At 60.7% G+C, this 56,147-nt stretch carries 51 protein-coding genes (2 of these 51 cut by a window edge); 19 read left to right on the top strand and 32 right to left on the bottom strand.

The window, feature by feature from the left end; all coding sequences use genetic code 11:
• From uspA to ACJ8MK_RS17615, 3 genes are all read right to left on the bottom strand, one after another.
• Nucleotides 1-123: the 5' end (the start) of a universal stress protein UspA gene (uspA, locus tag ACJ8MK_RS17625; RefSeq protein WP_004930988.1), read on the bottom strand. Its footprint begins 315 nt before the window's first position; 123 of the gene's 438 nt are visible here — the first part of the coding sequence; the start codon lies at nt 121-123; the stop codon falls past the left edge of the window.
• A 266-nt stretch (nt 124-389) separates the two neighbouring features.
• On the bottom strand, nt 390-1,298 hold the full coding sequence (locus tag ACJ8MK_RS17620) for a LysR family transcriptional regulator (RefSeq protein ID WP_033654477.1): 909 nt from the start codon (nt 1,296-1,298) through the stop codon (nt 390-392).
• A gap of 102 nt (nt 1,299-1,400) precedes the next feature.
• On the bottom strand, nt 1,401-2,174 hold the full coding sequence (locus ACJ8MK_RS17615; RefSeq protein WP_049235314.1) for an SDR family oxidoreductase: 774 nt from the start codon (nt 2,172-2,174) through the stop codon (nt 1,401-1,403).
• 432 nt (nt 2,175-2,606) lie between these two features.
• On the opposite strand from ACJ8MK_RS17615, the gene uspB reads away from it, so the two are divergent.
• Nucleotides 2,607-2,942, top strand: coding sequence for a universal stress protein UspB (uspB, locus tag ACJ8MK_RS17610; RefSeq protein ID WP_016930435.1), 336 nt, complete (start codon nt 2,607-2,609; stop codon nt 2,940-2,942).
• A 73-nt stretch (nt 2,943-3,015) separates the two neighbouring features.
• Here uspB and pitA read toward each other — a convergent pair whose 3' ends face one another.
• A complete protein-coding gene (pitA, locus tag ACJ8MK_RS17605; RefSeq protein ID WP_033636373.1) occupies nt 3,016-4,518 on the bottom strand; it encodes an inorganic phosphate transporter PitA in 1,503 nt (500 codons plus the stop codon).
• A 300-nt stretch (nt 4,519-4,818) separates the two neighbouring features.
• Between pitA and ACJ8MK_RS17600 the strand changes: the two genes are divergently transcribed.
• Entirely contained in the window at nt 4,819-6,018 is a 1,200-nt protein-coding gene (locus tag ACJ8MK_RS17600; protein ID WP_442517935.1) for an NAD(P)/FAD-dependent oxidoreductase, read from the top strand.
• A gap of 77 nt (nt 6,019-6,095) precedes the next feature.
• Here ACJ8MK_RS17600 and ACJ8MK_RS17595 read toward each other — a convergent pair whose 3' ends face one another.
• From ACJ8MK_RS17595 to ACJ8MK_RS17580, 4 genes are all read right to left on the bottom strand, one after another.
• Nucleotides 6,096-6,509 carry a VOC family protein gene (locus ACJ8MK_RS17595; RefSeq protein WP_049235316.1) on the bottom strand — a complete coding sequence of 138 codons (414 nt, stop codon included), beginning with the start codon at nt 6,507-6,509 and terminating at the stop codon, nt 6,096-6,098.
• Nucleotides 6,510-6,603: 94 nt separating this feature from the next.
• Nucleotides 6,604-8,784, bottom strand: coding sequence for a virulence factor SrfC family protein (locus ACJ8MK_RS17590; RefSeq protein WP_442517934.1), 2,181 nt, complete (start codon nt 8,782-8,784; stop codon nt 6,604-6,606).
• Entirely contained in the window at nt 8,781-11,726 is a 2,946-nt protein-coding gene (locus tag ACJ8MK_RS17585; RefSeq protein ID WP_197803397.1) for a virulence factor SrfB, read from the bottom strand. The genes ACJ8MK_RS17590 and ACJ8MK_RS17585 overlap by 4 nt, the downstream gene beginning before the upstream one ends.
• Complete coding sequence (locus tag ACJ8MK_RS17580) at nt 11,726-12,964, bottom strand: SrfA family protein (protein WP_442517933.1); 1,239 nt, start codon at nt 12,962-12,964, stop codon at nt 11,726-11,728. Before ACJ8MK_RS17580 ends, ACJ8MK_RS17585 begins: the two co-directional genes overlap by 1 nt.
• A gap of 283 nt (nt 12,965-13,247) precedes the next feature.
• Between ACJ8MK_RS17580 and ACJ8MK_RS17575 the strand changes: the two genes are divergently transcribed.
• On the top strand, nt 13,248-14,165 hold the full coding sequence (locus ACJ8MK_RS17575) for a DMT family transporter (protein ID WP_060452079.1): 918 nt from the start codon (nt 13,248-13,250) through the stop codon (nt 14,163-14,165).
• On the opposite strand, the gene pdxR is transcribed toward ACJ8MK_RS17575, so the two are convergent.
• The 9 genes from pdxR to ACJ8MK_RS17530 form a co-directional block, all read right to left on the bottom strand.
• A complete protein-coding gene (gene pdxR / locus ACJ8MK_RS17570; protein ID WP_442517932.1) occupies nt 14,162-15,655 on the bottom strand; it encodes a MocR-like pyridoxine biosynthesis transcription factor PdxR in 1,494 nt (497 codons plus the stop codon). The genes ACJ8MK_RS17575 and pdxR overlap by 4 nt on opposite strands.
• 79 nt (nt 15,656-15,734) lie before the next feature.
• On the bottom strand, nt 15,735-16,358 hold the full coding sequence (locus ACJ8MK_RS17565) for a helix-turn-helix transcriptional regulator (RefSeq protein WP_033649366.1): 624 nt from the start codon (nt 16,356-16,358) through the stop codon (nt 15,735-15,737).
• Between the two features lie 109 nt (nt 16,359-16,467).
• The gene (locus ACJ8MK_RS17560; RefSeq protein ID WP_086556970.1) at nt 16,468-17,007 is read right to left on the bottom strand and encodes a fimbrial protein; all 540 of its coding nucleotides are present in this window, start codon (nt 17,005-17,007) and stop codon (nt 16,468-16,470) included.
• Nucleotides 17,007-17,951 (bottom strand): fimbrial protein, encoded by a 945-nt coding sequence (locus tag ACJ8MK_RS17555; RefSeq protein WP_103773145.1) that lies wholly within the window; start codon nt 17,949-17,951, stop codon nt 17,007-17,009. The genes ACJ8MK_RS17560 and ACJ8MK_RS17555 overlap by 1 nt, the downstream gene beginning before the upstream one ends.
• On the bottom strand, nt 17,929-18,540 hold the full coding sequence (locus ACJ8MK_RS17550) for a fimbrial protein (protein WP_103773144.1): 612 nt from the start codon (nt 18,538-18,540) through the stop codon (nt 17,929-17,931). The genes ACJ8MK_RS17555 and ACJ8MK_RS17550 overlap by 23 nt, the downstream gene beginning before the upstream one ends.
• An 11-nt stretch (nt 18,541-18,551) precedes the next feature.
• A complete protein-coding gene (locus tag ACJ8MK_RS17545) occupies nt 18,552-19,295 on the bottom strand; it encodes a fimbrial biogenesis chaperone (protein ID WP_103773143.1) in 744 nt (247 codons plus the stop codon).
• A gap of 30 nt (nt 19,296-19,325) precedes the next feature.
• Nucleotides 19,326-21,827 carry a fimbria/pilus outer membrane usher protein gene (locus tag ACJ8MK_RS17540; protein ID WP_442517931.1) on the bottom strand — a complete coding sequence of 834 codons (2,502 nt, stop codon included), beginning with the start codon at nt 21,825-21,827 and terminating at the stop codon, nt 19,326-19,328.
• A 79-nt stretch (nt 21,828-21,906) separates the two neighbouring features.
• Nucleotides 21,907-22,458 (bottom strand): fimbrial protein, encoded by a 552-nt coding sequence (locus ACJ8MK_RS17535; RefSeq protein ID WP_033649363.1) that lies wholly within the window; start codon nt 22,456-22,458, stop codon nt 21,907-21,909.
• Nucleotides 22,459-22,546: 88 nt separating this feature from the next.
• The gene (locus ACJ8MK_RS17530; RefSeq protein WP_033636355.1) at nt 22,547-23,083 is read right to left on the bottom strand and encodes a fimbrial protein; all 537 of its coding nucleotides are present in this window, start codon (nt 23,081-23,083) and stop codon (nt 22,547-22,549) included.
• Nucleotides 23,084-24,188: 1,105 nt separating this feature from the next.
• Here ACJ8MK_RS17530 and ACJ8MK_RS17525 point away from each other — a divergent pair.
• The 3 genes from ACJ8MK_RS17525 to fetB all read left to right on the top strand — a co-directional run bounded on the left by ACJ8MK_RS17525 (nt 24,189) and on the right by fetB (nt 26,104).
• Nucleotides 24,189-24,476 carry a FaeA/PapI family transcriptional regulator gene (locus ACJ8MK_RS17525; protein WP_033649362.1) on the top strand — a complete coding sequence of 96 codons (288 nt, stop codon included), beginning with the start codon at nt 24,189-24,191 and terminating at the stop codon, nt 24,474-24,476.
• Nucleotides 24,477-24,666: 190 nt separating this feature from the next.
• Entirely contained in the window at nt 24,667-25,344 is a 678-nt protein-coding gene (gene fetA / locus ACJ8MK_RS17520) for an iron efflux ABC transporter ATP-binding subunit FetA (RefSeq protein WP_033636353.1), read from the top strand.
• Nucleotides 25,331-26,104, top strand: a complete 774-nt coding sequence (gene fetB / locus ACJ8MK_RS17515) for an iron efflux ABC transporter permease subunit FetB (RefSeq protein ID WP_033636352.1) — start codon at nt 25,331-25,333, stop codon at nt 26,102-26,104. Before fetA ends, fetB begins: the two co-directional genes overlap by 14 nt.
• 35 nt (nt 26,105-26,139) lie before the next feature.
• Here the strand turns inward: fetB and ACJ8MK_RS17510 are convergent, their stop codons facing one another.
• Both ACJ8MK_RS17510 and ACJ8MK_RS17505 read right to left on the bottom strand, forming a co-directional pair.
• Complete coding sequence (locus ACJ8MK_RS17510) at nt 26,140-26,976, bottom strand: TIM barrel protein (protein ID WP_033649361.1); 837 nt, start codon at nt 26,974-26,976, stop codon at nt 26,140-26,142.
• Between the two features lie 32 nt (nt 26,977-27,008).
• Complete coding sequence (locus tag ACJ8MK_RS17505) at nt 27,009-28,451, bottom strand: sugar porter family MFS transporter (protein ID WP_442517930.1); 1,443 nt, start codon at nt 28,449-28,451, stop codon at nt 27,009-27,011.
• Between the two features lie 556 nt (nt 28,452-29,007).
• Here ACJ8MK_RS17505 and ACJ8MK_RS17500 point away from each other — a divergent pair.
• The 4 genes from ACJ8MK_RS17500 (at nt 29,008) to ACJ8MK_RS17485 (ending at nt 32,209) form a co-directional block, all read left to right on the top strand.
• Entirely contained in the window at nt 29,008-30,513 is a 1,506-nt protein-coding gene (locus tag ACJ8MK_RS17500; protein ID WP_103830308.1) for a CoA-acylating methylmalonate-semialdehyde dehydrogenase, read from the top strand.
• A gap of 77 nt (nt 30,514-30,590) precedes the next feature.
• Nucleotides 30,591-31,412, top strand: coding sequence for a 5-deoxy-glucuronate isomerase (iolB, locus tag ACJ8MK_RS17495; protein ID WP_103830309.1), 822 nt, complete (start codon nt 30,591-30,593; stop codon nt 31,410-31,412).
• Between the two features lie 174 nt (nt 31,413-31,586).
• On the top strand, nt 31,587-31,856 hold the full coding sequence (locus ACJ8MK_RS17490; protein ID WP_033649358.1) for a hypothetical protein: 270 nt from the start codon (nt 31,587-31,589) through the stop codon (nt 31,854-31,856).
• Between the two features lie 14 nt (nt 31,857-31,870).
• A complete protein-coding gene (locus ACJ8MK_RS17485; protein WP_047570170.1) occupies nt 31,871-32,209 on the top strand; it encodes a type II toxin-antitoxin system RelE/ParE family toxin in 339 nt (112 codons plus the stop codon).
• A 41-nt stretch (nt 32,210-32,250) separates the two neighbouring features.
• On the opposite strand, the gene ACJ8MK_RS17480 is transcribed toward ACJ8MK_RS17485, so the two are convergent.
• Entirely contained in the window at nt 32,251-33,087 is an 837-nt protein-coding gene (locus ACJ8MK_RS17480) for a MurR/RpiR family transcriptional regulator (protein ID WP_004930856.1), read from the bottom strand.
• Between the two features lie 203 nt (nt 33,088-33,290).
• Nucleotides 33,291-35,222, bottom strand: a complete 1,932-nt coding sequence (locus ACJ8MK_RS17475; RefSeq protein WP_103830310.1) for a bifunctional 5-dehydro-2-deoxygluconokinase/5-dehydro-2-deoxyphosphogluconate aldolase — start codon at nt 35,220-35,222, stop codon at nt 33,291-33,293.
• A gap of 545 nt (nt 35,223-35,767) precedes the next feature.
• On the opposite strand from ACJ8MK_RS17475, the gene iolD reads away from it, so the two are divergent.
• Genes iolD through iolE form a run of 4 tightly spaced genes read left to right on the top strand, consistent with a single transcriptional unit; the run spans nt 35,768 to nt 40,638 of the window.
• Nucleotides 35,768-37,708, top strand: coding sequence for a 3D-(3,5/4)-trihydroxycyclohexane-1,2-dione acylhydrolase (decyclizing) (iolD, locus tag ACJ8MK_RS17470; RefSeq protein WP_103773138.1), 1,941 nt, complete (start codon nt 35,768-35,770; stop codon nt 37,706-37,708).
• Between the two features lie 35 nt (nt 37,709-37,743).
• Nucleotides 37,744-38,757 carry a Gfo/Idh/MocA family protein gene (locus ACJ8MK_RS17465; RefSeq protein ID WP_038871433.1) on the top strand — a complete coding sequence of 338 codons (1,014 nt, stop codon included), beginning with the start codon at nt 37,744-37,746 and terminating at the stop codon, nt 38,755-38,757.
• Between the two features lie 40 nt (nt 38,758-38,797).
• Nucleotides 38,798-39,682, top strand: coding sequence for a sugar phosphate isomerase/epimerase family protein (locus tag ACJ8MK_RS17460; RefSeq protein WP_004930845.1), 885 nt, complete (start codon nt 38,798-38,800; stop codon nt 39,680-39,682).
• Between the two features lie 59 nt (nt 39,683-39,741).
• Nucleotides 39,742-40,638, top strand: coding sequence for a myo-inosose-2 dehydratase (gene iolE / locus ACJ8MK_RS17455; protein ID WP_019455194.1), 897 nt, complete (start codon nt 39,742-39,744; stop codon nt 40,636-40,638).
• A gap of 61 nt (nt 40,639-40,699) precedes the next feature.
• Here iolE and ACJ8MK_RS17450 read toward each other — a convergent pair whose 3' ends face one another.
• Both ACJ8MK_RS17450 and ACJ8MK_RS17445 read right to left on the bottom strand, forming a co-directional pair.
• The gene (locus ACJ8MK_RS17450; protein ID WP_442517929.1) at nt 40,700-41,881 is read right to left on the bottom strand and encodes a P1 family peptidase; all 1,182 of its coding nucleotides are present in this window, start codon (nt 41,879-41,881) and stop codon (nt 40,700-40,702) included.
• Complete coding sequence (locus ACJ8MK_RS17445) at nt 41,874-42,389, bottom strand: GNAT family N-acetyltransferase (RefSeq protein ID WP_103830313.1); 516 nt, start codon at nt 42,387-42,389, stop codon at nt 41,874-41,876. Before ACJ8MK_RS17445 ends, ACJ8MK_RS17450 begins: the two co-directional genes overlap by 8 nt.
• 389 nt (nt 42,390-42,778) lie before the next feature.
• Between ACJ8MK_RS17445 and ACJ8MK_RS17440 the strand changes: the two genes are divergently transcribed.
• Nucleotides 42,779-43,474, top strand: a complete 696-nt coding sequence (locus ACJ8MK_RS17440) for a pirin family protein (protein ID WP_033636340.1) — start codon at nt 42,779-42,781, stop codon at nt 43,472-43,474.
• Nucleotides 43,475-44,164: 690 nt separating this feature from the next.
• Nucleotides 44,165-45,052 carry a hypothetical protein gene (locus tag ACJ8MK_RS17435; protein ID WP_041037055.1) on the top strand — a complete coding sequence of 296 codons (888 nt, stop codon included), beginning with the start codon at nt 44,165-44,167 and terminating at the stop codon, nt 45,050-45,052.
• A 75-nt stretch (nt 45,053-45,127) separates the two neighbouring features.
• Here the strand turns inward: ACJ8MK_RS17435 and ACJ8MK_RS17430 are convergent, their stop codons facing one another.
• From ACJ8MK_RS17430 to yhfZ, 8 genes are all read right to left on the bottom strand, one after another.
• A complete protein-coding gene (locus ACJ8MK_RS17430; protein ID WP_442517928.1) occupies nt 45,128-45,982 on the bottom strand; it encodes an acid phosphatase in 855 nt (284 codons plus the stop codon).
• A gap of 54 nt (nt 45,983-46,036) precedes the next feature.
• Nucleotides 46,037-47,347, bottom strand: coding sequence for a YhfT family protein (locus ACJ8MK_RS17425; protein ID WP_047570181.1), 1,311 nt, complete (start codon nt 47,345-47,347; stop codon nt 46,037-46,039).
• A gap of 10 nt (nt 47,348-47,357) precedes the next feature.
• Entirely contained in the window at nt 47,358-47,711 is a 354-nt protein-coding gene (locus ACJ8MK_RS17420; protein WP_033654455.1) for a DUF2620 domain-containing protein, read from the bottom strand.
• A gap of 13 nt (nt 47,712-47,724) precedes the next feature.
• Complete coding sequence (locus ACJ8MK_RS17415) at nt 47,725-48,618, bottom strand: phosphotriesterase-related protein (RefSeq protein ID WP_047570184.1); 894 nt, start codon at nt 48,616-48,618, stop codon at nt 47,725-47,727.
• Nucleotides 48,611-49,840 carry a phosphopentomutase gene (locus tag ACJ8MK_RS17410; protein ID WP_197772251.1) on the bottom strand — a complete coding sequence of 410 codons (1,230 nt, stop codon included), beginning with the start codon at nt 49,838-49,840 and terminating at the stop codon, nt 48,611-48,613. Before ACJ8MK_RS17410 ends, ACJ8MK_RS17415 begins: the two co-directional genes overlap by 8 nt.
• A 48-nt stretch (nt 49,841-49,888) precedes the next feature.
• Nucleotides 49,889-51,052, bottom strand: coding sequence for a YhfX family PLP-dependent enzyme (locus ACJ8MK_RS17405; RefSeq protein WP_033654452.1), 1,164 nt, complete (start codon nt 51,050-51,052; stop codon nt 49,889-49,891).
• 92 nt (nt 51,053-51,144) lie between these two features.
• Nucleotides 51,145-51,501, bottom strand: a complete 357-nt coding sequence (locus ACJ8MK_RS17400) for a hypothetical protein (protein ID WP_033654451.1) — start codon at nt 51,499-51,501, stop codon at nt 51,145-51,147.
• Nucleotides 51,502-51,511: 10 nt separating this feature from the next.
• Nucleotides 51,512-52,423, bottom strand: coding sequence for a GntR family transcriptional regulator YhfZ (gene yhfZ / locus ACJ8MK_RS17395; RefSeq protein WP_049213044.1), 912 nt, complete (start codon nt 52,421-52,423; stop codon nt 51,512-51,514).
• A gap of 224 nt (nt 52,424-52,647) precedes the next feature.
• On the opposite strand from yhfZ, the gene gntR reads away from it, so the two are divergent.
• From gntR to gntK, 3 genes are all read left to right on the top strand, one after another.
• Nucleotides 52,648-53,643 carry a gluconate operon transcriptional repressor GntR gene (gene gntR / locus ACJ8MK_RS17390; protein WP_004930833.1) on the top strand — a complete coding sequence of 332 codons (996 nt, stop codon included), beginning with the start codon at nt 52,648-52,650 and terminating at the stop codon, nt 53,641-53,643.
• A 341-nt stretch (nt 53,644-53,984) separates the two neighbouring features.
• Complete coding sequence (gene gntT, locus ACJ8MK_RS17385; protein WP_033636339.1) at nt 53,985-55,301, top strand: gluconate transporter; 1,317 nt, start codon at nt 53,985-53,987, stop codon at nt 55,299-55,301.
• 101 nt (nt 55,302-55,402) lie between these two features.
• Nucleotides 55,403-55,930, top strand: a complete 528-nt coding sequence (gene gntK / locus ACJ8MK_RS17380; RefSeq protein WP_033636338.1) for a gluconokinase — start codon at nt 55,403-55,405, stop codon at nt 55,928-55,930.
• 30 nt (nt 55,931-55,960) lie between these two features.
• Here gntK and ACJ8MK_RS17375 read toward each other — a convergent pair whose 3' ends face one another.
• Nucleotides 55,961-56,147, bottom strand: partial view of a YhgN family NAAT transporter gene (locus ACJ8MK_RS17375; protein WP_033654449.1) — the 3' portion only. Its footprint extends 407 nt past the window's final position; the window shows 187 of its 594 coding nt (coding positions 408-594); its start codon lies beyond the right edge, outside the window; its stop codon occupies nt 55,961-55,963.

The following is a 56,147-nucleotide window of genomic DNA, read 5'->3' as shown; positions in this document are numbered from 1 at the left end:
GACATCGACGTGGATCAGAGAAACTTTAGCGTTGTACGGCCGCGCCATCGAGACGGCTTTTTCTACCAGGATCTTGCTTTCCGGGGATAGGTCCACCGCGATCAGTATGTGTTTGTAAGCCATAAGAATACTCCTTCCATAAACATGCCGATTAAAAGGGTTAGCAGGCGTTCCGTTTACCCGCCTTGCGCTTTTGGTTCCATAGTATCATTCGGATAACGCAATGATATGTTGGGGCGATCACACTGCGCCGCATCGAAAATCTCTCCGCCCGATACCTTTCGTTGTACACCCGCGCGGCGTAAAAGCCTATTGATTATGCGGATGCTGCCGGTCTGACCGCTTGAATTATAAGCGTTATTAAACAAAGTATAGCGCTAAATGCGCAATCAGCGCTCCAGATGCGGCTGCAGCAGGCTTTCAAACCACTCGTGAAACACCGCCAGGCGGCGTGAGCGCTGGCGACGATGGGGATAGATCAGGGCGATCGGCATGGAGGCGGCGCGGTAAGCGGGCAGGACTTCCACCAGTTCACCGGCGTCGAGCAGGTGTTGCACGTCGTAGCGCGGGATTTGCATCAACCCCAGCCCGGCGCGGCAGCAGGCGATATAGCTCTCGGCGTTGTTGACCACCACCCGGCTGGGCAGTTCGAGCCGCTGGGTATGGCCGTCGTCGGTCAGGTATTCCCAGGGGGATTCGCGGCCGGTTTTGGGCGAGGCGTAACCGATGCTCCTGTGCCCCTCGGCAAGATCGGCGGGCTGAAGCGGATGGCCGAATTCGCTCAGGTAGGCGGGGCTGGCGCAGTTGATCAGCGCGATATGGCCGAGTGGGCGCATCACCAGGCTGCTGTCGTGCAGATCGCCGACGCGCACCGCGCAGTCGACCCCTTCCTGCACCAGATCGATGGCGCGATCGGCGGAGCCGAGCACCAGCTGCAGGTGGGGATGGCGCCGCAGCAGGCTGGGCAGCGCCGGCGCGATCAGCCGGCGGGCGATGCGGCTCGGCACGTCGACGCTGAGCCGCCCGGAGGCCTGGCGCTGGCTGGCCTGAAACGACTGATCGATATCCTCCACCTCGGCCAGCAGCGGGCGCAGCCGCTCGAGCAGCTGTTCGCCGTCGGCGGTCAGCCGCACCTGCCGCGTGGTGCGGTGCAGCAGGCGCACGCCCAGCTGCGTTTCCAGCTGTTGCACGGCGGCGGACACCGAGGCGCGCGGCACCTCCAGCACATGGGCTGCGCGGATAAAGCTGCCCATCTCCGCCACCTGCACGAATACGCGGTATTGATTGAATCTGTCCATCTCGTTGACCTGCTGTTCCTTGGCGCCGTTTCTGACAGAGAGTGTAGTCGCATGGCGCCGTTGCGCGCGAGCAGGTGCGGGGGCATCTCCGCCCCGTCGAACTTATTTGGTGGTGTAGCCGCCGTTGATCAGGATGGTTTGGCCGGTAACCCACCAGCCGTCGCTGACCAGATGGCGGATGAACGGCACCACGTCTTCGATATCGGTGAGGCCGGTTTTGCTGAACGGCGACAGCGCCGCCGCCGTCTTGTGGTAGGCCACGGCGTCCGCACCCTCCGCCGGGTAGAAGAACGGGGTGTCCATCGGGCCGGGGCCGACCGCCGTCACGGAGATGCCGCGCTCGCCGAACTCCTTGGCGGCGGCGCGGGTGAAGTGCTCCACCGGCGCTTTGGTGCCGGCGTAAGCGGCATAGAACGGCGTGAAGGCGCCGAGCAGCGAGGTGACCAGCGTGCAGATTTTACCATTGTCGTTGAGGTGTTTGCCCGCCTCTTTCAGGAAGAAGAACGCGGTTTTGGCGTTGACCGCGGTCATCTCGTCGTACTCGGCCTCGCTGATGTCGACCATCGGCTTTTTCAGCACTTTGCCGACGGTATTGATGGCGATATCCGGCTTGCCGACGGCGGCGACCGCATCGGCGAACAGCTTCTCGACCGCGCCCGCGGTGGTCAAATCGGCCTGCAGCGCGACGCCTTGCGCCCCGGCGGCCTGGATGGCGGCGACGGTCTTATCGGCTTCGGCTTTGGAGGCGGCGCTGTTGTAGTGGATCACTACCGCTTTGGCGCCTTGTTCAGCCAAATCGCGCGCGATAAGCCCGCCGAGATTTTTGGCGCCGCCGGCGATCAGGACGATTTTTCCCTTGATTGAATGGTTTGCCATAACAGTTTCCTTGGATGAGCGTAACGGAAACCTGAGTCTAGCCAGCGTGGGGGGAAAGATCAGCGGCGTGGGGCGGGATAGACTATCCAGAAAAAACGACTAATTGCAGACGAACGGTTATCACTTATAACGCCCCGGCGGGGGCGTTTCGGCGCGTGGCGGTAAATTTTATCCACTGATCAGGCCAGTTTGCGTTTCATTAACCTACAATGATGGATATGGGCCTCATCATTTCCCCTCTGAGTGGAACCACGCCGTGCAAATCTCTCTGTGCGGTGCGGTAATGTCTCCGGAGGTGGTGGGTTATGGGCGTGGCCCGTGCAGGCAAAAAAGGGGATGAGAGCGGTAAGCTCCAGCAGAGTATCGGGTAATGAGGTAGGGCGGTTGGACCCGGCGGATGGCCGCGGATAACAACGCCTTGAGGGGGTAATCATGATCAGTACCGTCGCGCTGTTTTGGGCCTTATGTGTGGTGTGTGTGGTAAACATGGTGCGGTATTACTCTTCTCTGCGCGCATTGCTGGTGGTATTGCGCGGCTGCGATCCGCTGCTGTACCAATACGTCGACGGCGGCGGTTTCTTCACCGCCCACGGGCAACCCAGCAAGCAGCTGAGGCTGGTGCGCTATATCTTTGCGCAACGCTATGTCGAGCACCACGATCCGGAGTTTATTCGCCGCTGCGAACGGGTGCGCGGGCAGTTCATGCTGACCTCGGCCCTGTGCGGCCTGGTGGTCATCAGCCTGATAGCGCTGATGATCTGGTATTAATGCCTTCCTGTTTCCCTTGATGCAGGCAAAAAAAAGGCGGCCCTGCGGCCGCCTTCCTCATGATGCTTATCGCTTAGATCAGCTTCAACGCAACCCAATACAGCGCACCGGAAAGCAGAATCGAGATTGGCAGGGTCAGTACCCAGGCCAACAGGATGTTCTTCACGGTTTTGCTCTGCACGCCGCCGCCGTCCACGATCATCGTCCCGGCAACCGCCGAAGAGAGGACGTGGGTGGTGGAGACCGGCATGCCGGTATAACTCGCCACGCCGATAGACAGCGCCGCGGTCATCTGGGCCGATACGCCCTGGGCGTAGGTCATGCCTTTCTTGCCGATCTTCTCGCCGATGGTGGTGGCCACGCGTTTCCAGCCCACCATGGTGCCGAGCGACAGCGCCAGCGCGACGGCGACAATGATCCACATCGGCGCGTACTCGACGGTCTGCAGCAGATCCTGACGCAGGTTCTTCAGGAAGCGCTGGTCGGCGGATGAGGTTTCCGGCAGCTTGGCGACTTTATCCGCCGTGTCGGTCACGCACATCAGCAGGCGGCGCAGGTGGCTGCGCTGCTCAACCGTCAGCTGATCGTAGCTTTGCAGGTTGGTCAGCATGCCCTGAGCCAGCTCGATCGCCGGCATGGCGCGCGAACTGTCGCAGTGGAACTCGGCCGGCTTGTTCGGCGCAGCTTCGTCATCCGGGCTTGGCACCAGCGGCGTCAACGACACCGCATGCGATAGCGCGTCGCCGTGCTGCTGGTAATATTGCTGCAGGTGGGTCACGGCGTCACGCGTACGGGTGATGTCATAACCGGTTGCATTCATATTGACCACGAAGCCGGCCGGCGCAACGCCGATCAGCACCAGCATGATAAGGCCGATGCCTTTCTGCCCGTCGTTGGCGCCGTGCGAGAAGCTGACGCCAATCGCCGACAGGATCAGCGCGATACGGGTCCAGAACGGCGGCTTGCGTTTGCCGTCGACCTTTTCACGTTCCGCAGGGGTCATGTGGATACGCTGGCGTTTCTTGGTGCCACTCCAATAGCGGCGCAAGGCGAACACCATCACTCCCGCCACCATCATGCCGACCAGCGGCGAGAACAGCAGAGAAAGGAAAATACCAATCATTTTCGGGACGTTAAGCGCATCCACCACCGAAGTGTGGGTCATCAGGGCGTTGGTTAAACCGACACCGATGATTGCGCCTATCAGCGTATGGGAACTGGAGGCCGGCAGACCGAAATACCAGGTGCCGAGGTTCCAGATGATTGCCGCCAACAGCATGGAGAAGACCATGGCTAATCCGTGTGCTGAACTGACGTTCAACAACAGATCGGTAGGCAGCAAGTGGACGATGGCGTAAGCAACACTCAAACCGCCGAGCATTACGCCAAGAAAGTTGAACAAACCTGCCATCACGACCGCAAGTTGCGAGCGCATGGCGCGGGTATAAATAACTGTAGCGACCGCATTGGCCGTATCATGAAAACCGTTGATGGCTTCATAAAACAACACGAACAACAATGCGAGAATTAACATCAGGCCGGTATGGAAATCCAGGCCAGCGAACAAATGCAGCATAAGCGTTACGCCAGTTTGTGGACATGAACGCCGCGCATTATCAGTGACAACCGGGGCCGGGGAAAAGGAAAATATGACGTTTTTTTGATTTGGACATGACGAAATGATGACGCGCCTATAACAAAAATATGGAATATCAATGCGTTATTCTCCTCTGACCTCTGTAATATTTTCTTACTATGGCGTTGGCGGCGCCGGGGCTTTACAATCTGCCGCCGTGAATTTGGCGGTGACCGGCGGCGAAACGGCGTAATATGGCGCCCTTTTGTCGCGATTGTGGTTTTGATAAGAGAGGCTCAGGTGGAACAGTTTGATGTCGTAGTGATTGGGGCGGGCGCCGCCGGCATGTTTTGCGCCGCGCAGGCGGGGCAACTCGGTTGCCGCGTGTTGCTGCTCGACAACGGCAAAAAACCGGGCCGCAAGATCCTGATGTCCGGCGGCGGGCGCTGCAACTTTACCAACATGTACGCCGAACCGGCGGCCTACCTGTCGAACAACCCGCACTTTTGCAAGTCGGCGCTGGCGCGCTACACCCAGTGGGACTTCATCGATCTGATCAACCGCTACGGCATCGCCTACCATGAAAAAACGCTGGGGCAGCTGTTCTGCGACGACTCGGCGCAGCAGGTGGTGGATCTGCTGGTCAAAGAGTGCGAGCTGGGCCAGGTGACGGTGCGCCTGCGCAGCGAAGTGCTGGGCGTGGAGAAAACCGAACATGGTTACGTGCTGGCGCTGAATGGTGAAAAAGTGAGTGCTCGCTCACTTGTGGTGGCCAGCGGCGGTTTGTCCATGCCGGGGCTGGGCGCTTCGCCGTTCGGTTACAAGCTGGCGGAGCAGTTCGGCCTCAGGGTGCTGCCGACGCGCGCCGGGCTGGTGCCTTTTACCCTGCATAAGCCGCTGCTGGAGCATGTGCAGACGCTGTCCGGCGTCTCGGTGCCGGCGGTGATCACCGCCGAGAACGGCGTCAGCTTCCGTGAAAGCATCCTGTTTACCCATCGCGGTCTGTCCGGCCCGGCGGTGCTGCAGCTGTCCAGCTACTGGCAACCGGGTGAGTATGTGAGCATTAACTTACTTCCTGAGCTGGATTTGGCGGCCTTCCTGGATGATCAACGCCGCCAGCACCCGAACCAAAGCCTGAAAAACACCCTGGCGCTGCAATTGCCGAAGCGGTTGGTGGAGTGCTTGCAAACCCTGGGACAACTGCCGGAGGCCACGCTGAAGCAGCTGAATGCGCCGCAGCAGGCGGCGCTGGTGGAGCTGTTGCAGAACTGGCGCGTGCAGCCGAACGGCACCGAAGGTTACCGCACGGCGGAAGTGACGCTCGGCGGCGTCGACACCAACGAACTTTCCTCCAAGACGATGGAAGCCCACAAGGCGCCGGGGCTCTATTTTATCGGCGAAGTGGTGGACGTGACCGGGTGGTTGGGCGGCTACAACTTCCAGTGGGCGTGGAGCTCTGCCTGGGCCTGCGCCCAGGCGTTGGCGGCGCAGGAGCGTTAACGTTCAGCAGCGTGAAGGGGCTAGGCCGATTTAGAAGGCTATTTTATGATTATCCGACATCCGGAACATACCGTGATTTAATCGGCCGCCGGCCCCTTAAGCTCTATGCGATTGCCGTCCGGATCGCTGAAGTAAACCGATGGCCCGTCGCCTTCCGCGCCGTAGCGCGATTCAGCAGGGTCGACGGCGATCCCCTGCGATCGCAGATAGGCCAGCAGTTCGTCTTCGTTGAAAGGATCGATACGCAGGCAGAGGTGATCGACATTTTGCCGGTGAGGATCGGGCGCGTCGCCGCCTTTTTTTCCAAGCTGGCCGTTCACGTCGACCAGATCAATCATGGCCGTTCCGGCGCGCAGGTGCACCAGCCCCAAATCGGGCCGCCGTTTGGCGATGTCGCAACCCAGCGTCTGGGTATAGAACCGCAGGCTTTTTTCCGCATCGCGCACGCGCAGAACCACATGATCGATAGTCTTCAGGCTGAAAGGGGGCATGATTTTCTCCCAGAATCGCTGCGTTACTCATCAGCATAATCGGCAACGCCCGATTTATCCTGTTTTCGCCCCCTATTGCTGCCAGAGCCGCCGCTTATCGCAGAGTCGCCACGATCTCTTCCAACGCCGCGCGCTGCGCCTCGCCGAGCGCGCTTTCCGTCGCCGCATTCTCCGCCAGCAGGGTTTGCAGGCCGATCAGCCAGTCATAGATATAAAACGCGGTGTTTTTGGTCGGCGTCGGCGCCAGCCGGGTTAACCGCTGCTGGCTGCTCCAGTCCACCGCAGGCTGCGGCGGCGGGGTAAAGATCGGCTGGCCGGGGTTGACGCGGCTCTCGGGGCGCGTTGCCGCATCGCGCCGCTGGAAGCCGAGCCAGGCGACGAAGTCGCCCAGTAGCGCCAGCGCCTGGCTGATTTGCCGATCCTCACCCTGTTCCGGCAGGCCCCCGGGGCACAGCGCGCGTTCCAGCTCATCATTGAGCCGCAGGCGGCAGGCGGCGCCGATCAGCGCATCGACCAGCAGTTCCAGGTGCGGCTTTTCGACGCCGAGCAGCTCCAGCAACCGGCGGCTGTCCGGCAGGCTGCGCAGATGGTTGATCCAATCCGCGAATACCCGCGCGGCAAAGGGCGACGCGGAGGGCTCGCCGGATGCCGGGATTTCCGGCGCGCCGAACAGATCGATGTCGAGCCCGAACGGTACAGGCGTCGTCGTCGGGGCCGGCGCGGCGTGCTGCTGTTGCTGATAAAGCTGGCGCAACGTATCGCGCTGCGGCAACAGCCGTTCCAGCAGTTCGCCGTGGCGGCCGGCCTGCGCCTGCAGCGCGCGCAGCAGCTGTTGGCCGCGTTGCTGCGCCGCGTGCGGATCGGCGGCGGTGAGCCAGTTGCCGAGCAGGCTTTCCGTCAGCTCACGCTGCAACTCTTCACGCTGTTCGAGCAGGCGCGCTTGCTTCTGGGCCGGGCGCGCCTGGGTGGCCAGGTAACTCACCATGCGGCGGCAATCCTGTTCATCCAGCGCCAGCAGCGTGGCCCAGCTGTCGCCGGGCTCGCCGACCTGGCGCTGTACGGCGTCGTCGGGGCGCGCTTTGCCTTCCCCGCGTTGATCGAACTGTGTGATCGCCCAGATCAGGCCGGGTTTGCGGCGCTGGCGCAGCGCCGGGGTTTCTCCCTGAGTCTGATTGACCCAGTTGGCGAGCGCCTGGCCGACGCGGGCGGCGTCCTGCTGCGTGGCGGCAGCATCGGCCACCAGCAGCAGGTTGGCGTGCAGGCCGTCTGCGCAGCGGGTCAGCAAATGGGCGCGTTTCGCCTGTTGCAGCCGCTGCGTCGGTTCCGCCTGCGGGCAGGCGCGGCTGCCGGGCAGGTCGATCAGCGCCACGTCGGCGGGCAGGCCCGCCTGCGCCGTCTGCGGCAGAACGGTGGTGACTTCGGCGGTCAGCCAGGTCAGATCGCTCAACGCGATCTTCCGTTCACCGCCGTGTTCGGCCATCACGACGATCGCGGCGTTTTCTGCTGCGGCGCTCGCGGTCAGCAGCGGTAAGGCGCGGTGCGGAGCATGAACCTGTCGGCTGCTACCGAGGGCATGCAGCGTGTGCGCCAGCTGGCGATAATGCGCCGTCAGCGTCGTTTCCTCTCCCCACAGCGGCGCAAACAGGCGCGCGCGATCGTCGATGCTCAACTGCGGCGCCAGCGCCACGGCCTGCGGCCAGAAATGCCTGTCCAGCGTCTGTTGCCCCTTGTCGCCGTAGCGGCGTTGGCTATCCCACAGCGCCAGCACATCGCTGTCGCTGAGGCCGTCGAGGGCGACGGCTTGGCGGTGACGCGCCAACGCTTGCAGATGGCCGGCGATCGCGCGGGCGTCCCAGTCCGGCCGGAAGCCGCCCATCGCGGCGGCATCGAGCGTGATGGCCAGCCACTGCGCTTCATCGAGCAGCGCGAGGGCGAGAGGATACTCGGTGGACGGCGTTGGCGCGGTGGCGCAGTAACGCACCGCCAGCGCGGCGTCGCCGTGCAGCCTTTCTGCGCCGGGGGCCAGCGCCGCCAGCAGGTGGGCCTTGGCGGCGGCGTTGTGGCCGTACAGGCCGATAGCGACCTGCTCAGGTTGCGCCTTCGCCAATTGCAGCGCGCGGTTATGGCAACGGCGCAGGCGCAGCGTCAGGCGATCGGCTTCCCGTTCCAAACGGGCGGACTGCCGGCGCGCGGCGCCCACCCAGGCGATCGCCTGCAGAATGCCGGCGCTGAGTGCGTGGTTCGGGGCCGATTGGGCGGTAGTGATAGCTTTCATCGTGGGTAAATGCTCCCGCTGTCTATCCAGTAGTGGGTCGCGCCGGAGGCGCTGGCAGCCAGGGTATTGAGTTTCAGTTGCAGATGGTGCGCCGGGACGGGGCTGCCGTTGGCCAGCAACGCCTGCGCGATCCTGACGCTTTCCGCGCCCTGTTCGGCGCTGGCGGTAATGGCCAGCCGCAGGGTGATCACCGCGTCGCCGGCCAGTTTGCGCGCCAGCTGGGCGTCATTGATGGTCAGCGTATAGAGCGGCGAGGCCGGCCAGCGTTCGTTGTCCAGTTGGCGGAAGCCCAGGCGCAGCGGGCCGCGCAGCTGGAAGCTGCCGGCGGGGTCGAGCGCGAAGTCGGCGCGATCCAGATCGATGTCGCGGTAATAGACGTTATCGTCCGCCAGCATGTTGTTGCCGTCCAGCATGCCCAGGTGGCGAATGGTGGAGTAAGGCTGGAAATCGCCGACGTTGAAGTAAAAACTCTCCAGCCGCAGGTCGATCGCCAGCAGGCACAACATGGCGCCCACCGCGGCGGTGGATTTCGGGTTGTCGATGCGGCCGCGCTTGTTGAACGGGTACCAGCTGCGGGTGTGGTAGCCCTCGAGCGGCAGAATGCGGCTGGCGGGCAGCGGCTGCAGATGGCGCAGCAGCGCCTGCACGCCGGGGAAACGCGCCGGGCGGCCGGTCAACAGCAGCACGTCGCAGGTATACAGCGCCACCACCTCGGCCAGCAGGCGCAGGCAGCGGCCGATGCCGATGCGATCGGACAAGAAGGCGGCGTGCAGATCGGCCAGGCGGATCACCAGCGGGGTGTGCAGAATCTCGAAGGCGTCGCTGTCGGCTTCGCGCTGCACCTCGCCGTTGATAAACGCCAGCACCTGCGGCGTCGGCGGCTGCGGCAGCAAATCGCCCAGGCTGGCGGCGATTTCCGCCCGGCTGTCCAGCGGGTCGTATTCTTCATAGGCGCCGAGCAGCGCGCGCCCGGCGGGCATGAAAATCTGCAGCGCGGCCTGCTGGCGCAGGGTGGAAAGCCCGTCCATACGCCCTTCGTTGCCGAACAGCCTGTCCATCAACGCCGGTGCGGCGCTTACGCCGGCGGCTTCGAACGCCTGCTGCACGGCGGGCAGGATAAACTGCTGGATGGCGTCCAGCAGGATATCGTCGCCGGCGACTTTAAAGCCCTCGCGGAACAGCAGGCGCGGGTTGATTTTGATGTTGTTGCCCACGCCGTCGTCGAGCGAATAGTGCGTGATCGCCAGATCGGTGGTGCCGCCGCCGATGTCGATGGAGGCGATGCGCAGCGTTTTGCCCGCCTGCTCATCCGGCGCCAGCGGCCGGTCGGGCCGGGCCATGGCGGCGAAAAAGGCGTCGGTGCGGCCGGCGAAGTTCACCTGGGTTTCATTGTACAGATAGACCATCTGGCCGCAGGTGGCCTCGTCCCACTCCATCTGCACCTGCGGCGCCGGGAAGCGGGCGTGCGCGCCGTCGAACGGCGCATCCTGCGGGTGCCAGTCGAGGGCCTTCCACACCAGCCCGATCGCCTCCTGCATGCGGCGGCGGAAGATCTCGCGCTCCGGTTTCGGCATCGCCGAAGGCAGCGTCAGAATGATGGCGCGCAAACGGCGCGGCGCGGCGGCGTTCGGCATGCGGCTGCGCTGGGCGATGCTGTTGATCTGCATCAGCGCCTGCGCCAGCAGCTCGCTCAGCATCAGCGTCATCACCGCGCTGCGGCTGTAATGGGCGGCGAACACCGGCAGCCGTTGCGCCGTCGGCAGGGCGGACAGCGGCACGCCTTCGTCGTTGATCAGGGTGGTCAACGGCGCGGCGGCGGCCATCGGCTCGTGCTGCTCGTTGAAGCGCCAGCCGGGCGCATAGCGCTCCTCGTCCCACAGGTAGCGGCGCGGGCTGGAAATGCCGGTAGTGCCTTCATGGCCCGTTCGCCGCTGCGCCAGCTGTGCGGCTTCGCGGCCGACGCGGGTGATGGACGGCCACTGGAAGGCGTCGTCGCGCCCGCTCTGGAACGACAGATGCGGCTTGCCGAAGCCGGCCCGAGAAAACTCCACCCGGCTCTCGAACAGTTCGTTGTAGACGCGGTGCGGTTCGGACAGCGAACGCAGCTGCAGCTCGTAGGTTTGCTTCAGGCCGTTGCTCTCCTCCGGATGATCCTCGACCAGCACGCCGCAGGTGTGGGAGTTGCCGACGTCCAGCACCAGATCGACGTCGATCGCCGGTTGCTGCAGCGTCGCCGCCACCATCTTTATCTGCGGCACCGCCAGCTGATGGCCAAGCATGTGCAACAGATTGAGGTAGTGCGCCTGATACTCGAAGGTTTTCAGCCCGGCGTTGATCTCCACTTCGGCACGCTGCTCCCGCTCGGCGGCGCGCTGGCTGAACGCCTCGCGCAGCCAGCCGTCCACCCAGGTCAGATCGAGGAACTCGCCCAGCTCGTGGTTGCGGTGCGCCAATGCGAAACGGAGATCGGTGCCGAGATCGCTTTCGCCCGGCGCCAGCGCCTCCTGGCCGGGCGCGGCGGCGCGGGTGTCGAAGGCCAGCACCACGCGCAGCAGGTTGCCGTCCTGATCCGGTTCATCCAACTGCACCACCTGCAGGCGCGCCCAGTTGTCCGGGCCCGACAAGAACAGGCCCGCCGGGGTGTGGCGCAAGCAGGGCAGCGGCAACCAGAGCTTATCCAGCAGGTGCAGCGACTGCTGCAGCGGATAGCTGAACTCCGGCCGCACCACTTCGGCGGCCTGGTCGCCCACGGCCGGCAGCTGGTATTTGCCGCTCTCGGCCTCCCATTGCAGGCGCAGCAGCGGGCCGCTGGCGGTCTTGCGCACGAATTTGCCGGGAAACTCGGCGTCCAGCAGCGGCGTCAGGGCAAAGTCCAGAAACTGAATGCCGCTGTCCTGAATCAGCGTAATGCCGTGTTTGTAGTCCGTAAGGGGTGCCAGCATCATTTACTCTCGCGCTTGAACGTCATGGGATAGGTGGTGTCCGCATCGTAGCGGCCGGTGCACTCCGCCGCGCCGGTGTCGCCCTGGCGGCAGACGATCTCCGGGATCTGGTAGCGGCTGCCGTCGCTGCAGCGCGCCTTGGTGCGGCTGTTGATCACCAGATTGCCGGACTGCATCAGCCCGGCTTCGACCGCCACCCGGCAGCTGACGCCGTCGCCGTAGGCGATGACGGCGATGCCTTTGCCGCCGTTCAGACGATATTGCAGGCTGGGGCGCTTGCCGGTAATCGGGTCTTTCAGCGCCACGGTGGCGCGCCATTTGCCATTAAGGAAACGGGTGGAGCCGGCCTTCACCGCCTCGGGCGGCAGCACCAGCGCATGTTTGTCCAGCGGCGGCGGGATGACCGGCGCCGGGGGCGGCGGCATCAGCGTCGCGTGCGCCAGCGGTAAGCGCAGCTTGGGCAACGGCGCGGCGGTTTTTTCCGGCGGCGCCGGATGCTGGACCTCCGCCGGCATCGCCGGTTGCGGCGGCGGCGAGCGGTGCAGCCAGGCGGCCAGCGCCGCACTGCCCAGCAACAGTACGGGCAACAGCCAGAGAGCGTAGCGCCGGCGCGGGCGAACGGCGGCAGAGGATTCGATAGGCGCTGCCGGGGCGGGCGCCGGTTCAGGCTCGGCGGCCGGGGCCGGTTTTACCGGTTCGACAACGGCCGGTTTACGCGGTGCGGCGGCGATCGGCGCCGGTTTTTCCACTTCCGATTCGAGCGGGTGCAGGCAGGCCAGCGGATCGTCCGGGCTCTGCGCCTGCGGCTTGATAAAGCCCCAGAAGGTCAGCACCGGCCGATCGTCCACCAGGTAAACGTGGTTGGGGTCGGGCATGTGCATCGCTTTGGCCAGCAGCGCGCCGAACAGGCGATGGCTGGGGTGATCGGTCGCCTGGGCCTGTTCCGTCAGGCTGTGGAAGGTCGTCAGGCAGTGTTCCAGGTGGCGCACCGCCTGCGCGCGCTGGGCGTCGCTCGCCGCCAGCCAGGAGGTGACCTTGCCGGGGAAGGGCGCATACCAGTCGATGCGGGTGCCGCTTTCGTTCGGCTGGGGGATCGCCAGACAGTCGGCGGCCTGCTGCTGCCGGCGAAGACGCAGGGTTTCCCGCAGCTGCTGCGCGCAGGCGTAGACCGGTTGCCCGTTTTCGCCTAAAGCCAGCACATCATCCAAACTGCCACTGCGTAAGAAGGGTTTCACCACGGCACCGCACCTTGTCCTGTTCTGCAAAAACGCATAAAAGTCCATGATACCCCGCAGGCAGAGCCGCCAAACGGCCAAGGACAGCCCGAAAAACGCCCTTCTTTGGCGTTAGCGGAACCGGCACAGTGAAAATCTCGCTATCCGGACCTGTCCGTGAACCGCTTTATCTGAAAAATAGAACCTGGCCCCGGCAAGTGACGCCGGGGAACGATGTTCTCTTTCACTATGATATCGCCTCGCGGGTTGCCGATTTCGGTATGCCTCAGGCGTGCGGAGCGTTCACATGACGGACAGTCAGTCTGAAAAAACTCTCGTTGTTCCCCCTGCGCATCCCGCCGCCGGGCATTCGCCCCAGGGCTGGATGAACGGCTTCCTCGGCATGATTATTTTCAGCGGCTCGCTGCCCGCCACGCGGGTGGCGGTGCTGGAGCTCGATCCGCTGTTTCTGACGGCGGTCAGGGCGGCGATCGCCGCCTTGCTGGCCCTGTGTGCGCTGCTGATCACCCGCCAGGCGCGGCCGACGCGGGCCGATTTGCCGCCGCTGCTGTTTGTGGCGCTTGGCGTGGTCATCGGTTTTCCGCTGCTGACGGCGCTGGCGCTGCAGCACACCACCTCGGCGCATTCGCTGGTGTATATCGGCCTGCTGCCGCTGGCGACCGCCGGTTTTGGCGTTTTGCGCGGCGGAGAGCGGCCCAAGCCCGCTTTTTGGGCTTTTTCAGGCGTCGGCGCCGTGCTGGTGGGCGCTTTCGCGCTAAGCCAGGGGAGCGGCGGCGGCTGGCAGGGGGATGCGCTGATGATCGGGGCGGTGTTGCTGTGCGGCCTGGGTTATGCCGAAGGGGCGGTGCTGTCGCGCCGGATCGGCGGCTGGCAGGTGATCTCCTGGGCGCTGGTGGCGGCGTTGCCGTTGACGCTGGCGGCCACCTGGCTGGCGGCGCCGGCCGGTTGGCCTGCCGTCAGTGGCGCCGCCTGGCTGTCGCTGGTTTACGTCTCGGTGTTCAGCATGTGGATTGGGTTTATTTTCTGGTATCGCGGCCTGGCGCAGGGCGGCATCGCCGCCGTCGGGCAGTTGCAGCTGCTGCAGCCGTTCTTCGGCCTGGCGCTGGCGGGCTGGCTGCTGCAGGAAACCGTCCAGCCGATGATGATCGCCGTGATGGCCGGCGTGGTGGTTTGCGTGTTCGGCGCCAAACGTTTTTCCCGCTAGGCGCCGCTGCCGGCGCAGGCCAGGATCACCTGTCCGAGCCGTTCCACCGCCTGTTGCACCTGGCGGTCGGCGTAACCGCCCAATCCCAGCACCAGGCCCGGCTCACCGTGGCCGGGTGCATACATCGGCGACACCGCCCGCAGCGCCAATCCGGCTTCGTTGGCGCATTGGGCGACCTGCACGTCATCGAGATCTTTCCTCAGCCACAGCACCATGTGCATGCCCTGATCGCAGGGCTGCACTATCGCCAGCTCAGCGGGGATATGCGTGTTGATCGCCTCGATCAGCACCCGGCGTTTCTCGGCGTAGACGCCGCGCATTTTGCGGATATGCCGGTCGAGATACCCTTCGGCGATAAAGGCGGCCAGCACGTGTTGATCCGCGCTGGGCGGATGGCGATCCATCAGGATCCTGGCGCCGCAAAAGGCGTCGACCAGCGGTGGCGGCACGATGGCGTAACCCAGCCGCAGCGAAGGGAACAGCACCTTGCTGAAGGTGCCGAGATAGAGCGTTCGCTCGGGCGCCAGCCCCTGCAGCGAAGGGAACGGGTGGCCGGCGTAGCGCATCTCGCTGTCGTAGTCGTCTTCCACGATCCAGGCCTGCCGCTCTTTGGCCCAGCCCAACAGGGCGCTTCTTTTCGCCATGCTCATCGGCATGCCCAGCGGATATTGATGCGACGGCGTGACAAAGGCGGCGCGGGCGTCGGCGGCCAGGCGGATACCGGCGGCGACGTCGATGCCGTCGGCGGCGACGGGCACCCTAATCATGCGTCGATCGCGAAACAGGCTGTCGAAAATGGCGGTGATGCCGGCGTAGGCGGGGTCTTCCACCCAGGCGCTGTCGCCGGCGTCCAGCAGGATCTGTGCGGCCAAATAGAGCCCTTGTTGCGTGCCGGAGGTGATGAGGATTTGCTGCGGCGTGCAGTTTACCGAGCGGGAACGGCGCACATAGTCGCAGATGGCTTCGCGCAGCGGCAACGCGCCCAGCGGATCGCCGTAGCCTGACGGGGCGCCGGGGCCGCGCGCCCGGATGCGGTTGCCGAGCCGCCGCCAGATATCGTCGGGCGCGGTATCGCCGATCGGCACCGAGACGGTGAACGGCACCGGCGGCAACGCCCGCGCCTGGGCGGCAAAGCGCGCCAGATGCTGCGCCTGTGCGGAAAGCGGCACGGCTGTGGACGGAGCGGCCTGCACCGTGGCGTGTGGCGTGCGGCGCGGCGCCTGATAGTGGGCGACCCGGGTGCCGGAGCCGGGCTGCGGTTCGAGAAAACCTTCCGCCGTTAGCTGAGCGAACGCCTCCAATACCGTGCCGCGCGCCAGATTCAGCGCCGCCGACAGCCGGCGCGTCGAGGGCAGCAGATCGCCCGCTTTCAGATCGCCCCGGTGGATGGCCTGGCGCAGGGCCTGCGCCAGCTGGTGGCTAAGTTGACCCGCCTGACGATCGAGCTCGCCGAGGGCGGGGACGTCAACGGCTTTGGCTGTTCTGGGCATGCATTCCGGCTCGCTTTGCAGTGCGAAAATGAGTATTCAGAGTAAACCACTCTGGCGTCACTCGCGAGCCTGTTGTCGTTCAGTTCAGCTCCCGCTGATTCAGCAGCACCCGATTCAACTCGCTGTTTTTGCGCACGTTCAGCTTGCGCATCGCCGAACGTTTGTGGGCGCTGATGGTTTTCTGGCTGCGCTGCAGCAGGCCGGCGATGCTACAGGCGGACATGCCGCTGCTCATCAGGCCCAGCACCTTTTTCTCACAGTGGCTCAGCGCGGCGAGGCGGCAGGCCTGGCATTTCCATATGTCGGCGGCGTGCAGCGCCATCCACGGCTGCTGAATGAATTTTTCCAGCGCCATCTGCAGCTTGAGGCGAATGGCGTAAACCGAGTCGCGCCGGTGGATGCTGAACAGCGGAGACAGGTTTTTCACCTGTTGCTGGGCCGTGTCGTCGAGGATCAGCAAGGTCAGCTGCCGCTGGCGCGGGATGCCGTAGGGGCTCCGGTAGCAGCAGGCGCAGCCCCAGCGCTCTTCCGGCGTGCGGAACACGATTTCGATGTTATCCAACGCCTGCAGCGCCAGCGGCGAGAACTGCGGGTACAGGCGTTGGCATTCGTTCAGGGAGTGCAGATAGTCCTGCAGCAGCAGACGCAGCCCCTGCTGGTAGAAGTTATCGCTGTCGAACAGCGTGAAGCGAATATCTGGCATGGGTGGCTCCTTAAAAGGCCGCGGCGCCGCGCCGGAGCGAACGGTGACGGCCAATCGCCGGCGTTCGCGCGCCGGTCGTTTTCCTGATTTCCCTGGGGCGGTGCGGGGCTTATTGGTACGCCAGCACAAAATTGGCGACGGAACTGAATTCGCCTTCGGTAAGGCTTTTATCTTTCATCGCGCTCGGCCGGGCCTGGACATAGGCGCTGAACCTCAGGGCGTTGGGGCCGTCTTGCAATGTCACCGCATCGGTCGGCGTGCCCAGATCAATCGCTTTGCCAGCACCGTCAAACAGCGCGATAGCGGCGCCGTTGGCGCCATTGTTGATCGCCAGCTTGCCCGGCAGTTCGGCATCTTCGGTGCCGGTAAAGGTGGCGGTGACCGATTTGAAAACGGCGGTTTTACAGTCGGTTAAGCGAATGGAAAATGACACGGGGTTGGTGTGGCCGTAGCGGTACAAGGTTTTGATCAACACCGTATCCATCTCGACGGTCTGGTGAAGAGACTGCGGGTCGATATTGCAGGGTCTGCTTACCACGGAGCCGAAAAAGTCTATTTCCTTATTTTCCGCCGCGACTGCGGAGGAAAATAGAAAACCGATGCCGCACAGAGCGGTGATTGTCCGATAGCTCTTCATCATCACCACCATTAAATATAATTAATCAGCAAGATTACGGTCTTGCGGAAATTGCCTTCCTGTCCTTCCCCGCTGGCCTGCAATGAGGCGCTGTAGGATTTTTGCACCTGATCGCGGCCACTCATGTCGGCAAAGCTGTCGAACTGATTGTATTTAATCCATTTGGGGTTGGAATTATCGTGGATGCGCAAGGTTGAACCATTGTCCATATTCAAGCCGGTAGCGTCGGTCAGCGTGCCGTTTTTCACCATGAAATTGGCCTCCAGCGCGAAGCTGTCGCTGCAGCCGTTTTTGCGGATCAAGATGCTGAAATCCTTGCTCGCTACGGTGCCCGCATTGGGTTTCCAGGTCGGGATCTCACCGAAGTCAACGCCTTCCGGGGTTGAAAGCTCCACCGAAGCGGCGCACTGGATCACCTTGATTTTATCCAGCCCGGTTAGGGTGAAACGGTAATTTTTTCCCGGGTGGACGTTGATGCCGCCTACGCCATCGAGCTGAAAAACGGCGATCTGACTGGCGCCCCCTGCGGTGATTTCTCCGGTTTTTTGCAAATAAACCTGATAGTTGACATGACCGAGCTCCCGTTGCTTGGGGGTACGAAACATATCGGTTTGTACTCGGGAGTTGATCAAGCCGAGATCCCGGCCGTTATAAATCACCCCCATGGCGATGCCGGCGGCGAACTGCCGGTTGTCCGGATTGGGATAGAAGTAAACCCATTCCCCATTGGGTTTGCTGGCGTGCGCCCAGCACATAACGTCGCGGCTCATCGGTTTGGAGGTCCAAAGCCGGCTGCCGACCGGTAAGGTGGCCGGTATGGTCAACCGGCCGATATCCTCACTCTCTTCGGTAATGCCGCTCTCGGTATTCAGGTGGCATTCCAGCGCCTGAGCGCCGAATGGCGTCGCCAGGCAACCCAGCAACGTCAGGCGTTTATAAATAGACCAACTGGACATGCACCACTCCTTTGAATTGGTTTGCTTCGATGAACGGACGGGTTGATTCCAATTGAGCGCTGAACCACAACGTATTGCCGCCCGGCTGCAAGACATAGGGGGCGCCGGGTTGGTTGAGGGACAATGCACGGCCCCGTTGATCTTTCAGCCGCAGGCCAACGCCTTGTACGCCGCCGTGCAGCTTCAGCAACTGCGGATTGTCGGGATCGCTTTCACCGAGGAACACCAGCGTGGCGGCCTGCTCCCCCCGCAGGTAGAGCAGGCCGGCATCGCCATTGCGCATCCCGGCCGGATTGTCTGCCAGCGCCCTGGCGCCCAGCAGGCAATGGTTAAAGGCGAGACGAAAACGTACCGGCGCGCTTTGATCGCCGACACGCCGGAAGGCGAGCGTGCCGATCTCACCGAGATCGACCGACTGATCGCGGCTGTCCGGCGCCAGGCTGCAGGGAGAGCTCAGCAGAGCGCCCTGAAAACCGACGGTGCCGCTGGTGCCCTGAACCTCTCCCGGCGGAGAGGCCATTGCGGCGCCGTTGCCGAGCAGCAAGGCGCCGATCAGCAGAGGCCGCAGGCGGCCGGTGAAGTCAGCCATGCCGTATCTCCTTATTTTTTTCCGGGTGCGGCGGTGCAGAGGCTAGCGCTGCAGGTGAAGCGCAGCTCGGGGTGGCCGCCGAAATCATTGATATAGGTGACGACGAAGGCGTCGAACCCATTGTCGCGCAAACGCACATTTTCGCTGGATTTGGGGGACAGCATCACCGGCTGAAAATCGCCGATCGCGCCACCGCCTTGTTTCTGCGTCTGACGGGCGATGCCGGTCAGCGTGATGTGGAACGGCGTCGGATTTTCGATGGTGAAACCGTCGGCGGTTTTGTGGAACACCAGCTGTTCTTGCCATATCTCACCCTGCGGCGCGACGATGGCCTTCGGGCGGAAGAACAGTTTGATCTGCGTTTGCAGCGCCAGCTGCATCACGTTGGCTTTGCTGCTTTTGGGCGGAATTTCACGCAAATTGAAATAAAATACCGATTCGCGATCTTGCGGCAATAGCTCGGCTTCCGGCGTTTTGGTAATGCGCACGACGCTGCGTTCTCCGGCTTCCACCCGTTGCAACGGCGGCAATACCACCAGCGGCGAAACGATCTTTTGATGTTGCGCATTCTCGATCCAGGCCTGAGCAAGGAAAGGCAACTCTTTGTTCTCATTGGTTATGTTAAGGCTGATCGATTTGGCGTCGCTCACATAGATGGCGCGCGTGCGATCCAACGCGATCGCCGCGTCGGCCGTCGAAGCCAGCGTCATCAACGCCAGGCTGCCCGCGGTTACTGCTATCGAATGTTTGTTCATGTTATGCGTCTACTCTCAATGTGTTGCGGATTACGGTTTGGCACACGGCAACAGCAGCCGGTCCAGCGGTTTGGCGGCGCCTGGGATGGCGATGCGGCACTGACGGCGGCCTTCCCAGGCGACGTCCAACCGCTCTTCCGGTTGGACGCCGGTCAGATACACCGAGCCGCCGTCGTTCACCACCGCGATTTCCCGTCCGGTTGCACTCAGCACCGTGGCGCCGAACGGCGGTTCGCTGCCGTCCGCCAGTTTGATGGTGGCTAACAGCTTGCTGCCTTTCACCACCTCGAAGTGGCGATAACCGATGGCGCCTTCCGTCAGCGTGCCTTGCACCACCGCGCGCGTGGCTTCAACGTCGTCTGCCAGCTTGTTGACGTCGATGCGCGTATCGGTGTTGTAGTAGCTGGTGATGTCCGAGATCACCGCCAATCCTAAGCGGTTGCTGTAAGCGCGGCCGTTGTTGATCGGCACGCCGGCGACGCCGTTGGTATCCAGCATCATGCGGCTGCCGCCGTTGCCGGCGTTCTGGTGCGCGGCGACGCCGTGCCGGGTAGCGGTCAGGCCGCCGCGGAAAGTTCCGCCTATCGAGGAGTAACTGCCCTGCTGATAAGACGCGTTGGCGTTGAGCGTGCCGAACGACGCGTTATGGGTGTAGTAACCGCTCGCCGTCGGTTTGCCGGACTGGGTGACGCCGCTGCCGACCTGCCAGGTATTGTTGATGTCGCTGTTGTCGGTGTAGGTCGCCGTTTGGGTCACGTCGCGGTTATTGACCTGCAGCGCGTAGCCCAGACGGTTGTGCTCGCCGATAGGCACGGTGAAATTGAGCATCGCGCTATCGTCGGTGCGGCCCCGATAGTGAGTGCGATAGGCCGCCAACGAGGCGGTGATGTTGCTGATCCCGCCGAAGTCGAACAGCTTGCTGGTCGACATGCCGTAGCGGTTTTGCGCGCCTGCGTCCCAGTAAGTCTGGTGTGAGTAGGTCAGATAAGCGGTGATCGCCTGAGCGCTGTCCTCCGCCATAAAGGTTTTGCTGGCGGTGACGGTATACAACTCTTTTTGTCGGCCGCTGTAGCGATCGTCAATGTCGCCGTAGCGCGCCTGCAGGTACTGCGACATGGTCATAAATTTGCGCTGCGAAAAGCGGTAGCCGGCAAAGGTGATTTGGCCGTTGAGCTCGTCGAAACGTTTGGCGTAGTTGACCTTGAATGACATGCCTTTGGCGCTGGGTTCATCGGGCAGGCGCGCGATCGACTGCGTGGCGTCCACCGACAGGGCGCCGAACAGGTTCAGGTCGCGCCCCAGGCCGAGAGCCCAGGCGTTGTAATCGCCGCCGAGCAGTGTGCCGCCGTACAGCGACCAGGCGTTGCTCAAGCCCCAGGAGAAATCGCCGGCGGAGAACACCGGCCCTTGCGTGCGGTGATCGTAGGCAGACGGCTTGCCCAGCGCCACGTTATAGCGCACGTAGCCGGGGCGGGTCAGATAAGGAATGCTGGCGGTATCTACCTGAAAAGTGGAAACGCTGCCGTCTTGTTCTTCCACTTTCACATCCAGTTTGCCGCGTACCGAGCTGCTGAGATCCTGAATGGCGAACGGCCCGGCGGGCACCGTGGTTTGATACAGCGTGCGGCCTTCCTGAGAGACGGTGATCCGCGCGTTGCTTTTGGCGATGCCGCGTACTTCTGGCGCGTAACCCTGCAGGTTGGGCGGCAGCATGCGCTCGTCGCTGGCGAGGTTGAGGCCGGTAAAACGGTAGGCGTCGAACACCGGCGAATTCAGGTAGGTTTCGCCCAGCGTCAGCCTGGCGGCCTGCATCGGCAGCGCGCGGTATGCGTAGATCTGATTCCAGTCGAAATTGCTGTCGCGCCGGCCGTATTGTTGGTTGAAATCGGTCTGATAATCGGCGCGCAGGCGCCAGGCGCCCAGGTTGGCGCCCAACGTACCGTAGCTGCTGAGGCTTTCGGCGGTGCCGTTGTCGTGGTGCTGTTTACCGATTTGGCCGCTGAGATTGTAATCCAGCAGCACGCCGGGGATGCCATCGTCCCACTGCTCGGGCGGCGTCCAGTCGGGATCGGAGTATTTCATCCAGGCCTGCGGAATGGTGATCGCCAGCACGCCGCCGCTGATGCGATCGGAAACCGTTGCGCCTTTGATGCCGCGAATGTCGGCACACTGGTTGTCGCGCCACAGGGTGACTTTTTTGGCCGCTTCTTCTTTCAGCGCCATTTTTTCCACCAGGTCAGGCGGCAGGCACACCTGGCTGCCGCTCTTGTTATCCGGCGACGGGAAATACTGAATGCTGCGCTGGGGCAGCGTTTTCTGGTTGATTTTGATATCCAGCAGATAGGTGCCCGGCATGACGTAATCGGCGTCGGAAAAGCGGGATAAGTCCACTTTGCTGCGTTCGCCGATATCCAACACGTCGGTATTGAATTCCGTGGCGGAAAAGACCGGTTTTGCCCAGAGAACAGAGAGAATGACGATGATGGGCGTTTTTTTTATTGTCAGTAAAGACGTCATAGAATGATCACTCATGGCAAATCCGCGCCTAATAGCAGGTCATCCCGTAAGACCTGAATACGTAATGCTGTACAGCGTTCCTAACGAAAACCGGCTACAAATAAGACAGGGTGAATTTGGCCAATGAGCTGAAACCGCCCGCCCGTGCCCTGTCGGGGTGAATGCGAAGCTGGGCGCCAAAGCGCAGCGTGTTATCGCCGGCAACGATCAGATAATCCGCCGTCGTGCTGCCGAGCGGGATCGGGGTGCCGGCGTCGGTCAGCAACTCGATAGCCATGCCGCGCGCCTCGCCATGGACGGCGAGCCATTGCGGATCTTGGCTATCCGCGATGCCGCTGAAGGTGAGGTTGGCCGCGCGATAAATAAAATCGGGCTTTATCTGGCTGGCCAGTTCGCAGTTCACCAACCTGATGGCGAAGTGGCGGCGGCTGCCGATGAGGCTCGGCTGGGCATCTCGCCCGGCGTCGCTCATTGAAACCAGCCCGAAATCAACGGTTTGATCCAAACTGTCGCCGGCGATGTTGCACGGCGTTTCGACGATTTCGCCGCCCAGGCTGACTTTGCCGTGGCCCTGAGTTTTCGCCGTGGCGCTAGCGCTGCCGATGCTGAGCGCGATCAGCAATGCGCCTCGCCAATGGATGGTCATGCTGGCTTCTCCCTGTCGAGATCGGTTCCTTTGCCGGAGCCGGCGTCGTTAAGCATGGGGATGCCCGCGCCGGCATCCCCAACGAGGCTTACTGATAAGCCAGGGTAAAGTTCGCCACGCTGGTGAACTGGCCCGGCACGACGGCGCCGGAAGCGCTGTTACCTTGCAGGTATGCGGCGAATTTCAGGGCGTTGTTGCCTTCGTTCAGGCCCTGGCCGTCCGTTGCGGTGCCCAGCTCAACTTCCTTGGCGTGCAGCTGGTCGTAAATCACGATGCCCGCGCCGCTGGCGGAACCGCTCAGCGCCAGCAATTTGCTGTTGACGGCATCCGGCGTGCCGGTGAAGGTCACCTTGACGTTTTTCATGGTGTTGAGCGCGCAGTCTTTCAGCTCAATGCTGAAGGGTTCGGCGCTGGATTTGCCTTCTTTGGCCAGGATGCGGCTGCTGATCTGGCCCATCGGGACGGTTTGATCGACGGAGTCCGGCGTGATGCTGCAAGGCGCATCGATAATTTCACCGCTAAAGGTCACGGTGCCGCTGCCCTGGTTCGGGGTCGGCGCCGCATGTGCAACGGAGGCGGTAGAAAAAGCAATGGCGGTCGCCAGCATTAATTTATTCAGTTTCATTTCTCAGGTTCCTGTAGAGAGTATTTAAATAAAAAGAAAAGCACACCTAAATCCCCGCAGAGCAGCAACGCCCTGTTAGCCGCACTGCGATGGGAGCCAGATCCTTTTGCTTTGGGCAATACGCACACTTTTCGTTATTTGCTTTTAATAACGAAATGGTTATGTGATGTTTGGTCGGTTTTATTTGATTTTAAAACCCGAATATCAGTATGGCGTTTTGCTGGGAATATTCTTGCAAACAATAGCATTACTTGGAAATAGATTTTGTTGAAATAACTCAAATTCAGAATATAAAACCAAAAGGAAAAAGTTAAATATAAGATCAAAAACCAATAGATCGTATGTAAATATTATCCAGAATAAATGACTGCATAAATAAGGTTATGCGAGATATTAGATCGACTGTAATAGCTGTTGCCCTACAATGCGCAATATCGCTTTGCTAATATTACGCTTTGACGAACATTGAAGAATTTTCTTTATGAAACAAAATGAAAAACATAAGCATTTGTTTTGTATGATTTTGTGTGGTTAGTTGTCCCTATGGCGTTCCACCGCCTATTCCTGGGTTGTCGAAGGGGTGTTAACAAAAAAATAACAACAAGGCAGAGGGAAGATTATTCTTATCAGATGCTATTTTTTGGACGCGCTTATGTTATTTAACCCATTGTGATTAACCAGAAAAGGGCAGGTGATGCCGTAGGCATTACATAATAATGACCTAAGTGATAATCAAAGGATGAACGATGGAATGATTACTGCGATTAATGCATTTAACAGATGTAAGGCGCATGCGTTGACAATGTTGGTAATTATGTATTCGCGGTTCGTTATGGGATTGTTTAAACATCTTCATATCATGATAACCATGAAAAAAATTGCACAGAAAAATCCTAGTGAAAAATCCGAGGAACAATGCATGACATTTTATCGGCAAAGGTTGGATTTATTAATAAATATTCATTCGCGCGGTGATAGGCAGCGCCAGGTCTATTTTATCGGAACAACGTCGTTTGCGCGGACGCCGCCGTGATTTATGCCCCTGCGCATCACTGACGTGCAGTCATGAACGGGGGCTCAGCAGTAACCACTCAGGAGGAATGCTATGGCCAAGGTGCCGAAAACGTTTGAAAGTAGAAAATCGCTGATGCTGGATGTGTTGCGGGGATTGTGCCGGGATCTTGTGGAAGGGGCCGGGGGCCTGCATCCCCCGCCGGAGCAGTGGCCGAAGACGCGCGAGCTGGCGGATAAATGCGGCGAAAACATTTATACCACCCGCACCCTGCTGCTGGCGCTGGAAAAGGAGGGCAAGGTCCGCTGCACCCACCGCAGCATCAACAATTCTCTACGCTGGTACAGCTGCGACGAACAGGCAGCGATAAAAAAAGAGTGATTCGACCCTGGCGGTCGCTTTTGACTATTCCTACAGCTAATCATTAGTAAAATTTATTATTTGACGGGGCGTTTTGCTCCGTCAATCCTCCTCTCCGCTCGCTGCCATCCGCACAGGCATTGCTAATATGTTTTTTGCGGCCATATACTTATCGCTCAGACGGGAACAGGTGTAGGGAGCCGGCATCGTAATGAAGGAAAAGAAAGACATACTGAGATTGGATGATATTCATTATCAAATAGACAACCAGGTGATCCTGGACTCCGTCTCTTTCACGCTGGGTGAAGGCGAGTTCAAACTGATCACCGGGCCTTCCGGCTGCGGGAAAAGCACCCTGCTGAAAATCATCTCTTCCTTAATGGATCCGACCAGCGGAAACCTCTATTTCGACGGACGAGCGATCGCCGAGATGTCGCCGGAGGCGTATCGCAAACAGGTTTCTTACTGCTTCCAGACGCCGGCGCTGTTCGGCAATACGGTTTACGACAATCTGGCGCTGCCCTACCAGATCCGTCAACAGTCGCCGGATGAACGAAAAATGCAGGCCGATCTGGCGCGTTTCGGGCTGCCGGAGGCGATGCTGACCAAAAGCATCAATGAGCTGTCCGGCGGGGAGAAGCAGCGCGTGTCCCTGATCCGCAACCTGCAGTTTATGCCCCGGGTGCTGTTGCTCGATGAGATCACCAGCGCGCTGGACGAGGAAAATAAGCGCAACGTCAATGAGATAGTGCATCAGCTGGTGGCGGAGCACCGGCTGGCGGTGCTGTGGGTGACGCACGATACCGAAGAGATAGCGCATGCGGACGAGGTGATCACCCTGCGCGCGCACGGCGCCGAGCAACAGGAGCAACAGCATGAATCAGCATAACATCACCAACGAATCCTTAGGCTTGTCGATGATCCTGGTGGTGGTCGCCATTCTGATCAGCCACCGGGAAAAGCTGGCGCTGGAAAAGGACATTATCTGGAGCATCTGCCGCGCGGTGGTGCAGCTGATCATCGTCGGCTACGTGCTGAAGTACATTTTCGATCTGGATAACGCGGTGCTCACCGTGTTGATGGTGCTGTTCATCTGCTTTAACGCGGCCTACAACGCCAAGAAACGCAGCAAGTACGTCGAACACGCGTTCGTGACGTCGTTTATCGCCATCACCACCGGCGCGGTGCTGACGCTGGCGGTGCTGGTCTTGACTGGCTCCATCGAATTTACGCCGATGCAGGTGATCCCCATCTCCGGAATGATCGCCGGTAACGCCATGGTGGCGGTGGGGCTGTGCTACACCAACCTCGGCCAGCGTTTCAAAAGCGAGCAGCAGAAGATTCAGGAGATGCTCAGCCTGGGGGCGACGCCCAAGTTCGCTTCGGCGGCGCTGATCCGCGACAGCATCCGCGCTTCGCTGATCCCGACCGTGGATTCGGCGAAAACCGTTGGGCTGGTCAGCCTGCCGGGCATGATGTCCGGGCTGATCTTCGCCGGCATCGATCCGGTGAAAGCGATCAAATACCAGATTATGGTGACCTTCATGCTGCTTTCCACCGCCAGCCTGTCGACCATCATCGCCTGCTATCTGGCCTACCGTAAGTTTTACAACGCGCGCCACCAGCTGGTGGTCGGCAACCTGAAGTAACGCCATGAAAAACGGCCTCCGCGGAGGCCGTTTTTTTACCCTTGCAGCAGGGCGATGCTCTGGCGGATTTCCCGTTCGATATCCGCCTCGCTCCAGCTGTCCAGCTGCGAAGAGAAGGGCTCGAAGGCATAGACGCCGGTGTAGCCCAGGCGTTCCAGGTTTTGCACCTGGCGGCGGCTCTCCAGCCGATCGCCCTCGCTCAGCATGATGCGCTCTTCGTCGCTCAGCGCGCCTTTATCCCGCCCATCCTCCACGCCGGACAGATGCACCAGGCCGATCTGCGCCACCTGGATCTGCGCGTCGAAGTCGGCCTGCGCCACACCGCTTAAATAGTGGTGGAAAGTATCGAGCACGATGCGGTACGGCGCGCCCGAATCGCGGATGAGCGCCTGGGTCAGCAGCGACGATCGCAGCGAGCTGATGCCGAAGCCCAGCGGCTCGACGTAGCCCTGCACGCCATAGCGGGCAAACAGCGGCGCCAGCAGCCGCAGCGCGGCGAGGGTGTCGTCGCGTTTTTGCTGCTCGCTGCGCGTGTCATCGGCGCTGCAGTGCGGGCATAGCACCAGCGCCCGGCTGTGGATGGCCTGCGCCTGCGCCAGCAACGCTTCGGCGCGCTGCTGCAGCGCCGCCGGGTTGTCCATCAGATTGAACATGCCGAGGGCGTTGATCGTGACGATCTCGATGCCGTATTGCGCAGCGAGCGCATTGAGCTGCGCGTCGCTCAGATCGTCGGTCACCTTGCCGCTGGGCATATCGTTGCGCAGCTCAACCTTACTGAGCCCGCAGCGTTTCACCAGGCGGAAAAAACTGTCCAGATCGAGATTCGGCGCGATCTTGCGGTTAATGCAGAAGCGGTCCAGTGCAATGGTCATGAGGCATTACTCCAGCGGTCAGGGTTGAGAGATCAGGATTTGCCGTTTTCCAGCGGCAGCGGCTTGCCGTCGGGCAGGAGGTGGCGGTGGCGTTTGGCCAGCACCACCTGCTCCATTTTTTCCAGCGAGACGCCTTTGGTTTCCGGAATATAGCGGCCGATGAACCAGTAGCTGAACAGGCAGCAGGCGGCGAAGATCCACATCGGGAAGGCGCCGTGGAAATGCGAGAACAGGTAAGGATGGTCGTTGATCATCGGGAACGACTGCGACACCGCGAAGTTAGCGACCCACATGCAGCCGACGGCGATGCTCATCCCCTGCGCGCGCATGCGGTTCGGGAAGATTTCCGATACCAGCACCCAGGCGCCGACGCCCCAGGACAGCGCATAAAACACCATGAAGAACAGCATGCCGAACAGCGCGAAATAGCCGGTGGCCTGGGTGTAGAGCGCGTACGAGGTGAGCAGCAGGCCGGCGATGGCGCCCAGCGTGCCGTAACGCATCAGCGGAATGCGGCCCATGCGATCCATCAGCATGGCGCCGATGACCGAACCGACCAGCTGCAGCACGCCGATCCAGATGGTCTGAAACAGCGCTTCCTGCGCGTTTTCGGTGACGGTTTTCAGCACTACCGGCGCGTAATACATCATTACGTTGACGCCGGTCACCTGCTGCAGCATGGCGATCATGCAGCCGACGAACAGGATGAAACGCACCCGCACATCGCCGTAGTTCAGCTTCCGATGCCGCTGTTGTTGATCCTGCTGCAGCGAGTCTTTGATTTCTTTCAGCAGATTCTGCGCATGGGCGGCGTTGGAAACCTTGGTCAACATCGCCAGCGCCTGATCGTCGCGGCCCATCATCACGTTCCAGCGCGGCGACTCAGGAATGACGAACACCAGGATGCAGAACAGAATGCAGGGGATGACGCCCGAGGCGAACATCCAGCGCCAGCCCATTTCCACCAGCCAGGCTTCGCTGGCGAGGCTGGCGATTTTGAAGTTGACGTAGAAAATCACGATCTGGCCGAACACGATGGCGAACTGCTGCATACTGAGCGCGCGCCCGCGCATGTCCTTTGGCGACACTTCCGACATGTACATCGGCGACACGGTGGCGGCAATGCCGACCGCCAGCCCGCCGATGATGCGGTAGATGACGAACCAGGTGAAGGTCGGGGCCAAGGCTGCGCCGACGGCGGAAACGGTGAACAGCAGCGCCGCCAGCATCAGCGCCTTTTTACGGCCCCAGCGCGCCGCCAGCGGTCCGGCGGCGAAGGCGCCGACCACGCAGCCGATCACCACGTTGGAGACTGCCCAACCGGTTTCGGCCGGGCTGAGATTGAAATAGGTTTTCAGCGCTTCGATCGCGCCGGAGATCACGGCGGTATCGTAGCCGAACAGAATGCCGCCCAGGGCGGCGATGCCGCAAATTCGCAATATGTAGCCGGTATTGTGCTTACGCTGATATGACATGTGTTGCTCCGATTTTTATCCTGGCTTCCGTCCGCACGGTTGGGTTATCGGGAAGAGGGCGAGCGGAAGGGTGTGAACCGTGCCTGTCATCAAGGCGATGTCGTCGATAAATGCTGGAACAAACAAGAACATTTATTTCATAATTAGTGAATAATGGAATATTGATTTTTAGATCCAGTTCAAAAAAAACCGTCACGCGCGATCCGGGCGCCTTGGGCGTTCTGGGGCGGGCGGTAACGGCGACAGGGCAGGCGCGGTGCGGTTTTTCTGTAGCAAAGTCAGTGTGTATTGCCCCTGGTTTCTCCTGCGCCGTTGCTCTTTCCCTGGCGCGGTAATGAAAGCGCCAACCCGATCGACACCGCAAAATTGCGACCTCACGCACTAAAAACAAATTTTTCAAAACAATTTATTTGAAACTTTTTTTTCAATGAAATAGAGTTTGCTGCATCCGGTCAGGATGTAGCCGGCTTGCCGACGGGGTTTGGCGAGCGGGACGATTAACGCCGCGCCGCCGGCGAGTGGCCAGGCGACAGCGGACTTGAAAAGAGGGCGTGACATGAAAACCGTGGGTAACTTTATTGACGGGCAGGTGTGCCTGAGCAGCAGCAATCAAACCGTCGACGTGCACAACCCGGCCAGCGGGCAGGTTGAGCGGCGCGTCACGCAGAGCACCGCCGCCGAAGTCAAGCAGGCCATCGACGTGGCCCATCGGGCGTTTGCCGATTGGTCGCGCACCACGCCGCTGCGCCGCGCGCGCATCATGTTCAATTTCAAGGCGCTGCTGGAACAGCACCGCGACGAGCTGGCCGAGCTTATCGTCAGCGAGCACGGCAAGGTGTACTCGGATGCGCTGGGCGAACTGACGCGCGGCATGGAAGTGGTCGAATTCGCCTGCGGCATCCCGCATCTGATCAAGGGCGAGTATTCGCCGGACGTCGGCAGCGGCGTCGACAGCTTCTCGCTGATGCAGCCGCTGGGCGTGGTGGCGGGCATTACCCCGTTCAACTTCCCGGCGATGGTGCCGATGTGGATGTTCCCTATCGCGCTGGCCTGCGGCAACACCTTCATCCTCAAGCCGCCGGCGCTGGTGCCTTCCGCCTCGGTGCGCCTGGCGGAACTGCTGAAAGAAGCCGGCCTGCCGGACGGCGTGTTCAACGTGGTGCACTGCGCCAATGAAGACGCGGCGCAGCTGTGCACCGATCCGCGCATTCAAGCGGTGAGCTTCGTCGGCTCCTCCACCGTGGCGGAACATATCTATACCACCGCCAGCGCGCACGGCAAGCGGGTGCAGGCCTTCGGCGCGGCGAAGAACCAGGCGATCGTCATGCCGGACGCCGATCTGGACGCCACGGTCAACGCGCTGATGGGCGGCGCTTTCGGCTCCGCCGGCGAGCGCTGCATGGCGCTGCCGATCGCCGTGGTGGTCGGTGACGACACCGCCGATAAACTGATCGCCAAACTGAAGCCGCTGATCGCGCAGCTGCGCGTCGGGCCGGGCTTGCAGCAGGGCGGAGAAGAGAATGAAATGGGGCCGCTGGTGTCGTCCGCCCACCAGAAAAAGGTGCTGGGTTACATCGATCTGGGCGTGGAAGAAGGCGCCACCCTGGTGGCCGACGGCCGCAATTATCAGGTGCCGGGCTATCCTGAAGGCTACTACGTCGGCGGCACGCTGTTCGACCATGTGAAGCCGAACATGCGCATCTACCGTGAAGAGATCTTCGGGCCGGTGCTGGGCATCGTGCGGGTGCCGGATTACCGCACCGCCATCGACACGGTGAACGGCCACGAGTTTGGCAACGGCAGCGCCATCTTTACCGGCAGCGGCCACTACGCGCGCCAGTTCGTGCAAGAAGTGCAGGCCGGGATGGTCGGCGTCAACGTGCCGGTGCCGGTGCCGATGGCGTTCCACAGCTTCGGCGGCTGGAAGCGCTCGGTGTTCGGCGCGCTTAACGTGCACGGCCCCGACGGCGTGCGCTTCTACACGCGCATGAAGACCGCCACCGCGCGCTGGCCGGCCGGGCAGCAGACGGTGTCCGAATTCAGCATGCCGACGCTGGGTTAAGCCATCGCAAAGTATGAGCGGGCCGTTGCTCCTTCGGGGCAACGGCCTTTGCACGGGGAGTTAACAGGAGAATCGAGATGTCTTCACTGCTTGCCAAATGTCAGACGCCGAACGCTGAGGGGCGTATTCAGCACGTGACGCCGGAAAATGCCGGGTGGCGCTATGTCGGTTTCGACGTTTATCGCCTGGCCGCCGGGCAGTCGCTGCAGCTGGAGTGCGGTGACAAGGAGCTGTGCCTGGTGCTGGTGGCCGGTATCGCCTCCGTCGCCACGCTGCGCGCCGAATACCCGCATATCGGCAAACGCATGAGCCCGTTCGAGCGCACGCCGCCTTACGCGGTGTATGTGCCGCACCACGATCGCATCGACGTGCGGGCAGAAACCGATCTGGAGCTGGCGGTGTGCAGCGCACCCGGCAGCGGCCACCTGCCTTCAAGGCTGATCACGCCGGCGGATATCGGCGTGGAGCGGCGCGGCAAGGGGCGCAACCAGCGGTTGGTGCACAACATTCTGCCGGACAGCGAGCCGGCCGACAGCCTGCTGGTGGTGGAGGTTTACACCGACGAGGGCAACACCAGTTCCTACCCGAGCCACAAGCACGATCGGGAAGACTCGCCGGACGAAACCTATCTGGAAGAGACGTATTATCACCGCATTCAGCCGGAGCAGGGGTTCTGCATGCAGCGCGTCTATACCGACGATCGCACGCTCGACGAGTGCATGCCGGTCTACAATCGCGACGTGGTGAAAGTGCCGCGTGGTTATCATCCGGTGGCGACCCTGGCAGGCTACGACAACTATTATCTCAACGTGATGGCCGGGCCGGTGCGGCAGTGGAAATTCACCTGGGAAAAAGACCACACCTGGATTAACGGCGACGGCTATCCCGCCGCGCAATAAGCGCCTGAGGCCCGGCTTGCCGGGCTTATTCTTTATCAGGGTATAAATTTGACCTAAATTTGCCCTCCATCTTGCTCAAATGATAACCTGTCCGCACGCGATCGCTCCCTGGCTGAGTGAATCTAACGAACCGCTGTTATGCAACGAAATTGCCGGTACACAGGAGGAAGAACCATGACGACTACCATGTCCCAAAAAGCGGCGCGCGAAGGATTAGGTTCGCCCGACCTGTTTGAAGGCGGGGTTTACGTCACAAAAAATGGTGTCGCTGAGCTGTTTGTGCAAACGGCGGCTGAGAGAGAGGCCGAAATTCGGGAACGCAATCTGGAGCGCCAGTCCAACGCGTTGTTGAAACTGACTATGCTGGCGAAGCAAGAGATTAAAAATCAGCGTGGTCTGTCGCCCGAAGAAACCTTGCAGCGGCTGCGTGACGCGCGGAAATAGGCCCGAGGTGCAGGATGCCCCAGGAAATACGTTTTACCGTCGCGCCGGCGGCGGAATGGAGCCTGAAAGACATCGAGTCTTATAAGAGCGGAACGATAGGAGCAGTCGCGGCCGGGGTGTTCGTGGACAATCTGTTGTTATCGTCCCTCGCGGCAATTGCCGACGATCCTGCCCGCTACCGCTTCAACGCCGTGCTGGCAGGCATGGGAGTGCGGTTGCACGAGCGATTGGATCCCGACAGCGAATACCGCGTCATCTATGACTACGACGGCCAGACGGTGGAGATTCTGCTTTTCATCAGCATGAAGCAGGATCTGGAAAGCGCGCTCTACCGCTATTTGTTGCTGCAATAACCCCGCCGCGCCCGAGCCTGTCGGGCGCGTTCCCCCCAGCCTTACTCGTCCCGGGCGTTATTCAGCGCCAGCGAAACCGCCAGCGTCTGCGCCAGGCACATCGAGGCCACCTGCGAACGGAACCCGTCCACCTGCGCTTCGCGCACCACGAAACAGACGTCGCTGAAGGCGGCCAGCGGGCTGACCTGGCTGTCGGTGATGGCGATCTGCTGCGCGCCGCGCTTGGCGCCCAATTCCACCAGTTCCACCGCCTCGCGGGCGTACGGCGAATAGCTGATGGCGATCACCACGTCCTTCGGTTTCACCATGCTCAGCTGTTCGGTGAACATGCCGCCCAGGCCGTCGATCAGAAACGCGCGGCGCTCCAGATGGCGCAGCGCATAGGTGAGATAGGAGGCGACGCTGAACGAACGGCGCAGGCCGATCACGTAGATGTTTTCGGCGTTGTTGAGCAGTTCGACGGCGCGATCCAGCTGCTCGGGGGCGATCTGCATCGCCAGCTGCTGCAGCGCCTGCGCGTTGACCATGGTGAATACGTTGAGAATTTCCGCCGGTTTCTCCGGCGCGACGTTGTCGTCGGTGGAGGTTTGGCGGAACAGGCGCGCGCGCTCGGTATAGTTCACCGTCTCTTCCATCAGATGCTGACGGAACACCTGCTTCATTTCGTTGAAGCCGCTGAAGCCGAAGGCGTTGGCGAAACGGATCAGGGTGGAAGGCGGCACGCTGGCCTGTGCGGCGATGGAGGCAACGGTATCGAAAGCGATGCTGTTACTGTTATCCAAAATATAGCGCGCCACCTGCTTCAAACGCTTGCTCAGCGTTTCATAACGGTGGCGGATCTCGTCCTGTAACAGCGAAAGTTGAGTTGGGTTGTTCATCCATTCGGCTCGCAGTGGGGTGAAGGCGCATTGGCCTGACGCCTGAAATATTGACAGGGTATTTTAACAGACGGAGCGGAAATTTCATTTCCTCAAAAAGCGATTTATTCGATCGCACATTGCGCGACTTCACAGAAAATAGGCAAAAAAATCCCCTTAAAGCGGCGAAATGGCCTTAAGGGGACGTGAACCTGCTCTCGCTGTCAGTGCGCGCCGCCCGCCTGCGGGCGGTACTGGCGCCAGAAACCGATCAGCGTCAGGTATTTTTGTTTCACCTGCTCGATCAGGGCGGCGTCGTCGATTTCCCCCTGCAGCCAGCGGCGCGAAGGTTGGCCGAAGATAGTGCGGCCGACGGCGAAACCCTTCACCCAGCGCGCATCCGCGGCGGCGGCAAAGCCCGCCTTCAGAACCGCTTCCGGGGAGTCGAGCCCCAGGATCAGCACGCCGCGGCAGTAGGGATCGTAGGTGTCGATCAGCGCACCGACCCGCCGCCAGTTTTCCGCGCTCAGCGGCGGCAGTTTCCACCAGTCCGGCTGAATGCCCAACCGGTAGAAGTGTTCAATCATCTCCAGGTAATGGCGTTCGTCCTTGTCGGGGTTGTTGTCCGGCAGGATCACTTCCAGCAGCAGCTCGTGGCCGGATTTGCAGCAGCCGCGGTAGACGTCGGCGATCAGTTCATCCTGCTCGCGACGCAGTTCCGCCGCGTCGTGCGGGTGATAAAACACCAGGCACTTCACCACGTGCTCCTGCGGCCAGTCGATCAATTGCGAGCCGATATTGCCGTGCTCCAGGCGCAGCGGGCGCGAACTGGGCAGCTCTACCGGCCGGCCGATCCACCATCCCTGGCCGGTGATCTCGTTCAGCGCCGCCTGCCCGTAGGTGGTGTCGGCCAGAATGCCGCTGTTGCCGTTCAGGCCGGCCTGCGCGGCGGCCTGTTGCGCCGCGGTCAGCAGCAGGGTTTTCAGGCGCGGAATGCGCTCCTCGCCGACGCCGGCTTCGCGTGCCATGTCCGCCAGCTGCTTGCGGTGATCGAAGGCGAAGACGCACAGTTCCGGCCACTGTTGCTTGCGGGTGGTGACCCGGTGCAGGTGGTTCAGGCGCGCATCGCGGTCCGGGCGCGTGACCTGCCGTTCACGCAGCAGGTAGTCGTCCAGCTCCCGTTTGGTCGGCATCGCCGGCGCGCAGCCGTGGCGCGAGACCACCAACGCGCCGCAGGCGTTGGCGTAGCGGCAGGCCTGATCCCAGCCCTCATCGTTCAGGTAGCCACGCAGCAGGCCGGACATAAAGGCGTCGCCGGCCCCCAGCACGTTCAGCACCTCAACCCGCACGCCGGCGTGCAGTTTCACCTGTTCCCAGCCATCGGCGATTTCGCCCTCGAACACCGAGCAACCCTGCGCGCCGCGCTTGCACACCAGCGTGGCCGCCGTGGCCCGGCGCACGTTTTTCAGCGCCGTCAGCGTGTCGGTGCTGCCGCCGGCGATATGAAACTCTTCTTCGGTGCCGACGATCAGATCGAAATGGTGCAGCACCTCCTGCAGCTCGCGCGTGACCTGGTCCGATTCCACAAAGCGGGTTTCTCCGTCGCCCAGCGACGTCAGCCCCCACAGCACCGGGCGGTAATCGATGTCCAGCGCGGTGCGCAGGCCGTGGCGGCGCGCGTATTCCAGCGCCTTCAGCACCGCGGCGCGGGTGTTCGGGTGCGACAGGTGCGTGCCGGTGATGGCCAGCGCGCGCGCGGAGGCGATGTAGGCCTCATCGATGTCGTCCGGCGTCAGCGCCATGTCCGCGCAGTTTTCGCGGTAGAAGATCAGCGGGAAGGTTTCCTGATCCTTGATGCCGAGGATCACCAGGCCGGTTAATCGCTGTTTGTCGGTGATCAGGCAGCGGGTATCGGCCCCGACGCGCTGCAGTTCTTCGCGCAGAAAGCGGCCCATGTGCTCGTCGCCGACGCGCGCCAGCATGCCGGATTTTAACCCCTGAATGGCGGTGCCGTAGGCCACGTTGCCGGAAGAACCGCCGAGGTACTTGGCGAATGTGCCGGCGTCTTCCAGCCGCGCGCCGATCTGCTGAGCATAGAAATCGACGGCGATGCGCCCGAGACAAATGACATCAAGCTGTTTTTCTTGTGTAGCCATACCCGTTTCCTTCTGTTTAAGCAAAACTCCGGCGGCGGCCCGAGCGTGGCGCCCTGCAGGAAGCATGTGGACAGTATGGGGAATGAAAATTTCAATTTCAATATAGAATGAAATTTACACCCCAAAAATGTGATGCGTTTAAAACATCGACAGAGGCGTGGGAAAAGGCGGTGAAACGGCTACGGGAGGGGGGCCGGGGCACGCATAAAAGAGGGGAAATGACAGGGTAAAAGGCGGTCAACCCATGAGCCAACGGCTTTTATTGGCCGGTGCGTGGCGCGAAGCCAGTGAAGGCTGAACCACGAGATGAAACGGGCTTTTCATGCATTATGCGATCTTTATCGCAAAATGAAATGTTTCTTCTGTAATGTGATTTTATGAAAAATATATTTGTTTATAATCGCTTCACGTTTCAGGTTGTCGACTTCGTGAGCAGCGGGCATCGCCTGCTCAAGATAATAGCTGCCGCCGCGTAACACAAACACGGAATTGTCGGCTCGGCGCGAGCCCTTTCCGGGGCGGCCCTCAATCTAAAGGGTGAGTAAATGGGCAAGATCAGGCTAACCATGGCGCAGGCGCTCGTCAGATTCCTCGATAACCAGTATCTGCTGGCCGACGGCGTGGAAACCAAATTCGTCGCGGGCATTTTTGCGATTTTCGGCCACGGCAACGTGCTGGGGCTGGGGCAAGCGCTGGAGCAGGATAGCGGCGATCTGCGGGTGCATCAGGGTCGAAACGAGCAGGGGATGGCCCATGCGGCGATCGGCTTCGCCAAACAGAAGCTGCGCCGGCAGATCTACGCCTGCACCTCATCGGTCGGCCCCGGCGCCGCCAATATGATCACCGCCGCGGCCACCGCCACCGCCAACCGCATTCCTTTATTACTGCTGCCGGGCGACGTTTACGCATCCCGCCAGCCGGATCCGGTGCTGCAGCAAATCGAGCAGTCTTACGATCTCAGCATCAGCACCAACGACGCGTTCCGCGCGGTGAGCAAATACTGGGACCGCATCGTGCGGCCGGAACAGCTGATGAGCGCCTGCATCAACGCGATGCGCGTGCTGACCGATCCGGCGGAAACCGGCGCGGTGACGCTGTGTCTGCCGCAGGACGTGCAGGGTGAAGCCTACGACTATCCCGACTATTTCTTCCAAAAACGCGTGCATCGGCTCGATCGCCGCCCGGCGACCGACGGCATGTTGGCGGACGCGTTGGCGCTGCTGGCGGCCAAACGCAAACCGCTGCTGGTGTGCGGCGGCGGCGTGAAATACTCGCAGGCCGGGCGGGCGCTGCGCGAATTCGCCGAGCGCTTCGGCATTCCGTTCGCCGAAACCCAGGCCGGCAAAGGCACGGTGCCGAGCGACCATGAATTCAACCTCGGCGGCATTGGCGAAACCGGCTGCCTGGCGGCCAATACGCTGGCTCGTCAGGCCGATCTGGTGATCGGCATCGGCACCCGTTACACCGATTTCACCACCTCGTCCAAATGGCTGTTCCAAAATCCGGACGTCAGCTTCCTCAATATCAACGTCAGCGCCTTTGACGCCGGCAAGCTCGACGGCGTGCAGGTGCTGGCGGACGCCCGCGAGGCCCTGAGCGAACTGGGCGCGCTGCTGGCGCAGGCCGAGTACCGCGCCGGCTGGGGCGACGCCATCGCCGCGGCGCGCAGCGCCCAGCGTGAAGAGACCGAGCGCGTTTACGCGGTGGAATACGGCGGCGCAGGCTTTGTGCCGGAGATAGACGATCACCTCGATCGCGAGCGGGTGTTCGCCGAATTTATCGCCCAGACCGATTCCGCGCTGACCCAGAGCCGGGTGCTGGGGGTGCTGAACCGCGAGCTGCCGGCGGACAGCGTGATCGTCGCCGCCGCCGGCAGCCTGCCGGGCGATTTGCAGCGGGTGTGGCACAACCGCGGCGAGCACGGTTATCACGTGGAGTACGGTTACTCCTGCATGGGGTATGAGGTGAACGCCGCATTGGGGGTCAAGCTGGCCGAGCCGCAGCGCGAGGTGTACGCGATGGTGGGCGACGGCGCCTTCATGATGCTGCATTCCGAACTGGTCACTTCGATTCAGGAAGGCTGCAAGATCAACGTGATGCTGTTCGACAACATGACCAACGGCTGCATCAACAACCTGCAGATGGAACACGGCATGGACAGCTACACCACCGAATTCCGCTTCCGTAATCCACAGGGCGGCAAGCTCGACGGCAAACTGGTGCCGGTCGATTTCGCCATGCTGGCGGCGGCTTACGGTTGCAAAACCTATCGCGTCACCACCGAGCAGCAGCTGCTCGATGCGCTGGCCGACGCCCGCAGGCAGACCGTGTCCACGCTGCTGGACATCAAGGTGCTGCCGAAGACCATGGTGCACAAGTATCTCAGCTGGTGGCGCGTGGGCGGCGCTCAGGTGGCCGACAGCGAGAAAATCGTCGCAGTGGCGCGCAAGCTGCAGGAAAACATCGATAAGGCGCGCGATTACTGATTCGTTTTCATACATAAATCTCGAGGGTAGCGAAAATGACATTGAACATTGGGGTTATCGGCACCGGCGCCATCGGCCGCGATCATATCCGTCGCTGCAGCAAAGTGTTGCAGGGCGCACGGGTGGTGGCGGTGAACGACATCAACCGCGACAACGCCGCCAAGGTGGTGAGCGATCTGCAGCTGGATGCGCGGGTGTATGACAACGGCCACGATCTGATCAAGGCCGCCGACGTACAGGCGGTGCTGGTGACTTCCTGGGGGCCGAGCCACGAAGAGTTCGTGCTGGCGGCCATCGCCGCCGGCAAACCGGTGTTCTGCGAGAAGCCGCTGGCGGTGACCGCACAGGGCTGCAAAAACATCGTCGATGCCGAAGCGAAGCACGGCAAACGGCTGGTGCAGGTCGGCTTTATGCGCCCCTATGACCAGGGCTATCGCGCGCTGAAACAGGTGCTGACCAGCGGCCAGATCGGCGAGCCGCTGATGCTGCACTGCGCGCACCGCAACCCGACGGTCGGCGAGGCCTACACCACCGATATGGCGATCACCGACACCCTGATCCACGAAATCGACGTGCTGCGCTGGCTGCTCGACGACGACTATGTGTCGGTGCAGGTGGTGTTCCCGCGCAAGAGCCCGAAGGCGTTCCCACACCTGAAAGATCCGCAGATTGTGCTGTTCGAAACCGCTAAAGGCACGCGCATTGACGTCGAAATCTTCGTCAACTGCCAGTACGGCTACGACATTCAGTGTGAAGTGGTAGGGGAAACCGGCATCGCCAAACTGCCGGAGCCGTCTTCGGTGCAGATGCGCAGCGGCGCCCGCCTGTCGACCGAAATCCTGACCGACTGGAAGGATCGTTTTATCGACGCCTATGACGTTGAGCTACAGGGCTTCATCAACGACGTGGCCGCGGGCAAGTTGACCGGGCCTTCCGCCTGGGACGGCTACGCCGCCGCGGTGACCGCCGACGCCTGCGTGGCGGCCCAGCTCAGCGGCGAGATTGTGCCGGTGACCTTGCCGGCGCGCCCGGTGTTCTACAACAAATAATCGGCTTGTCCCCCATACCTACGATTGCAGAGGAGTGACCATGAAGATCGCTTTTGATGTCGACGTTATCCGGGATTTGGGCGTCACCAAAATGGTTCAGCAGGTGGCGGACTGGGGCTACAAATACATCGAGCAGTCGCCGCACCCGCAGATCAACCCGTTTTACAAGCATCCGAAGGCCAGTCGCGAAATCATGGCGGAGTATAAAAACGCCCTGAAAGCGACCGGCGTGGAGATCTCCTCATTTATCGTGGTGTACCGCTGGTCCGGGCCGGGGGAGGATCGCCGCCAGGCGGCGGTCAAAAACTGGCGGCGGATGATCGAAATCGCGGTGGAAATGGGTGTGCAGGTGATCAACACCGAACTGGCGGGCAACCCCAACGAACCGGAGATCTGCGAGGAGCTGTGGTATCGCTCGATGGAGGAGCTGCTGCCGATCGTCGAGCGCGAGGGCATTCGTATGGAGATCCAGTCGCACCCGTGGGACTTCTGCGAACTGAGCAACGAAACCGCCGATCTGGTGAAATCGCTGCGCAGCGATCACGTCAAATACCTCTACAGCGTGCCGCACACCTTCTACTACGATAAGGGGCAGGGCGACGTGGCCGGCATGCTGCAGTACGCCGGGGACGATCTTTCCCACGTGCTGATTGCCGACACCATGAACCACACCAAGCATTGCCGCTATATCGTCAACCCGCCGGGGGTAGACGCCGCGGTGCACCAGCACGTCGGCATCGGCGAAGGCGAGGTGAATTTCGACGCCCTGTTCCAGACGCTGCGCGACATGGAGTTTGCCAACCGCAGCTTCAAGGTCGGCGGCGAATCGATCATCTGCACTTCGCTGTTCGGCTACCCGGAAAAGATGCCGAGCCAGGCGGTTGCGACCAGAGAGCGCATCGAAAGAGAGCTGTTGGGCAAATAATCTTATTCGGCTCGCCGGCGGCGTTTGCGCCGGCGGCCCTCCAAGCACCGAGGCAGACCATGAATAAAGACAACGTGAAATTGGCCATTGCGCCGATCGGCTGGACCAACGACGACATGCCCGATCTGGGCAAGGAAAACACCTTCCAGCAGTGCGTCAGCGAAATGGCGCTGGCCGGCTTCACCGGCAGCGAAGTGGGCAGCAAATACCCGCGCGATCCGGCGGTGCTGAAACCGATGCTGGACATTCGCGGTATCCAGATCTGCAACGCCTGGTTCAGCACTTTTTTCGCCGACGGCCAGAAAGACAAAACCATCGATGAATTTATCAACCACATGAATTTCCTGCATGCCATGGGTGCCAGGGTGATCGGTTGCTCCGAGCAGAGCAAGAGCATTCAGGGCACCACCAAAGGCGTGTTCGAAGAGAAACCGTACTTCAGCGATGAAGAGTGGCAGCGGGTGGCCGACGGTTACAACGAGCTGGCGAAGATCGCCGCCGGCAAAGGCATGCAGGTGTGTCTGCACCACCACATGGGCACCGGCATTCAAACCACGGCCGAAATCGATCGCTACATGAGCATGGTCAACGACGACGTCTACCTGCTGTTCGATACCGGCCACGCCTACTATTCGGAAGGCAGCCAGCAGGCGATGATGGCGATCCTGGAGAAGTATCTGCCGCGCATCAACCACGTCCATCTGAAGGACGTGCGCGATGAGGTGGTGGCGGAAGTGAAGGCCAACAAGCTGAGCTTCCTCGATGGCGTGAAGAAGGGCACCTTCACCGTGCCGGGTGATGGCGTGATCGACTTCAGGCCGGTGTTCAAGCTGCTGGACGAGCGCGGTTACAAAGGGTGGATGGTGGTGGAGGCCGAGCAGGATCCGGCGCTGGCCAACCCGTTCGAGTATGCGGTAAAAGCGCGCCGTTATATTCGGGAAACCGCCGGCATTTAAGCGGCGAGGGTCAATAAAGCTCGAGGGGAGCCGCCGGCGCCCCTTTTTTGGTGGCGGCGTGTTAGCCGCCGAGCGTTTGCCAGGTTGCGACCTGGCTGCCTGGCCAGGGCGTGGCGGCATGCACGCCACGGGCGATCGCCCGGGCCAGGGTGTCCGCCGCCAGCGCGCCGATTTGCAGCACCGCCAGTTCGCGGCTGCCCTGAACCTCGCGCTGCCCGGTGGACAGGGCGAACACCACGTCGCCGTCAAACGGGCTGTGCAGCGGGCGAATAGCGCGCGCCATGCCGTCTTGCGCCATGATGGCCACCCGTTTCAACTCCACTCGCGTCAGCGCCAGATCGGTGGCGATACAGGCCAGGGTGGTATTCTTTCTGCCGCCCTGCGGCTCTTGTTCCATCCAATCTTCGCCCTGGGCGCGCAGTTGCGCCAGCGCCGCCGTGCCGCCGTTGCCGAATTCACCGTCAATTTCATAGGGCGTCGCCCAGAAGGCGCGGGTGCCGGGCGCTACCACTGCACCCAAACTGTTGACCGCCACCAGCGCGCCGACGGTAGCGCCATTGGCGGCAATGATAGATGCCGAGCCGAGGCCGCCTTTCAGCTTGCCCATGCCGGTCATGGCGCCATAGCCGGCGCCGACGGTGCCGAGCGGAAAATCCAGCCCGGCCTTGCCGACCGCATCGATGCCCAACTGGCGATACGGCGGCGTGAGCTGCCAGTTTTTGTCGCCGCCGTTGGCCAGATCGTACAGGCAGGCGGTGGGAACGATCGGGGAGACCGGCACGCCGGGCGTCGGGCGCAGCGCGTAGCCTTTACCCTGTTGCCCCAGCCAGGCAGCGACGCCGTCCGCTGCCGCCAGACCGTAAACCGAGCCGCCGCTGAACGTCAGCGCATCGACGGTCTGCACCAAATTGTCTTCGCCCAGCGCGTCGGTTTCCCGGGTGGCGGGGCCGCCGCCGCGCACGTCCACGGCGGCGATCGCCGGGCTGTCCGGCAGGATAACCGTCGCGCCGGTGCGCACCCGGCTGTCCTGCGCCACGCCGACCTTCAGGCCCGGCACATCGGTAATCAGGTTGCGGGCGCCTGGGCGCCCGGCGGCGGAAGTTGGCATAGCGGCACCTAATGGGGTGAGAGGAGAGAATATGCCGACGGCGGCGGTCAGGCCGGCCAGCGCTTGTAAAAAGGTTCGGCGGTTGATGTTCAGGGGCCGGCGCAGCGGCCCCTGCGGGTGGGGACGATTACGCATCGCCGTGCGGCTGCCCGGAACGCAAACGCGCCATATGGTAGGCATCGACCAGTACGCCGTCGCGCATGGCATAGGCGCGGCTGGTGCCCTCTATCTCGAAACCGAATTTGCGGTACAGCGCGATGGCCGCCGGGTTGTCGGTGAACACCGTCAGCTCGATGCGTTCGATGGCCGCCCAGTTGTCGCACAGGTCGATCATCGCCTGCATCAGGCGGCTGCCGACGCCTTTACCGTGGTAGTGCGGATCGACGCCGATGCCGAAGGTAGCCACGTGGCGGCGGCGCACGCGCTGATTCAGCATCACAACCAACTGGCCGGCAAGCTGCCCGTCGATAACGGCCGCCAGGTTATACGTGCCCGGTTCGGGATTGGCGAGGCGCTTCTGCCAGGACTCGACGGACGGTAGCGGTAGCTGCAGCGTATCGCGGTAGACGGGCGCCAGAGAATAAAGATGATGCAGGGCCTGCGCATCCGTTGTTTCCACGTGGCGTATCACGATCTCGCTCATCTCGCTGCTCCTGTTGCTTACCGGTTGAATAACCTCTGAATTTATCCGTTTACTGCCTTGAGTCAATATTATTTCAACGGGTCAAAAAAAACGCTTTACAGGTGCGAATGATAATGATTATTATTGCGATGCGTTCCGGGGAGGGCATCAACCCTTGATACTCTCGCTGCGAAGGCACGACATTGCTCACATTGCTTCCAGTGTTTACTTAGCCAGCTCGGGTGCTGGCTTTTTTTTTGCCCTTTTTCAACCGCTTCCGCCTTCAACAAATCCGTTGCCCATCCGCCGTTTCATTCCATCGAAATTTTTGAACAGAGGCATGAGTTTTTTACGCTTTCTTATTCTGCCCGCAGGACTAGACTGTAAAAAAACATTGAGGAGAGTTGAATATGATTTATGTACGTAAAGCGGAAGACCGCGGCCACGCCAATCATGGCTGGCTGGATAGCTGGCACACCTTCTCATTTGCCGACTACTACGATCCGAACTTTATGGGGTTCTCGGCGCTGCGTGTGATCAACGAAGATGTGATCGACGCCGGGCAGGGTTTCGGCACCCACCCGCATAAGGACATGGAAATCCTGACCTATGTGCTGAGCGGCACGGTGGAGCATCAGGACAGCATGGGCAACAAGGAGCAGATCCAGGCCGGCGAATTCCAGATCATGAGCGCGGGCACCGGGGTACGTCACTCCGAGTACAACGCCAATCAGGATCGTCCGCTGCACCTGTACCAGATTTGGATCATTCCGGATCAGGTCGGGCTGGAGCCGCGCTACGAGCAGCGCATGTTCGACGCGCCGCAGGGCCGTCAGCTGGTGCTGTCGCCGGATGCGCGCGACGGTTCGCTGAAGGTGTTCCAGGATATGACGTTGTCGCGTTGGGCGCTGAATAAAGGCGAGCAGGGTGAGTATCCGATCGCCGCCGGCCGTCGCATTTGGATCCAGGTGGTGCGCGGCAAGGTCTCGGTCAACGGCCAGGCCGCCGGCATCAGCGACGCGTTTGCGGTGTGGGATGAATCGGGTCTGACGATTCAGGCCGACGAAGAGAGCGAAATCCTGCTGTTCGATCTGCCGCCGGTGTGATTAGGCGGTAAATATCAAGTTGTTGCCTTCCGCTGATGCGGCTGGCGGCGCAATATGACCAACCTGGTGCTTCAGGCTTAGCCTGGAGTGCGGGTTGGTTTTCTTGTTATGGCCCGGTTATTTCCTCGGTTTTCTGGCGTTTCCTTCGCGCCAGGCTGCAAAAAGTGTTTGCCTTCTTTTGAGTAAAAAAGTTAATTCTGGAGCCGCTGTGTGATTTTTATACGCCTGACATAAGAGCGGCAACGATTAAATTAAGCTGGCTTTACATTATTGATAATAATATTTACAGCCTGTCTGTTTATCGAGCGATTTAATAAAGGATTTAGAATTATTATATAAATAAATTATTTCCTGATAACGTATTAATTGCAAAGGCAATGCCACTGTTTGTGTTTGCATGATGTTAATTTCAGGTGGGGTATCTGTGAACTGAAGGTCAAATAATATTGACGGGCTGAAATACGTAAATAAAACGGTCCGGAAATGAGTGCCAGAGCGGTGGCTGATTTTTGACTTGGACGATAGCCGCTCAGTGGGTTGCGTGCTAAATATATTTTTAATTTCTTTCGTCAGTTTATTTTTTGGTTTTCCAATCGCGCCACAGAGGGGCGTCCGAGCTCACGCGCACGGGCTTTCGACACGCTGAATGCCATTGCAGAAAACAATCTCATACCTGGAGATAGAGGAAAAATGATGAAAATTAAAAATGAACGTAACGGCACTTATGATGATTTCTTAAATGCGATACTCACTTTCGAAAGCACGATCGATCCGCAAAAAGCGCAATATTATGCGGAAAATTATGATAATCCAACCGCGACATCTTATCAGGATGTGGAGTATCCCGGCCGGGTTATTCGGGCCCAGGATGGTACGACAACCAAAAGCAATGTCTCGATAAGAGAATATTTCGAGCGTTTGGGTATCGGCAAATACTATACTCAAGGTTCAACGGATCCTCAGATGTTCAAGCAAATGCAGTATGCGACGATGAACTATCTCGGTTTTATCGGTTACCAGCTCAGCGAACAAGACTTCTGGGATCTGGGATATTACACGCATTATGATGAAAACCATCTCCCTAAATATTATTCCGACGTGCCGGTGTCAAATTGGGCCAACGGCGTGCGGGATAAGGTCATGAATCTGCCTGGCAAAGGCGAAGTGCATGTCACGGATGTGAATACCTGGCAAGGGACCTTTACCGGCAAACACGGCATTAATAGTTTTGACGATGTTCTCGATCCGGATAAACAGGACTATGTCGCCAAAGATCATTTTGTCGATAAGTACGAGGGCATGGTGCGTTTGCTGGCGGAGAGAGGCAAAACCCTGAATGATTATTTGGGCACCACTATTCGTTGGTCTGAATGCCATCCCGTGTTGACGCCGCCGCCGGGCGTACCGGATGCGGTGGAAATCACGCTGTCGGGTTTACTCGGCGGCGCCCATCTGCGCGGCGCGGAGGGCATTACCGCCCTGCTGGTCGATCGTGAAAATCGGGCGGATGAAAACGGCACGGCGATTTTGCAGTATGTCTATCAGTTCGCAGGCTATGACACACCGTTTAACCCCTAATGCTCTTCCATAGTCGCCGCGGAATGGCATGATTCCCCCGCGCGCAAGCGCGGGGGAATCGACGCGGGCTAAGGGTCAGCGTTCTTCCGTTTGCTGCTGCAACAGCCGATCTATCTCTCGTTTTGCTTCCCGAAATTGCTGCTGATATTCCGCGCTGGCTTGCAATCGAGCAAAGGCACCGGCCGCCAACACGCGGCCGGCTTCGACATCGCTGGCCCAGTGTACGCCGCAAATCAGCCGGCTGCGGCCAAACTCATAACCCTTGCGCATGAGCTCCGTCGCACGTTGCGGCACCATGGCCGTCAGCGTCATCGCCCATACGAAACCGGTTACGGCATGCCCGGAGGGATAGGAACCGCCATCGTTGCTGAGCGCACTGTGCTCTTGCGGGGTACAGCTCTCCACCCGCAGCGCGGAGTAGGGGCGAATGCGGGCGTGGGCCTTTTTCGCGCCGTTGGAAGCATAGCCGGCGTCCGTGAGCAGGCGGCTCAGCAAAAGGTGGGTATGCGGCGTGCGCTGGCGCGATATCTCCGTACCCAACGCTGCGGAGAAAGCCCGACCGATGGTATTGAAGGACAGATTGGCATCCTCCACCGCCAACCTGCCCCGGGGCGTATCGCGCAGTTTGCGAAGCTGGTAAAAGGTTTCCACGTCGGCTTTCCAGGCCGCGCTGCCTTCAATCGGCGGGGCCGGCAGGATTGCCGCGCCGTCCGGATAGTCTGCAGGCGTAAGATAACCGTTGATCCAGCCTTCTATGTAGGGAGAAAAGCCTACATTCGGATAGCCGATATCCGAATAGTCTACCCGCCACCGCTCGCGGGTATCGCTGTTGGGCGCGATGGACTCGGCATGCGCCGGCGCGTTTTGCAGACAAATCAGGGCGAGCCCTGTAACGGCGCTTCGTTTTATGTTCAGAGTGAATATAGCCATCGTTATATATTCCCTTCCTGGCATGACGCTGTTTCAGTAATGGCGACGGTTTGATCACTGCGGCACAAACAGGCCGATCCAGCCGAAAATATTGAGCAGAATGCCGGTGATAATGACCGCCACCACCGGCGCGGCGATTTTCAGCACCGGGCGGCCGAGCGCTTCGTTAAGGAAATAGAGCGCCGCCGCCATGCTGAAGCCTGTGTACCCGGCCATTTTGATGGCCGCGAAAGTGGAGCCGATCAACAAGGCGAATTCCATCAGCATATTCATCGCGTTGCGGATATTGTCGGATGCATTGCGCACCGAAGGATATCGGCCCAGCCATTTGCCGATATAGCGCAGCAGCAGGATTTCCAGCGTGATGACGATGGCGCCCGCCGGTGCGGCAAGCCAGGGCGAGGGGGAAAGGTAACCGACGACAAAGACGAACGTGAAGCCCGCCACCGCATATACCCCGGTCGCCAGCGCGGTAGTGGCGATCAGCGGAATGAATCCAAGCCCGCGCATGAATTCGGCCAGCGCCGCCTGGTGCAGAAGGGCGTCTGATTCTTCGGGCGAGATGCCGGGCGCGTAGGCTTTCGCCAGCGTATAAATCGAGACTTCGGAGCCTCCGAAGATCTTCATGCTGGCGACGGCAGAAATCAGCGCGCCGGTTACGGCAATAAGCGGCAGGTTGTTGATAATGCGCTGTGTGCGCTCCTCAAACATCGACGGGGCCGAAGCCTCTTCACCCGTTGGGGAAGTCCGCCGATCTCTCAGATCGCGGAAAATCGCGATGCCCAACAGCAAAACCATACCGACGAAGATTTCGATCGACTCCGGGAACAGATGCGGGAAATAACGCACGACGATCAGGCGCGACAGCAACACCAGCAGGGCCGCGACCACGCTCTGTTTCCAGCCGAACTGGTAGAAAATGGCGACCAGGGGAAAGAGCGCGAAGGCCGACACGACCGGGTTACTCAGTTCCCCCAGCGCGCCAATGATGTCTACCGGCAGCGAGGTCAGGAGTTGGTTGATGGGCTGCAGGCTGGTGAAGACCAGAATGCCCCAGATGGCGCCGAGAATGAATGCCAGCCACACGTTGACGGCCAGCACGCCGATGATGTCGGTAGGCAGAAACAGCAGCCAGCTGTTCAGCAAGCCGGTGGACAAGGTAAATGAAATGCCGACGGAGGCCACGAACCCTATGCTGAGGCCAAAAGCGATGCTGCCCGCTTCCCGACGGTTCATATGGCCTTCCACCAGTTGCGGAAGGATAGGGCGAATGCCGTCATGAAAGACTGCCGCCGAACGGTGAGATAACAGCGCCGTCATGCCCGTCAACAGGGACACCAGAATGACGGAAAGGATAGGGTCCATTTTCGCCTCCTTATGACAGTTGCCGAATCAACAGCGGGATCGCATGTTCGACGTGCTCGACCGAAAGGCCAAACGCGACTTTTCCTTCCGCCACCCACTTCGTTATTTGCTCTTCTTTCGCACGAATGCCCGGCTTGGCGATCGTGCAGCATTTGTTGAAGCCGATGATGGCTATCGCGATGGACAGCGCAGCGCCGGCGCCGGTATTGCAGGCGCCGATGAAATAGTCCAGTTCGCCGTTTTTGACTCGGGCGGCGGCGTCCATGTCGCTTAAGATGCTGACGTCAAAAATGCCTGGGGCGGCGCTCTCGATGGCCTGTTTGATCTGTTCCCGCTGTAAACCTGCAATTCCGATTTTTTTCATGGCTATCACCTTATTATTTGAAGAACCGATTTGGGTTGTGTTGCAGCATTGCGGTCACGGCTTGCTGACCGATCCCCGCCTCCAGCAACAGCGGAACGAAACTGTCCATGAGGTAGCTGAAGCCGGGGCCGCCGTTGCCGCGCAGATGCGAACGGCGCGTGATGTCCATCGACAGCATCACCCGATCGAGCAGGCCGCGTTGCGACAGCGCGGTCAGCATCGCCACGCGTTTTTCATCCGGGTAGTAGCTGTTTTTGCCAATGGTGTCGAACTGCACCCACGCGCCCCGATCGATCAGGTGCAAGACAGTTTCCAGATTGTCTTTCAGATCGCAGTGGCCAATCACGATGCGGTCGGCCGGCACGCCGTAAGATTGCAGCAGGGCGAGCTGCTCCGGCCCCATGGTGCTGAAGCTGGTATGCGTGGAGATTGGCCGCCCCGTGGCGTGGTGAGCGAGGGCGGCGGCGTGGAACATTTTTGATTCGTCGGGCGTGATTCGGCCCTCGCTGCTGCCGATTTCGGCAATCACGCCAGCGCACAGGCCGCTGCCGTCGATGCCGCATTCAATTTCGGCAATCATTTCGGCGGCCAGCGTTTGCGCGTCTCGGGTGGCGACGTGTTCGGGATAGAAATCCTGTTGGTAGTAGCCGGTGGAGAGCAGCACGTTGATACCGGTGTCGCGCATCAGGCGCGCGATGAAGTGGACATCACGCCCCATATAGCGGTTCGTTACCTCGACGATGTTGCGGACTCCCCGCGCCATCAACGCCTCCATTTCATCGCGCAGCAGAGCATAGCTGTCGAGGCGACAGTCATCGTTATGCTTAAATGGTGAAAGATCGATGTGCAGATGTTCATGCGCATAGGTGTAGCCGTCGGCGTTGAGCCATTCAATCTGATCAGCCATGAGAATTCCCCTGCAATAATGAGAAAAAAGAGGTGCCGTTCTGCGGTGCGGGAGCGCCGAAGGCGTCGCAAACGGAGGCGCCCACGTCGGACAGCGTGGCCCGATCTCCCAGCCGGACGCCAGTAACGCCCGGGCGCCAGACCAGCAGGGGCACGCACTCGCGCGTGTGCTGTGAATGCCCGATCGTCGGGTCGTTGCCATGATCGGCCATGACCACTAACGCGTCGTCCTTATCCAGCAGCGACATGAGATGCGCCAGATATCCGTCCACCAGTTGCAGGCGCTCCGCATAACGCGCCACATCCTGCGCATGCCCGGCCAGATCGGTTTCCTGAATGTTGGTGCAGATAAATCGCCGGCCCGGTCGTTGCGCTTCGCTCAGGGTCAGCGCCATGATTTGCGCGGAATCGACAATCCCGCCGAAGTTATCGCCGTCGGGATTGGCGACGATATCCGCCACTTTCCCTATCAGGGATGTCGGGATGCCTTGACGTTGCAGACAGGCGGGAACCTGTACGGCCTCATCGACGCCGTAACCCAAATGAACGACCCGGAAGCCTTGCCGGTAGACGCCCGAACGCGGGGCATCGATGCCGGCGTACATGTCTTGCCGGCTTTGCGCCGCTGCGGCGATGGCTTCGTTGCTGGTGCTTTCTCCGCCGAAGACAATGACGCGGCTCACGGGCGCGCATCGCCTAACGATGGCGCCGATTTTTCTGACCGTGTCGTAATCGATCAGGTTCAGATTGGCGGTCACGTTGTAGACCAGGCCGGGGTCGGTTTCAAGGTTATCGCCGATGGCCACGGCGTCGTTGACCCAAAGGTATGCCGTATTCGCCGTCACCGGGAGCCGCTGCACCCGGTAGCCCGCTTTCCGCAGGGCGCCAGCCGTTTTATCCATGATTTCGCCGAACGGCATTCTGAAGGGCTGTTTGGGCTGAGTTCCCATAATTTCCTGATGCCCCATGAACGAGTCGGCGCCTTCATGTTGCAGAGCCGCTTTGCCGACGTTTGCCTGCGGATTGGGCTCCATCACGTTGGCCCGGTATCCCAGCGCGTTGATCAGGCCCAATCTTTCCATTGCGGGCAGGCGCAGGTCGGGACATTGCTGCAAGATATGGCCGCAGGTATTGGCGCCTGCGTCGTTCGGCCTGACTTGCGGCACATCCTCCATGGCGCCGACGCCAAAGCTGTCGATCACCAGGACTACAAATTTGTTCATGCTGTGTTCCCCCCTGATATTGGCGGCTAAGACGCCGACGGCGTTTGGCTATTGCCGCGAGACGATGGGATTGCCCAGGCTGTCGTAGAGCCCGGCCAGCGTTGGCCGGCCTGCGCTGATGCCCTGGATAAGCGCTACGTCGCTGCGGGTGACGAAGATCTGCGTGCGGAAACACATGATTACCGGGCTGCCAACCGCGAAATTGCCCTCCAGCCCCAGGTAGTAATCGATATTGTCCGATTGGAACGGCAGTGTCCGCGTTTCGCTGGGGGTATCCCCGGCGAAAACCAGCGCGTTTCGTAGGCGGCCGCGGCGGTAATAGCCGCCGCCGAAGCACAGGCTGTTCGATCCTGCGTTATGAGACACTTCCGACAGATACAGCATGGCGATGCGTTCCGGTTGATCGCCGTATTCATTGGCCGGAATGGTGCCGGTAAACGCGTGGCCAGGTTCAATATGCGTCGCGCCACCGCGGGCAAGCGCAGGGATGGTGTTGCAGCTATTGGCCGACGGGGCGTTAACCTGCTCGATAGGAAAGCCCGCCGCGCGCAGCGTTTTCGCCGCGTTGACCAGCGTGGTAAAGTTCGGCGTGGTGAGGCTTTCGCCCGCCGTTGCCGACGCCAGGGCGCAAGGAAAATTCGTGACGCCGACGATCTCCACGCCGCCAAGCGCGGCGATGCGCGCCGCGACATCGACCAGCTCGTCAGGCAGGAAGCCGCCTTCCTGACCGGGGTAGACGATATCGCCGGTCTGGCATACTTTCAGCAGCAGGCGTTGCCGCATGCCGAGACGCCGGGCGCATTCGGCGATCCTGCGCGCTTTCTCAAATGAGAAAACCGTGATGACTTCCGGCCGGCATCGCAGCGCGCTTTCGATTTCCCCGTCCGGAATTTGCACTAAATGCCCCAGATGGCGAAGCGGCACGCCGTTATTGGCCAGGCATCGCGCCTCGCGGAAATCCACCGCTACCGCTCCGCTGAACCCCTGGTCGATAATTTGTTGGGTTAGCCAGGGATTGCGGCCGAACTGCTTGCTCATCACATACGGCGTCACACGATATTCTTCCGCCGTTTGCAGAATGCGGCGCGCATTCTGTTTCACCATATCCACATCGATCACCCAGGTGTCCGGCGTGAGTTTGTGCTGGCGCAGCAGCCCGATCGACGCGTCAATCAGCGGCTGATTTTGTTTGCGTAGCGCATCTAAAAACATAGGGTTGGCGACTCCTTAAGACAGCGGTTTCCGGAACATCAGATTGGCCGTCGTTTAAATATTCATTTTTTTGAACATTTGTTGCGAAAAAATCAATGCCGCTGTTGGGGAGACAAGCCGAACAGGTTGGCCAAGAGATAACCTTCTTCGTTGGGATGCAGCCGTACGCTGAACTTTGCCAGCAGCCCATCATTCAGCCGCCGCAGGCGGGGCAGTTCACCCGATGCGGCGATCTCCTGCAGAAAATCCTCGCCCAGCGGTGCGATGATTTCGCCGCGCCGTGAACGCATCAGCGCGTTCGCCATATGCGCGATGGCCATCCATCCCTGTTCCTCGGGCAGCGGGCGCCCCCAGCGCGTTTCCAGATCGTCAATGACTTGCAACATGCCGCGGAAGATATCTTCATCTATCACTCCGGCCTGGCAAAGCAGCTTCATCTTCTCTTCCACAATCTCTCCTTCAATAGCTGGGCTCAATCTCTTCTGACACCACGGCGCGCTGATGCTGGCGAACCCGATGCGTATCGACAAAAGTATCCAGCAGTTTCCCGGTGCTTCGGTCATCGCTGCGGATTAAAATGGTAGCTTCCGTTGCCAGCACGACGCGTTGATCCCCTTCCAGGGGCACGGCCTCCAGCCCGTAGCGAGCCAACACCTGGCGATTCTCGACGTTCCAGACGACGGCATCGATGGTGCCGTTTTCGAGCCGGCTCAGGCAGTCGTGGTAAGGAATTTCCACCCGTGCGACCGCCGCCGGGTCATAAATCATATCCGTCAGCAGCTTTTGGTCCATCGAACGGCAGTCCACGCCGACTCTGCGCACCGCGCCGTGATCCCCGCGGCGGCGAATGATTTGATGCGATACCCAAGAATGCTCTCCAAGCGTCGCCGCGATCTTCACCCCGTTTTCCGGCCGGCTTACATACTCTTCGGCGGCCAGACGCGAGACGACCGCCAGGTCATAAATGCCATTGCGCAAACATTCCACGCGAATATCCGCTCCCCGCATATGTGCAAAGTAGAACGGTACGTCGGAAAACTCGCGCTTCAATCCGCTGGCGAGCCCCTCGTACTCGCGGGTATAGGGTAACGGCATGGCGCAAACAACGCGGGAAATGTTGGCGTAATCCAGCAGCGACCTATAGTCCACATGGGTTAAGAAGCTGCCGTTGCGCCCGCTGCGTTGTACGGTTATGCAGCCTGCGTTTTCCAGTGTCTTGAGCGCCGCCTGCATCAAACCGATGGACAGGGCGTTGTCGCGGGCCAGTTCGCCAATCGTTTTTAATCGCTCCCCCGGTTGGCATCCCAGCAAGTACATCGCCAGACAGCTCAGCGATAACCCTTCTTTTTTTATAAATTGACTGCGGCTCATTTAAATATTCATTTAAGTGAAGATTTATGTCAGGGATACACCAAAAGCGTGGAGAGATCCAAAAATTACGGCGAATGTGTGATGAAGTGCACGTAGCGGTTATCGGTTTCCGCTTGGCGCGGAGAATCTGTGAGTTCTGTTGGCCGTCGCATAACCGACAATATCGGCCCGCCGTTTTTTTTGCTAAAATGACTGCCCATTCACGGTTAGTCAGTTCATTGATAATGAAGAAAAAACGGCCGGTACTCCAGGATGTGGCGGACAAGGTGGGCGTGACCAAGATGACGGTGAGCCGTTATCTGCGCAATCCCGACCAGGTTTCTGCCGCCCTGCAGCAAAAAATCGCCGTCGCGCTGGATGAGCTGGGCTACATCCCCAACCGCGCGCCGGACATCCTCTCCAACGCCACCAGCCGGGCGATTGGCGTGCTGTTGCCGTCGTTGACCAACCAGGTGTTCGCCGAAGTGCTGCGCGGCATCGAAAGCGTCACCGACGCGCACAACTACCAGACCATGCTGGCGCACTATGGCTACCTGCCGGAGCGTGAAGAAGAGCGTCTGACTTCGCTGCTTTCTTACAATATCGACGGCCTGATCCTGTCTGAGCGCCATCACACGCCACGCACCCTGAAAATGATCGAGGTGGCGGGCATTCCGGTGGTGGAGCTGATGGACTGCGTCTCGCCGTGCATCGATCTGGCGGTGGGCTTCAACAACTTCGAGGCGGCGCGCCAGATGACCCAGCAGATTATCGCGCACGGCCACCGTCACGTGGTCTATTTCGGCGCCCGACAGGATGAACGTACCATCATCAAACAGCAGGGGTATGAGCAGGCGATGCGCGAATCCGGCCTGGAGCCGTACAGCATCATGACCGCACGCTCTTCCTCCTATTCCGCCGGCGGCGAGCTGCTGCGCCAGGCGCAGCGCGACTACCCGCAGATCGACAGTATCTTCTGCACCAACGATGACCTGGCGATCGGCGCGGCCTTCGAGTGCCAGCGGCAGGGGTTGTCGATCCCGCAGGACATGGCGATCGCCGGTTTCCACGGCCATGATATCGGCCAGGTGATGGTGCCGAAGTTGGCCAGCGTGCTGACGCCGCGCGAACGCATGGGGCAGATCGGCGCCGAGCGCTTGCTGGCCCGGCTGCGCGGCGAAACGGTGTGCCCGCGCATGGTGGACGTCGGTTTCACCGTGATCCCCGGCGGCAGTATCTGAGCCATTTTAACGTTCTGTTTTAACACCCTTTCTTTTTGCAGCGCGCCCTGAGGCGCGCGGGTTATCCCGCCTGTAAGCCCGCCGCTCGTTGCCGGCATAAGTTTGATCTCTGTCCCAGAACGCGAATTTTAGCCGCTTACCCGGTTCCGGCGCTCATGTTGTTACCGGTATCATGATACCGGTAACAACGAGTGTGCGGTCATCTTGCTGCAAGACTGAACCTCTGACTCAACAACACCTACAGCTCTTCTTATAACACCGGGAAAGAGCCTAAAAATAAAACAACCGCACGCTTTACGCCTATCGTAAAGAGAGTCGCGATAAAAGGTTGGAGAAAAATTATGCCATTAGTGATTGTTGCAGGCGGCGTAGCGCTGCTGCTGCTGCTGATGATCCGCTTCAAGCTGAACGGCTTTATCTCTCTGGTGCTGGTTGCCCTGGCGGTCGGGATCGCACAGGGCATGCCGGTCGATAAAGTCATCGGCTCCATCAAGGCCGGCGTGGGCGGCACGTTGGGCAGCCTGGCGCTGATCATGGGCTTCGGCGCCATGCTCGGCAAGCTGCTGGCGGACTGTGGCGGCGCGCAGCGCATCGCCACCACGCTGATCGACAAGTTCGGCAGAAAACACATTCAATGGGCGGTGGTGCTGACCGGCTTCACCGTCGGCTTCGCGCTGTTCTACGAAGTGGGCTTCGTGCTGCTGCTGCCGCTGGTGTTCACCATCGCCGCCTCCGCGCGCATCCCGCTGCTGTACGTCGGCGTGCCGATGGCCGCCGCGCTGTCGGTGACCCACGGCTTCCTGCCGCCGCACCCGGGCCCGACCGCCATCGCCACCATCTTCCATGCCGATATGGGTAAAACCCTGCTGTACGGCACGCTGCTGGCGATCCCGACGGTGATCCTGGCCGGCCCGGTTTATGCCCGCTTCCTGAAAGGCATCGACAAGCCGGTGCCGGAAGGCCTGTACAACCCGAAAACCTTTACCGAAGCGGAGATGCCGAGCTTTGGCGTCAGCGTCGCCACGTCGCTGGTGCCGGTGATCCTGATGGCACTGCGCGCGGTCGCTGAAATGGTGTTGCCGAAGGGCCACAGCCTGCTGCGTTTCGCCGAGTTCTTCGGCGACCCGGTGATGGCGACCCTGATCGCCGTGCTGATCGCTATCTTCACCTTCGGCCTGAACCGCGGCCGCACCATGGATGAAGTGATGGGCACCATCACCGATTCGATTAAAATCATCGCCATGATGCTGTTGATCATCGGCGGCGGCGGCGCCTTCAAGCAGGTGCTGGTGGACAGCGGCGTCGAGCAGTACATCGCCGGCCTGATGGAAGGCAGCAACGTTTCGCCGATTCTGATGGCCTGGTCAATCGCCGCCGCGCTGCGTCTGGCGCTGGGTTCCGCCACCGTAGCGGCGATCACCGCCGGCGGCATCGTCGCCCCGCTGATCGCCACCACCGGCGTCAGCCCTGAGCTGATGGTGATTGCGGTCGGTTCCGGCAGCGTTATCTTCTCGCACGTTAACGATCCGGGCTTCTGGCTGTTCAAGGAGTACTTCAACCTGAGCATCATGGAAACCATCAAATCCTGGTCGGTGCTGGAAACCATCATCTCGGTGTGCGGCCTGGTGGGCTGCCTGCTGCTGGCGACGGTCGTATAATCTTTATCCGGCGCCCTGCGGGGCGTCGGCGTTCCAGAGTATCTTTATCAGTCGGGACGCATTTGGCGCGCTCGCGCCAGTTCCCATAAGGGCATGACACAATGAGTAATCCGCAGAATCACGTATTTATCCTGATGGGCGTATCCGGCAGCGGCAAATCCGCCGTGGCCAGCGCCGTCGCCCACGAGGCCGATGCCGCCATGCTGGACGGCGATTACCTGCACCCGCGCGCCAACATCAACAAAATGGCCGCCGGGCACGCGCTGGACGACAACGATCGCGCCCCGTGGCTGGCGGCCTTGAACGACGCCATCTTCGCCATGCAACGCACCAATCCGGTGTCGCTGCTGGTGTGTTCGGCGCTGAAAAAAAGCTATCGCGACCGCCTGCGCGAAGGCAATCGCAACCTGCATTTCCTCTACTTGAAAGGGGACAAGACGGTGATTGAGGAGCGCCTGAAACAGCGCAAGGGCCACTTCTTCAAACCGCAGATGCTGGTTTCGCAGTTCGCCACGCTGGAAGAGCCGGGCGAGCAGGAGCCGGATGTGCAGGCGATCGACATCAACCAGCCGCTGGACGGCGTGGTCGCCGACACGCTCGCCTGCATCAACCGCATCACCGCCCGCTGAGCGCGGGCCGTCGTCGGCGCCGCCAGGCGCCTACAGCTTCATGTAAGCCCGTATGCCGTCCAGGAACATCTGGGTCGACAGCATCACCAGAATCAGCCCCATCAACCGTTCCAGCGCGCTGACGCCTTTGCTGCCCAGCAGGCGCAGGAACAGGTTCGACATCAGCAAAATGGCCGCAGAGAGGCCCCAGGCGATCAACAGCGCCGCCACCAGATGG

The organism is Serratia sp. CY38905 (assembly GCF_052168875.1).
In the GTDB taxonomy this organism is placed as follows: domain Bacteria; phylum Pseudomonadota; class Gammaproteobacteria; order Enterobacterales; family Enterobacteriaceae; genus Serratia; species Serratia sarumanii.
Note: the sequence above shows the minus strand (reverse complement) of the source record. Positions and strands in the feature narration are given on the sequence as shown.

What these genes read in the sequence shown, in the direction of transcription:
- gntT (WP_033636339.1), top strand. Translation starts at nt 53,985, where the DNA reads ATGCCATTAGTGATTGTTGCAGGCGGCGTAGCGCTGCTGCTGCTGCTG.
- ACJ8MK_RS17445 (WP_103830313.1), bottom strand. Translation starts at nt 42,389, where the DNA reads ATGAGCGAGATCGTGATACGCCACGTGGAAACAACGGATGCGCAGGCC.
- ACJ8MK_RS17410 (WP_197772251.1), bottom strand. Translation starts at nt 49,840, where the DNA reads ATGAACAAATTTGTAGTCCTGGTGATCGACAGCTTTGGCGTCGGCGCC.
- ACJ8MK_RS17420 (WP_033654455.1), bottom strand. Translation starts at nt 47,711, where the DNA reads ATGAAAAAAATCGGAATTGCAGGTTTACAGCGGGAACAGATCAAACAG.
- gntR (WP_004930833.1), top strand. Translation starts at nt 52,648, where the DNA reads ATGAAGAAAAAACGGCCGGTACTCCAGGATGTGGCGGACAAGGTGGGC.
- yhfZ (WP_049213044.1), bottom strand. Translation starts at nt 52,423, where the DNA reads ATGAGCCGCAGTCAATTTATAAAAAAAGAAGGGTTATCGCTGAGCTGT.
- fetB (WP_033636352.1), top strand. Translation starts at nt 25,331, where the DNA reads ATGAATCAGCATAACATCACCAACGAATCCTTAGGCTTGTCGATGATC.
- ACJ8MK_RS17575 (WP_060452079.1), top strand. Translation starts at nt 13,248, where the DNA reads ATGACGGACAGTCAGTCTGAAAAAACTCTCGTTGTTCCCCCTGCGCAT.
- fetA (WP_033636353.1), top strand. Translation starts at nt 24,667, where the DNA reads ATGAAGGAAAAGAAAGACATACTGAGATTGGATGATATTCATTATCAA.
- ACJ8MK_RS17525 (WP_033649362.1), top strand. Translation starts at nt 24,189, where the DNA reads ATGGCCAAGGTGCCGAAAACGTTTGAAAGTAGAAAATCGCTGATGCTG.
- ACJ8MK_RS17485 (WP_047570170.1), top strand. Translation starts at nt 31,871, where the DNA reads ATGCCCCAGGAAATACGTTTTACCGTCGCGCCGGCGGCGGAATGGAGC.
- ACJ8MK_RS17415 (WP_047570184.1), bottom strand. Translation starts at nt 48,618, where the DNA reads ATGGCTGATCAGATTGAATGGCTCAACGCCGACGGCTACACCTATGCG.
- ACJ8MK_RS17490 (WP_033649358.1), top strand. Translation starts at nt 31,587, where the DNA reads ATGACGACTACCATGTCCCAAAAAGCGGCGCGCGAAGGATTAGGTTCG.
- ACJ8MK_RS17475 (WP_103830310.1), bottom strand. Translation starts at nt 35,222, where the DNA reads ATGGCTACACAAGAAAAACAGCTTGATGTCATTTGTCTCGGGCGCATC.
- ACJ8MK_RS17405 (WP_033654452.1), bottom strand. Translation starts at nt 51,052, where the DNA reads ATGTTTTTAGATGCGCTACGCAAACAAAATCAGCCGCTGATTGACGCG.
- ACJ8MK_RS17565 (WP_033649366.1), bottom strand. Translation starts at nt 16,358, where the DNA reads ATGCCAGATATTCGCTTCACGCTGTTCGACAGCGATAACTTCTACCAG.
- ACJ8MK_RS17535 (WP_033649363.1), bottom strand. Translation starts at nt 22,458, where the DNA reads ATGACCATCCATTGGCGAGGCGCATTGCTGATCGCGCTCAGCATCGGC.
- gntK (WP_033636338.1), top strand. Translation starts at nt 55,403, where the DNA reads ATGAGTAATCCGCAGAATCACGTATTTATCCTGATGGGCGTATCCGGC.
- ACJ8MK_RS17555 (WP_103773145.1), bottom strand. Translation starts at nt 17,951, where the DNA reads ATGTCCAGTTGGTCTATTTATAAACGCCTGACGTTGCTGGGTTGCCTG.
- ACJ8MK_RS17560 (WP_086556970.1), bottom strand. Translation starts at nt 17,007, where the DNA reads ATGGTGGTGATGATGAAGAGCTATCGGACAATCACCGCTCTGTGCGGC.
- ACJ8MK_RS17550 (WP_103773144.1), bottom strand. Translation starts at nt 18,540, where the DNA reads ATGGCTGACTTCACCGGCCGCCTGCGGCCTCTGCTGATCGGCGCCTTG.
- ACJ8MK_RS17465 (WP_038871433.1), top strand. Translation starts at nt 37,744, where the DNA reads ATGACATTGAACATTGGGGTTATCGGCACCGGCGCCATCGGCCGCGAT.
- ACJ8MK_RS17585 (WP_197803397.1), bottom strand. Translation starts at nt 11,726, where the DNA reads ATGCTGGCACCCCTTACGGACTACAAACACGGCATTACGCTGATTCAG.
- ACJ8MK_RS17510 (WP_033649361.1), bottom strand. Translation starts at nt 26,976, where the DNA reads ATGACCATTGCACTGGACCGCTTCTGCATTAACCGCAAGATCGCGCCG.
- iolE (WP_019455194.1), top strand. Translation starts at nt 39,742, where the DNA reads ATGAATAAAGACAACGTGAAATTGGCCATTGCGCCGATCGGCTGGACC.
- ACJ8MK_RS17480 (WP_004930856.1), bottom strand. Translation starts at nt 33,087, where the DNA reads ATGAACAACCCAACTCAACTTTCGCTGTTACAGGACGAGATCCGCCAC.
- ACJ8MK_RS17505 (WP_442517930.1), bottom strand. Translation starts at nt 28,451, where the DNA reads ATGTCATATCAGCGTAAGCACAATACCGGCTACATATTGCGAATTTGC.
- ACJ8MK_RS17425 (WP_047570181.1), bottom strand. Translation starts at nt 47,347, where the DNA reads ATGGACCCTATCCTTTCCGTCATTCTGGTGTCCCTGTTGACGGGCATG.
- ACJ8MK_RS17615 (WP_049235314.1), bottom strand. Translation starts at nt 2,174, where the DNA reads ATGGCAAACCATTCAATCAAGGGAAAAATCGTCCTGATCGCCGGCGGC.
- ACJ8MK_RS17590 (WP_442517934.1), bottom strand. Translation starts at nt 8,784, where the DNA reads ATGAAAGCTATCACTACCGCCCAATCGGCCCCGAACCACGCACTCAGC.
- ACJ8MK_RS17530 (WP_033636355.1), bottom strand. Translation starts at nt 23,083, where the DNA reads ATGAAACTGAATAAATTAATGCTGGCGACCGCCATTGCTTTTTCTACC.
- ACJ8MK_RS17595 (WP_049235316.1), bottom strand. Translation starts at nt 6,509, where the DNA reads ATGCCCCCTTTCAGCCTGAAGACTATCGATCATGTGGTTCTGCGCGTG.
- pitA (WP_033636373.1), bottom strand. Translation starts at nt 4,518, where the DNA reads ATGCTGCATTTGTTCGCTGGCCTGGATTTCCATACCGGCCTGATGTTA.
- iolB (WP_103830309.1), top strand. Translation starts at nt 30,591, where the DNA reads ATGTCTTCACTGCTTGCCAAATGTCAGACGCCGAACGCTGAGGGGCGT.
- ACJ8MK_RS17460 (WP_004930845.1), top strand. Translation starts at nt 38,798, where the DNA reads ATGAAGATCGCTTTTGATGTCGACGTTATCCGGGATTTGGGCGTCACC.
- ACJ8MK_RS17435 (WP_041037055.1), top strand. Translation starts at nt 44,165, where the DNA reads ATGATGAAAATTAAAAATGAACGTAACGGCACTTATGATGATTTCTTA.
- iolD (WP_103773138.1), top strand. Translation starts at nt 35,768, where the DNA reads ATGGGCAAGATCAGGCTAACCATGGCGCAGGCGCTCGTCAGATTCCTC.
- ACJ8MK_RS17620 (WP_033654477.1), bottom strand. Translation starts at nt 1,298, where the DNA reads ATGGACAGATTCAATCAATACCGCGTATTCGTGCAGGTGGCGGAGATG.
- ACJ8MK_RS17430 (WP_442517928.1), bottom strand. Translation starts at nt 45,982, where the DNA reads ATGGCTATATTCACTCTGAACATAAAACGAAGCGCCGTTACAGGGCTC.
- ACJ8MK_RS17540 (WP_442517931.1), bottom strand. Translation starts at nt 21,827, where the DNA reads ATGAGTGATCATTCTATGACGTCTTTACTGACAATAAAAAAAACGCCC.
- ACJ8MK_RS17545 (WP_103773143.1), bottom strand. Translation starts at nt 19,295, where the DNA reads ATGAACAAACATTCGATAGCAGTAACCGCGGGCAGCCTGGCGTTGATG.
- ACJ8MK_RS17450 (WP_442517929.1), bottom strand. Translation starts at nt 41,881, where the DNA reads ATGCGTAATCGTCCCCACCCGCAGGGGCCGCTGCGCCGGCCCCTGAAC.
- ACJ8MK_RS17500 (WP_103830308.1), top strand. Translation starts at nt 29,008, where the DNA reads ATGAAAACCGTGGGTAACTTTATTGACGGGCAGGTGTGCCTGAGCAGC.
- uspB (WP_016930435.1), top strand. Translation starts at nt 2,607, where the DNA reads ATGATCAGTACCGTCGCGCTGTTTTGGGCCTTATGTGTGGTGTGTGTG.
- pdxR (WP_442517932.1), bottom strand. Translation starts at nt 15,655, where the DNA reads ATGCCCAGAACAGCCAAAGCCGTTGACGTCCCCGCCCTCGGCGAGCTC.
- ACJ8MK_RS17440 (WP_033636340.1), top strand. Translation starts at nt 42,779, where the DNA reads ATGATTTATGTACGTAAAGCGGAAGACCGCGGCCACGCCAATCATGGC.